Source organism: Pseudarthrobacter sp. NCCP-2145 (assembly GCF_023708005.1).
Taxonomy (GTDB): Bacteria; Actinomycetota; Actinomycetes; order Actinomycetales; family Micrococcaceae; genus Arthrobacter; species Arthrobacter oxydans.
The window spans coordinates 114,874-157,845 of the sequence record NZ_BRCG01000011.1; the positions used below are offsets into that span (position 1 = coordinate 114,874).

Consider the following 42,972-nt stretch of genomic DNA (forward strand, 5'->3'; position numbering starts at 1 on the left):
ACGCTTCAGCGGCAAGCCGGAATTCGTGGTCAACTTCTTCGAGTTCCTTGCCGAGGAAGTCCGCGAAATCCTGGCCGAGCTCGGCTTCCGCAGCCTCGAGGAGGCAATCGGCCACGCCGAGGTCCTCGACGCCCGGGACGCCGTCAACCACTGGAAGGCCGACGGCCTGGACCTGGACCCCATCCTGCACGGGCTGGAGTTCGACGACGACGCCCCGCTGCGGAACATGACCGGCCAGAACCACGAGCTGGACAAGCACTTCGACCAGCGCCTCATCACCATGTCCACCGAGGCACTGACGGACCGCAGCCCGGTCAAGATTGCCGTGGACGTCATCAACACGGACCGTTCTGTGGGCACCATGCTGGGGCACGTCGTCACCAAGACGTTCGGCACCGATGTCCTGGCCACGGACACCATCGATATCACCCTGAGCGGCACCGCCGGCCAGTCCCTGGGCGCGTTCCTGCCCGCGGGCATCACCCTGCGGCTGTTCGGCGACTCCAATGACTATGTGGGCAAGGGCCTCTCCGGCGGCCGCATCATCGTCCGCCCGGACCGCACCAACGTGTTCAAGGCGGAGACCAACGTCATCGCCGGCAACGTGATCGGCTACGGCGCCACGAGCGGCGAGATGTTCCTGCGCGGCCAGGTGGGCGAACGCTTCCTGGTCCGCAACTCAGGCGCCACCGCCGTGGTCGAAGGCATCGGCGACCATGGCTGTGAGTACATGACCGGCGGCCAGACGCTGATCATCGGCCGCACCGGACGCAACTTCGGCGCCGGCATGTCCGGCGGTACCGCCTACGTCCTTGACCTGGACGCTGCCCGCGTCAACAAGGACGCCCTGCAGTCCGGCGAACTCCAGCTCCGCGAGCTGGACGCCGAGGACCGCGACATTGTGCACGGCCTGCTGGTCAAGCACGTTGAAGAAACTGATTCCCAGCTGGCGGCGCGCCTCCTCGAAAACTTCGATGACACCGCCGCCCGCATTACCAAGGTGCTGCCGCGCGACTACGCTGCCGTACTGCAGACCCGTCTCGACGCCATCGAAGAGGGCCTGGACCCCGACGGCGAAGAAGTGTGGTCCCGAATCCTGGAGGTAACCGGTGGCTGATCCACGCGGATTTTTGAAAGTACGCCAGCGTGAAACCCAGCCGCGCCGTCCCGTTCCCGTCCGCATCATGGACTGGAAGGAAGTGTACGAGGCGCAGGAGAAGGGCACCCTGAAGGCCCAGGCCGGCCGCTGCATGGACTGCGGCGTTCCGTTCTGCCACCAGGGCTGCCCGCTGGGCAACCTGATTCCCGAGTGGAACGACCTCACGTGGCGGGACAAGGGCGAGGAAGCCATCGAGCGCCTCCACGCCACGAACAACTTCCCGGAGTTCACCGGCCGTCTCTGCCCGGCACCGTGCGAGGCCTCCTGCGTCCTGGGGATCAACCAGCCTGCGGTCACCATCAAGCAGGTGGAAGTCTCCATCATTGACGAGGCCTGGGACAACGGCTGGGTGGAGCCCCTGCCTCCCGCACGCCTGACTGGCAAGACGGTAGCCGTCGTCGGCTCCGGCCCCGCAGGGCTGGCAGTGGCGCAGCAGCTCACCCGAGTGGGCCACACCGTGGCCGTGTACGAGCGCGACGACAAGATCGGCGGCCTGCTCCGCTACGGCATCCCCGACTTCAAGATGGAAAAGGAGCAGGTGGACCGCCGCGTCGAGCAGATGAAGGCGGAAGGCACCCGCTTCCGGACTGGCGTCGCCGTGGGTACCGACGTGACCTGGGAGCAGCTGCGGCGGCGTTACGACGCCGTGGTGGTCTGCACCGGCGCAACCGTCCCCAGGGACCTGCCCATCCCGGGCCGCGACCTGGACGGCGTCCACTTCGCCATGGACTACCTGGTTCCGGCTAACCGCGCCGTGGCCGGGGAGACCATCGAAAACCAGATCCACGCCCAGGGCAAGCACGTGGTGATCCTCGGCGGCGGCGACACCGGCGCGGACTGCCTCGGCACTGCGCACCGGCATGGTGCAGCCTCGGTCACCACCCTGGCGATCGGCAAGCAGCCGCCGTCGGAGCGCGCCGGCCACCAGCCGTGGCCGACGTTCCCCACGCTGTTCGAGGTTGCCAGCGCCCACGAGGAAGGCGGTGAGCGCACGTACCTCGCCTCCACCGTGGAGTTCGTAGGCGAGGACGGCAAGCTGACGGGCGTCAAGGTGGCCGAGACGGAATTCGTTGACGGCAAGCGCCTGCCCAAGGCCGGAACGGAGCGGATCATTCCCGCGGACCTGGTGTTCCTGTCCCTGGGCTTCACCGGAGCGGAACCCGCCGGCATCACCGAGCAGGTCAAGGCCGAATTCGACGGCCGCGGCAACGTGTCCCGCGACGGCTACTACATGACCAACACCGAGGGCGTCTTCGTGGCCGGTGACGCCGGCCGCGGCCAGTCGCTCATTGTGTGGGCGATCGCCGAGGGGCGCGCCGCCGCCGCAGCCGTGGACAAGTACCTGATGGGCAGCACCATCCTGCCCGCTCCCGTGGCCCCGACGGACCGCGCCATCGCCGTCCTCTAGCGATACACCGGAGGTTCACCTCCGTGACAACTTAACCAATGCAAGAGACCAATAGGGTAGGTATATGAGACGCGCAAAAATTGTGGCTACGTTCGGCCCGGCCATCGCCAGCTACGAAAACACACTCGCGGTACTGGAAGCCGGTGTTGACGTTGCCCGCATGAACATGAGCCACGGCGACTACTCCGTGCACGACAACACCTACGAGAACGTCCGCAAGGCAGCCGCGGACCTGGGCAAGGCCGTGGCCATCATGGCCGACCTCCAGGGTCCCAAGATCCGCCTGGGCCGCTTCGTTGACGGCCCGCACGCCCTCGCCGTTGGTGACACCTTCACCATCACCACCGAGGACGTTCCCGGCACCAAGGACATCTGCTCCACCACGCTGAAAAGCCTCACCGAGGACGTCAACGTGGGCGACGCCCTGCTGATCGACGACGGCAAGGTGGCCCTGCGTGCCACTGCCGTTGACGACGTCAAGGTGGTCGCCGAGGTGACTGTTGGCGGCATGGTGTCCAACAACAAGGGCATCAACCTTCCCGGCGTGGCCGTCAACGTGCCCGCGCTGAGCGAAAAGGATGAGGACGACCTCCGCTGGGCCATGCGCCGCGGTGTTGACCTGGTGGCACTGTCCTTCGTCCGCGACGCCTCGGACATTGTCCGCGTCCACGAGATCATGGACGAGGAAGGCCGCCGCGTGCCGGTCATCGCCAAGATCGAGAAGCCGCAGGCCGTGGAGCAGCTGCCCGAGATCATCGACGCGTTCGATGCCATCATGGTGGCCCGTGGCGACCTCGGTGTTGAGCTTCCCCTGGAGGAAGTGCCGATCGTCCAGAAGCGCGCCATCGAACTGGCCCGCCGCTGGGCCAAGCCGGTCATCGTGGCAACCCAGGTGCTCGAATCCATGATCGACAACCCGCGCCCCACCCGTGCAGAGGCCTCCGACTGCGCCAACGCCGTCCTCGACGGTGCGGACGCTGTGATGCTCTCCGGCGAGACCAGCGTGGGCAAGTATCCCATCGAGACCGTCAAGGTCATGGCCCGGATCATCGAGTCCACCGAGGTCCACGGCCTCGAGCGCGTCCCCCCGCTGGGTACCAAGCCCAAGACCCGTGGCGGCGCCATCACGCGTGCCGCCGTCGAAATTGCCGACCAGCTGGACGCAAAGTACATCTGTGCTTTCACCCAGTCCGGCGACTCCGCACGCCGCCTGTCCCGCCTGCGCCCCATCAAGCCCGTCTTCGCGTTCACCCCGGTGGAGCAGGTCTGGAACCAGCTGGCACTGACGTGGGGCATCCAGCCGGTCCTGGTCCAGATGGTGGACCACACCGACGAGATGACCGCGCAGGTTGACCGCAGCCTCATGGAGATGAACCTGGTGGACGACGGCGACCTGGTGGTTATCGCCGCCGGTTCGCCTCCCGGAAAGGCCGGTTCCACCAACTCGCTGAAGGTGCACAAGGTGGGCGACCTCGCCGACTCCACCCGCGTTGGCGAAGCAACCAGCAACAAGGAAAAGCTCGGCCCCTGGCCGGAAAAGAAGAAGAAGGCCTAAGGCTTTCGGACTGACGAAAAGGACCCCTGCCAACCGGCGGGGGTCCTTTTCGTTTGTGGTCTTATTGGTTGGGCCTGCCGGAATTTTGGCAGACCCAACCGGGCGGAACTAGTTGACCTGGTTGATGATGGTCTCGGCCACTTCGCGCATGCTCAGGCGGCGGTCCATGGAGGTCTTCTGGATCCAGCGGAAAGCTTCCGGCTCCGTAAGGCCCATCTTGGTGGTGAGCAGGCTCTTGGCGCGCTCCACGAGCTTGCGGGTGGCGAACTGCTCCTGGAGGTCGGAGACCTCGCTTTCCAGGGCCTTGATTTCCTCGTGGCGGGAGAGGGCGATCTCCAGTGCGGGGATGAGGTCTGCGGGGGTGAACGGCTTCACCACGTACGCCATGGCGCCGGCGTCGCGGGCACGCTCCACGAGTTCCTTCTGGCTGAACGCGGTCAGCAGCACCACAGGGGCGATGCGGGCCTTGACGATCTTCTCCGCGGCGGAGATGCCGTCCATCACGGGCATCTTGACGTCCATGAGGACGAGGTCCGGCTTCAGTTCCTCGGCGAGCTGGACGGCCTTCTCGCCGTTGTCCGCCTCACCCACAACGTCGTAGCCTTCGCCGCGCAGGATTTCGATGATGTCGAGGCGGATGAGGGTTTCATCCTCGGCCACAATGACGCGGCGCGCCGGCTGGGACGTGGGTTTTGACTCCGTCTGTTCAGTCACGGGATCTCCTTGGAAAGGTACGGCGGGGACATCACTATCTTAGGTGCGCCCGGTCCTGTACATGATCTGCATGGTCGGTTGCGGCGTCGGCGGCGCGATTCTGGAATTCAGCCTATCTGGCTGTAGAGTAATTCCGCGTACGTGAAGCGATCGCGTTGCTCACAATCAGCTGTGGGCGTACCGGGTTGCTTTGTGTATTCCGCGCCCGAGTGGCGGAATTGGCAGACGCGCCGCACTCAAAATGCGGTATCGAAAGGTGTGTGGGTTCGAGTCCCACCTCGGGCACAGTATTTCCGCAGGTCAAGGGCCTGTTTCCTCTTTGAGTGTTGACAAAACCGCCCAAAGTGTTGACAGCGGCGTACCGTTTTTGGTGTGGCAAGCATTCGGAAACGCACCAAAAAGGACGGCTCGTCGTCCTACATGGTCTTGTGGCGGGACCCGAAGAGCCGCGAGCAGCAGGGCCTGACAGTTGCCACGATCGTCGAAGCTGAAACCCTGAAGAGGCTTCTCGACGCCAACGGCCAGTCGTTCGAAATCGCGCAGCATGCCATGCTCTCCAACGAGAAGCGCACACCCACCGTTGCTGAAGTCATTCAGGAGCACATCGACCTGCTGATCCGCCCGTCGAGCGGAACCACGAAGACGTACCAGACGATGCTGGACCTGCATATCCGGAACGTCATCGGCCACGTGCCCGTGGACAAACTCGATTACCGGCTGATCGCGCACTGGGTGAAGTCGATGATGGCGAAGGGCAAGGCCCCGAAGACTATCCACAACGTGCATGGCCTGATCTCGGCGGCCATGAATACGGCGGAGATGCTTGGCTACATCACGCGGAACCCCTGCCGTGGGGTGCAGCTACCGGGCGTTGAGAAGGCCGAGGACGAGGCGATGTTCCTCACCCATGCGGAGTTCAGCCTCATCATGGAGGGGATGGGGGAGCGGTACAAGGCTTTTACCAATTTCCTGGTCATGACGGGCACCCGCTTCGGTGAGGCCACCGCGCTGACTGTAGCCGACGTGGACCTGCTCTCCAAGCCGCCAACTGCCCGAATCAACAAGGCCTGGAAGCGGGACGGGCAGAACCAGTTCTATATCGGCGCGACGAAGACAGGCGCCGGCAAGCGAACCATAGGATTGAACCCTGCGCTTGTGGAATTGCTGATCCCGTTGGTGGCGAGCAGGCCCGGTAAGGAACTTGTGTTCACGACGCCGAAAGGCGAGCGCATCATCCACAAGCTCTACTGGCACCACTACTGGGTACCTGCTGTTCGCGCCGCCCAAGCAATTGGCCTGACCAAGAACCCCCGCATTCACGACCTCCGCCATACCCACGCGTCCTGGCTGATCCAAGACGGAGTGCCCCTGTTCACCATTTCGCGCCGGCTCGGGCACGCCTCTACACGGACCACAGAGCAGGTGTACGGGCACTTGATGCCGGAGGCGCTTCAGGCTGGTGCTGACGCGACTGAGCGGTCGGTAACGGCATTCCTGCGGTGACGGTCATGCTACTCATCACGGCGGAAGTGTTCCCGGGTTGGCTTGACTGACGCGCAGCGTCGGTCATGTCGGTCAGGTTCCATACGCCCATGAAAGTGGAAAGTAGCGCCTTCCTTTTGGAGATCCAGTGGAGATCGAATTCTTTGAACCCGCCGAAGCCGCCGCGCTGATGCGCTGCACAGAGTCATGGCTCCGTGACGGCGCCACAAGTGGACGCTTCCCCCATGCATGCTGGGGAAAGGGAAAGATCATTTTCACATCCGAACACATCCTGGAAATCGCCAAGTTGAGTGAGATCCTCCCCGGCAGCACTGGTTCCTCCCTCTCCGGCCGTGGTCCAGTAACGAAGGAAAGGCTCATCGGAACTCGGTCCAAAGTCAGACTGACTGCGGCGCATTGAGTAAGCGTGGCGCTTCCGTAAGGGCCATGGTTTGAAATGTTTATGCAACCAGTGGCACCCGAATCCGACTTCCGAAAGAGTTCTATGGGCCGTGTGGCAGGCACCACGGACTTGGTTACCTGCGGCAGCTGGTGGTCGAAGCTAGCGTGCAACGACGCCACTTAACCAGAAGGACCATGAAGACTACCCGTTCTCCCGCCAAAGTCCTAACCGCTGTCACCGCGATGATGCTGGCTGGATCACTAGTAGGTTGTGCCGCCGCAACCAACGCTTTCGAAATCACAGACGCTACTCCAGACGTCGCCGCCGATGGGCCAGCCGCTGCCGTTGACGTCGCCAACGCCCTAATGCAATTGGAGAGCATTCCGGCGAAGGCGCGGGCCCCAATGACTGGGTACACCCGCGATGAGTTTGGACCTGCCTGGGCTGACATTGACCGCAACGGCTGCGACACCCGTAATGACATCCTCGCCCGAGACTTGACGAGCGAAACGTTCAAGCAAGGCACCAAAAACTGTGTGGTCATGACAGGAACCCTGGCCGATAGGTACACCGGCGCCACGATTACCTTCACGCGAGGCCAGGACACGAGCTCGGACGTTCAGATCGACCACATCGTCGCTCTCAGCGACGCCTGGCAGAAGGGCGCACAGCAGCTCAGCGACTACCAGCGCAAGGAACTCGCCAACGACCCTCTGAATCTCATGGCCGCCGACGGCCCTACCAATGGTGCCAAGGGTGACAAGGACGCGGCCACGTGGCTGCCGCCGAACAAAGCTTTCCGATGCGAATACGTCGCCCGCCAAACTGCTGTTAAGGCCAAATACAGTCTTTGGGTCACCCGAACCGAGCGCGACGCGATTGCGAGGACGCTGAAGGGATGCAATTGAGTGGAAGAACAAAGTTGCCAGAGCTGTGGTCCACCGACTGTTTGAGCTTTCTCATAGCCGACGGTTTCGTAGAGTCTGAAATGGCTCGTCTGCTCCAAGAATCCACTTGTTGACCTTTTCATTACGAGTGAAGGTATCCCGCAGGCTCCCGCGTACTCCCGTTTGTGCCGCGAGGGCCGTTATCTAGCTGTTTTTTCTATACGAAGCATTCACGGCCGCCCCTGTTCATCACTTTTCAAAGTGTGCCCGAAAGTGTGCCCTCGGGCAGCACATCCCACCCGGAGCAGCCGCCACGCCGAACTTCGCATAGAGACCAGCGTGACCTACAAAAATGAAGACACCGACACGACCATCTGGCTGACGCGCAAGGAAGCTGCTGAGCACATGCGTCTCAGCTCTGCCACGCTTGCAAACTGGGCAAGCCAGGACATCGGCCCTAACTACATCCGCATCGGCCGTGGCCGCGTCCTTTACCGCAGGGACGACGTGAACAACTGGGTGGAGCACCAGACGAAGAAGGTCGCCTGATGGCTCGCTCAAAGCCCCCGGCGTGGCAGTTATTTACCTACCAGCCGAAACTGGGGGAGGACGGAAGATGGACTGCCAGAAGCTACTTCAACGATTACGCCGGCGTTCGACGCCCTATCAAGCGGTCGGGGCGTACCAAAGTTGCTGTTCAAGCAGCAATGCGCCGTGCAGTCGCCGAGGCCCAAGAACGGTACGAGCGGCTGAAGGAGGAGGCCGAGCAAGCCAAACAGGCAGTGTCTCCGACCTTTGCAGAAGTTGCCGAAGATTGGCTGGCCTTGCGTAAACCTGCACCAGTAGAGATTGATGCGGCCAAGCAAACCGGTACTCCACCTACCGACCAAATACGAATCCAAACTTGGACGTCGTACGAGAACAACCTGCGCATTCACGTACTTCCTCTCCTAGGTCCCTTCCTTCTTGACGAGTTGAGGACCCCTCATTTCGAAAAGGCCATCCACGGCATTTACAAGAAGAAACCCGGGAAGGGGTACAGAACCGCTGACATGGCCAAACAGGTTCTCAGCCAAATCATGGACTATGCCGTTCGACAAGGCCACCGACTCGACAACCCGGTCCGCTTTGTTTCGAAAGTCCCTAACAAACAGAAAGTGCCGGTTAGGCTGGCGACTACCACGTTGGCAGCGGTTCAAGAAGCCGTGCAGCCGCGTCATCCTGAGCCAGGGATTGGCGGTCCGCGACCCACGAGCAGGTTGTCAGACGTAATCCTGCTGCTTAGAGGTACCGGACTGCGCATCGGAGAAGCGCTGGGAGCTAGGTGGGATGACGTGCAAGTTGAAGGTGACAGGGTTCTTCTTACCGTGAGTGGAACGCTCGTGGAGCGGAAGGGCGCCTTCTATCGGCATAGCTACCCGAAGTCCTCGAAAAGCCACAGGACACTCCAGTCGACTAATCCGCTTTTGCAGCAGATGCTGCGTCGGCGCTATGCAAACAAGGGCGAGACGCGTACAAACGCTGTCTTCCCTACCCGCAATGGTACTTTCGTTAGGCTAAGTAATTTCAGATCGGATCTTAAGAAAGCGATTGAGGACGCGCGCCTAAGCGAGAAGATCACGCCGCATACATTTCGATCCACCGTGGGCAGTGTCATCGCTGAGGCATTCAGCGATGAGGCAGCACAGAAACAGTTGGGGCATTCATCACCCGCAACAACGCGAAAGCACTACATCCAGCGACCAGACCTCATACCCGATTATTCGTCCGGCATTGACCTGGCTCGCCCTCTGGAAGATTAGGCGTTCCCCGGTTTTGCGCCGGTCGCACCCACTTCTTGGTTGTACTGTCCGCCATTGTGGGACCACAACTCCGCGGGTCACAGGGCAGAAGAATGGGTCATACGGAGTCTTCGCAGCTTGGGTCTGCAGCCATTCACTTGTAACCGTGTCAGGAGTGAGGTATCTCGCCGCTGACAGTATCGACACTCGTGCGGCACCCTGCCGTTTTGCCTGAATTGCCAGTGACAGCACATTATTCCCCGAGACCCATGAGTCTTCCAGTATTAGCAAGTGATCCCCGGTGGGCGCAGTGGAGAAACCAAGCTCATCCGGATTATTTCCCGCCGCTCGTCCTTGACGGGGCAAACCAGTGAAAATGCTGGGGACTTTTTCAGTGACTCGGGTAAATAGCGCAGGAGTTCTCTCAACGAGTGGGGACTTCGGTTACGCCCCGAGGGGACGCGTACGACGGAGGTCAGAGTAGTACCCATATGCCGGCGGACACATCCCGAGTGGAAATTGGTGAAATACGCAACCAGGATGGAAAGGCGCCTGACAGCGGCGACATTTTGGGGCGCCGTCCTAATCATTCAGGGGACCCCGCGGCGGTCTCACCCAAGGTGTATCGAGGCCGGCGGCATCGCGTCAGGAAAACTCCTACTTCAGGGTCGCTGACCAGTTCCCATCGGCCGAGACCTGGTAAAGGCCCGGTGCCCAGACTATGGTTCCGGTGTAGGCGCCAATCTCGTTGATGAGCAGGTCCGGACGGGTACCAAACCTGTGGACGGCGATATTGGATGACCCGTCGTGGGTGAAGACCGCAGGCTTGGAAGCACCCGTGTAGTGGAAAACATCATCCCCCGTGCCGGTCATCGGCACCGAGCCGTCAAAGGACCGCAGGCTCGACAGGGAAACCAGTTTGACCGTCCACGGTCCATCGGCTGTGATTTTCAAGGCTGTCGTCTCGCCCCGGCTTCGGGCATCGAACAAGACCGTGCCGCTGTAGTTGCCGATGGTGTTCACCAGCAGGTCCGTGTTCTCCAGTGCCGCGTCAAGCGTGTGGACGGCAAAGTTGCTGCCTCCGTTGTGCGTGATCACTGCGACCTGGGCTCCGGTGCTGTGCTTCGTGATCGTGACGATGTCGTCTCCAGCGCCGGCGTAATCCTTGGGAGCGTTCTTCGCCGCTTCGGCGGCCTCCTCTGCCGCCTTCTTGGCCGCCGCTTCAGCTGCTGCCTTTTCTTTGGCAGCTTTGTTCCCCTGGTACGAGGCGTACTGGTGCTTGCACTTCTCCAGAACTTTGGTCTCGGCCGCCGTGTAGCCCTCACGGTCAAAGTCCTGCCGGCCGCCCTCGCCTAGCTCCTTCAGGGGATTGGCCAGGTCAAGAATCAGGGGCTTCATCGTGTCGTTCGCGGTCTTTGCCACGTACTCCAGGTCGCCAGCGCCGATCTTGGCCGTGGTCCGGTGGGTTGGCGTGACCTCGGCGGGCAGATTGGCCACAAAGGCCTGGGCCGTCAGCAGCCGGCCTTTCTCGCCCTTGTCGAGGAGCTGGTTGCAGCTCTGATCGGTGGACATAACGCCCACCTTCCCCGCCGACGTCGGCGAAGCCGTTGCTGCAGGTTCAGCCGATCCTCCGGCGCCACCGCCGCAGCCGGTCAGGACGAGAATGGCCGCCGCAGCCGCAGCGGCCGGGAAGAGCTTATTCAATTGGTCCCCCATTTGATCGAAGAAATATCCCGAATCGTACGACACGGCCCGGCGTTTGCTTGCCGGGCCGTGTCACAATCTGGTGGGTAAGGTCAGCTCCTGATTTCGGGATACCCGCCGTCCCGGGGCAGGGCTGCGCCAACAGCGTGGCCAGCCAGTGTATATTATGCCCGGCCCGGTCAATGCACCTCGCTTATTGGTAGTCGCCGAATGCCGGCACGTCATCATGGTGCGGTGCGGGGACTGGCTCTTCCCGCTGGTTATGATCGATCGGTTTCGGCGCGATGCCGGACAAGAATCACATGGGATTTGTTGAACATCAAGACCTATGCAGCCGGTGCTGTAGACCTCGCCCTGTCCGTGTTGCTGAGTGCATGCGCGGGCTCGGAAACTTCATGACCGCAGCCCGGCAGGAGACAAAACCGCCGGCGGACGGCGGCAGCTACGGAACCATCGAGGAAGTACGTGAGGCTGCCGAGAAGGCGGCCTGTAATGTCCGGACTGGGACCTGCACAACAAGGCGACCTAGGCGGCGTCGTCGGCCAGCTGCAACGACTCGATCGGGCTGGCGACGTACTCCAGTGAGTCGCAACTGGACAAGCAGCTGGCGGCCTGGAAGGTCATCGGCGAGATGCAAGCTGGAACGGCTCGTCGGAGTGAACTGAACCATCGACACCTCCGACCCGGAAGCGCTGCAGAAAAAGGTGTGCGGCACGGTCTTCCGGACCGCCGGGGACGAGTAAGCCGCTCAGGGTCTGCCGAGACTCCAGTCTCAAGGTATGCACAATATCCCGAAAGGATGGTCTGTCATGCAGTCCTTGAACAATAGGATCAGGGCATTCGTGATGAGGGGGAATGACATGGGGAAACTCGTGAGGGCGTTCACAGCGGCCGGCGGCCCACTACTCTGCATGCTGGTGCTGTCGGGGTGCGTCCAGGTCAATGCCGCGCCCCTTCCTCGGGATGCAGCACCGTCTCCCCAGACGACGGCAACACCGCGTGTAGACGGCGGAAGCTATGCGTCGGTGGTCGAATTGCGCGATGCGATGGTCAACGCCGGGCTGGATTGTCCGCAGTGGGACAGACACGACGGGATGCTGGATTCGATGTCCGCAGCAGACTGCAGCGAGAACATCGTCTTGGCCACGTACTCGTCCAAGGATGACAGAGAGAAGCAGATGAAGCGCTACCGAGCCATGGGTGAGTCCATGGAGATGACGGTGCTGGTCGGGGTGAACTGGACCATCAACTCCCCTTTGGCCGATAGGGTCCAAGACAAGCTCGGGGGCTACCTCTACGAGTCAACAGGGAAGCGCTAGTCAGGGTAGATCGTCGACCGATTCGAGAACCAGGCCGGTGGCACCGCCCGGGGCGATCTCGGCCAGGCCGTTGTCCCGGATCAGGGTGCCTTTCACCGCTGAGGCAGCGGCCGCGGCAAACCGGTGGGCGTCGACTTCGATAATACTTGAGGGGCTGCCGGAGAGTGCTCAGGTGCGCTCCGTCTCCCGGTCGAGCTTGAGCCAGTAGGCCATCAGGGCATGAGCTGCCTGGGCTGAGGCCTTCCCGGTCGTCGTGCCAAGGGAGGCATTGAGGACCAATACCGGCGAGTGGCGCAGCGGGGACTCTTCGGCAGCTGGGGCTGGGTCAGTCCCCGAGACCTGCAGCCGGCTGATGGCCTTATCCAGGTTGTCGTAGGAGGTTGGCCGGTACTCGACGGCTCGGGCTTTCCCGCGCGCGGCTTCCCCAGTGGGCTCCGGCAGTTTGGCCCACTGCTTTGGATTGGCACGGCGGACCGTCTTGGTGAATGGGCCGGACAGCCACTGCCGCCACACCTCGGGGCGGGAACCGTCCGCGGTGCCCAGGCAGTCTTCGGCAATGGCGTCAACGGAGGCGGCCGGCGGCTGCCTTGACGGCATCCAGGTGCGTGGGCGGGGCGTCCTTGTCGATCATCAGTACGATGGACTGGACGAGGGTGTCAGGCGACGGCACGGGCATCCTTCGGGTCGGTGCGGAGAGTGGCGATGGCTTCTTCCTGTCGCTGGGCGTCGCGGAAAAGAGTCTGGGCGCTGGTGAGTCGTTCGGTGCGGAAGGCGGTGCCTTGGCCCGACCCGGATGCTATCGATGGCGAACGCAACGTACCCCGGCATGTCGTCAGGGGTGAAGCCACCGTCCTCGAGCGCGGCAACGATCAGGTCGTACACCCGACGGAACTCAATGCGAAGGTGCGTGCCCGTGCGGGCCCGCCGAAAAATGTCCACGGTAATCGTCGAGGACGTCAGCTCCAGAATGTCCGCGAGGGACTGCTCTTGGGCGAGGGTGAAAGCCCGGGTGCTTCTACTCTTTGTCGGGCGCTGCGCGTATCGACACGGCTGGAACGAAGAAGTCGGCCAGATCGGTGGGCAGTTCGGCCTCTTCAGCGCGGGCGCCGACGGTGTGGGCCAGGTGTACTGGGGCGTTGGCGGCCATCGTTTTGGGGTCCATGATGACGTAGCCGTGAAGGCCGGTGGCCTCGCGCCGGGTGAGCAAGGTCGCTGCACCGTTTTGGGCTACGGCCGAAGCGAAAGTACCCGCCCGCTGCGTGAAGGTGGTCGGGTTGGTATCGATGCCGCCTGCGCGGGCGAGCCTGAAAATCCGAAGGTCCATGCCCTGGGTCATGCGTAGAATCGGCCCCTGCCGCTGAGAAACCCCATACCCCGGATTTTCGGCTTTTCAGATTTCGCACTTAAGAATGCAAAAGCCCCAAAACACGGGAAGCCAGGATCCAGGGTTTTGCCCGGCTTCGGGCCTCTCCCACGTGTAGGTTGTGGAGGATAGGAGCCCTCATCTTCTCGGATCCCGCCTGTACTTCCTAGTGTGCGGCATCCCTCGCAGAGGAGCAGCCCTGCGGGCCGCTGGCCTTCGTCCCATTCGGTGGCCGGGCTCCGCCCTTGGCCTGACCCATCATGGCCCTCCGGCCGACCCCCAATCCGGCGGGACATCCGTCCCTGCCCGTCAGCCTGCGGCCGCCAGGAAAGGGGCTTCGCCCCAGGATGAGCCAGTCATCTCCCAGCCTCGGCTGTCAGCGAGCCGGTTGTGAAGCGCTGCGCGCGGCGACGTCGTGGAGACGTCAGCGCCTTTCGTCAAGGAGGCTCGTGGTGTTAGGGGCTGCGCCCCGGGAAGTCAGGGGTAACGACGAGCGGAAGCGTCAAGTCATCGATGAGGGGAGCGCGCTGCGCGAGCAGCGAGGAGGAGCCAAAGGCATCTCGGCGTGGCACGAGACGGTACACGATCCGTGCGGCCAACGAATAGTCCCCCGGACGGACGAAGTCCGGCTCCAGGGCGAAGCCCTCGTCCTTGCAGGCAGGCCATCTCATGAGAAGCCCCGCTGCGAAGCAGCAGGTCAACGGACCGACAACGAACAGCCCAACGGGAAGGGAAAGGGCCGGCGGCAGCCGGACCGGGACCACTCACAGGGGAACGAGCAGACAACGCACCGTGACACGAGACGCCATCCCCTCGGGCCAACTCCCCGGCGCGCAGCGCCTAACCAGCCAACCAGAAACCCCAGGGGAAACGAGCAGCCAACGACCAGCCCAACGTCACGGGCGGCGCAGCCGCCTAGCCCCGCAGGGAAAGGCCAGACCACCACAGAAGGCAGCCCAGCCGGGTGCCCCAAGGAGCGCAGCGACGCCGGCACCAGGCGGGCGGGCCCCGCACCGGACCAGGGCGCGCAGCGCCCAGGTCCTCGCTCAGCCCGGCGCCCCGCGCCAACGAGCAGCCAGGCCGCGCAGCGGCCAAGAGGTCAACAAAAAGACGACGAACAGGGTGACGAACGAGAAGGACAACGGGACGGGAAACTTGAAGGGTCCGGGCGAAGGCGCGCAGCGCCTGAGCCCCTCTTAATATGCCAAGCCCCGACCCTGCGCACCGGCAGGACCGGCACCGACCAGGCTCACTCACCGCCGACAGCACTGGGGCTATCGCCCGCCCGAACGCTGCGCGTCGGGGGAGCCGGCCGGCGGAGCAGGCGGGGTCGGGGGTGGCGGCTACCGCCGGTCGGCCGCCGGGTGGGGGCCGCGGAGTAGACTCACCGAAACGATCAGGGTTGGGGGACTCATGGGAATGTCAGCAGCAGCTTCACCGGCGGCGGCCGGGTACAACCGGATGGCGGTCGTGTCACTGGCCTGCGCCCTCGTCGCGGTGGCCGGATTCTTCTTCGCGGGCCTCACCGTCCTGGCGGTCTTCGCCGTCGGTGCCGGTCATGTCGCGCTCAACCAGATCAACCTCAGCGGCGGCCAGGGCCGGCAACTCGCGCGCGCGTCCCTCGCCATCGGGTACGCCATCGCGATCTTCGGTCTGCTCTTCTCGGTGATGGTCGTGTTCAGTGCCGTGCCCATGATGTAGCTTGCTCGTATGAAGCCGATCATCCTGCTCGACATCGACGGCGTGCTCAACCCGGCGCTCCGATCTCGGCCGGGTTCTGTCCGCCCTGACCCACTGCTCTCCTGCGAGAAAAAAGCCCTGGTGCGGCGCCTGGCAAGGAGCGGTCGGATCGCGTGGGTGTCGACGTGGCCGGCGGACTTCACTGCCGACCTTGAAGCGCAGCTGGACCTCGAGGTGGAACCGCTGCGGGTGACGCTGCTGATGCGCGAAGCGGATGACCGTGAGCCGACACCGAAGCTGCGGTCCGTGGCACGGTGGCTGACTCGAATGGAAGCCGCAGGTGAAGCCGACTGGGACTCGGTCGTGTGGATCGATGACGTGCTCGGGCCCGACGCCAGGATGTGGGCCCACAGTCATCACCAGCCCGTGCTGCTGGAGATGCCGGCGCCGGACCAGGGACTGACGGAGACACATCTGATCGCGGTCGAAGTGTTCGCTGAGGACGGCGCGGGAGGGGTCGAAGCTCCGACCCCCTGACGACTGGGCGGTGTCGCTACCTGGGCGCTTCGAGGAAATCCTCCAGGGTGATGCGGCGGGCCGCGATGTCGGCCGCTGCCTCGACGCCGACGAAGCGGAGATGCCAGGGCTCGTACGAGTAGCCGGTGATCTGTTCGGACCCTGCCGGGTAGCGGACGATGAAGCCGAACCGGTGAGCGTTGGCTGCAGCCCAAGTTGCTGCCGGCTGGTCCGCGAAGCAGGTCGTGAAGCTGCACGCTCCGCTGCCGTCACCAATGTCCATCGCCCATCCGGTCTGGTGTTCGGAGTGGCCGGGCGGTGCGCTGACAGCCTCCGCTGCCGGGAGTCCGAGGTCGGCAACGAAGCGGTCATGGATCAGGGCCTGGGTGGCGAACGAACGGTACCCACTGACCAAAGTGATGATGACGCCGTCGGCCTCGGCTGCGGTGAACATGGCTTCGGCCGCGGCTACCGTCGTAGGGTAGATCATCCGGAGCGTAGCCGGCTGTTACAAGGGGACGGTCCTTCGTGTCTATCATCCCGGGGCTCCGCCCACGCCCATAAGACTGCCGCGATGACGGCGGCCACGAAGGGCCCGCCACTGGATCATGTGCGCGCTATCCAGCGTTGCACCCGGCTCTGAGCAGGCACGATGGTTAGTATCGTCGGATGGCTACACGCACTGTGATTGTACTGATTGACGACCTCGACGGATCCGAGGCGACCGAAACCGTCCGCTTTGGCCTAGACGGGGCGGACTACGAGATTGACCTGACCGAGCAGAACGCCGACGAGCTGCGCGGCATCCTGGGACGCTGCGTGGACGCCGGGCGCCGCACGGGCGGAAGCCGGGCGACTGCACCGGCTGCGGCAAGAAGTACCACGGCCGCAGGGGTCGACACCAATGCAATCCGGCGCTGGGCGGAAGAGAATGGCGTGCCGGTCAACTCCCGAGGACGCATCAAGGACGACGTCGTGCAGCGCTACCTGGCCACGCTGAGCTAACCGCGGGTCTTCTCGACCCAGACTACGATGACCTCGTCGTCGCGTACCTCGCTGCACGCAGTCGGGGCTGTGATTTACGTGCTCATGACGTCCACTCCCGGAGCCAGCGAGTCACAGATGAGCTCGACACGGCGCCGCTGCTGGCCAGCATCTATGGACATCAGAGCTACAGGCACGCCGCACTCCTACCTCAAGCGCCGCCGGAAGATTGGCGGGCGTCCACTCAGCCGCTGGGTCTGCGTCATTCGCACCAGGCTCCGGATGCCGCAGAGTTGACCCCATTTCACATTCGTAGCGGAACCAACATAAATGCGTAATTACCATTGGGACTATCTCGCGCCCCTCCGCACGAATGGTGCTAAGTCACCGCAAATCCCCGCACCCTCCTGGCCGATGATCTTTGGCGCCGCGCAGATTGCCTGAGAGTCAGAGCGTTCCCTTGCCGCTATCTGAGTCAGATTCCGAGCCTGGAGGAACGTTCCGTCTGTCTTCACCGTGGGCTCATCCGCCCACATCAATGGTGCTCCGGCTAAAGGTCCCCATTTCTACCCTCCGACACCGAGGTCACGGTCGGGGGCCCGGAGACCGGCGCCGGGAACGGTGAGACAACATCTGCCGGACTAAGCAAGACGAAATTGGCATCCTAGCGTTACCTCGAAAGCCGTCGAGAGCACGCCCTTGTGCCGGAAGGGGCCCGCCGTAGAACCCTGCCCTAAGACAGTGCCGCGACTTTCGTTGAGGATTCCCGGCTGCCGTCGGCATGCTCGGCGAGAACACGCGCCACAGTCGACTTTGAGGTTCCCAGCTGCTGGGCGATGGCGCGCTGGGAGAGCTTCTGCTCGGCCAGTTCCAGAATGCGCTCAGGCTTCACATCGGCCTTGGTCCGGGGTGGTCCAGAAGGGTGGTCCACAAGTGGTCCACGGACCGGTCCAGTCGCTGGTCCGCGATGCCCCGCGGCTGGTCCAGGAAGTGCCCTAAACTGGTCCACGTTCTCTGGTCCACCGCGTTCCTGGACCAGCCGGGCCAGTGCGCGCTTGCGCCGCTGGGACACCGACCCGACCGGGGGAGCGACGGCCAGCTGCACCGTCGTCTCTGTGGCGAAGAACAGACTGACCGGCATGATGGCGGCAAGGAAGGCTCCGAAGATGACGGTCCCGCTGATGGGCACCGGAACACCCCCGGGTGCCAGGACGTGGGCGGCGTTCGCCGCGACCGATACGGCGGTGAAGAAACCCACGGCGCACCAGGACAAAAGGGGCGATTCGCCGCGGGCACGCTGAACGGAGGCTGCGACGGCGTACACCAGGATGGTGGAGTCCACCACGATGGGCACCAGCCACCGCAGCTGGGGGGCAATGCCCGCCCATTCGGCGGCCTGGATTAGGCCCTGGAACGACAGGGTGAAGCTGGCTACTGCCAGGACTCCCACCAGGGCCATTGACGCCATCGTCATCGTCCGGCTGTCGGGTTCAATTCTCGAGCTTCTCATCAGTTACGTTCTCCCTCACACACCGTCAGCAGCGCATCCCCTGAACCACGCGGGACGCTCAGTCTAGGACCGTTCTGGTCCACACATCCAGTAGGCTGTGGGCCGGCCTGGACCACCCGCGGACCAGCTGTGGACCACTTTGGACCAGAGCCTGGACCACTGTGTGGACCACCTTGGACCAGGGGTGGTCCACCCTAGCCGGGGCCGCTGACAGTTATGCCGGACTCCGTACACATGAGGCTCATGAAGAACCGCGTCTCCCTCCTGACCATCGCCCTGCTGCTGACCGGGGCAACCCTCACTGGTTGCACCTCGACAGGGACCCTGGCCCAGGGCTTCAAGGAGGTGCAGACCCAGGCTGAAAAGGCCGTTGAAGGTGTCTCACCAAGTCCTAGGACTTCTGAGACGGTTCAGGTCCCGCCGGCAGCCGCTTCAGGAGCTGCTGCAGCACAGGCGGAACTGGCCACTATCGAGATCAAAGGCCGTGCCCCGAAGACCGGGTACAGCCGCGAACAGTTTGGCCAGACCTGGGCCGACGTCGACCGTAACGGCTGCGACACCAACGATGAACTCAAAGAAGCCCTGACCGATGTCGTCTTCAAGGCCGGAAGCGACTGCGTGGTCGTGGCGGGGACGCTGAACGACCCGTACACCGGCAAGACCATCGAGTTCGTCCGCGGTGAGAAGACCTCCAGCGCCGTCCAGATCGATCACCTGGTTCCCCTGAGCGAGGCATGGCAGAAGGGCGCCCAGCAGTGGGACGAGAAGACCCGCGCTGCTTTCGCCAACGACCCCATCAACCTCCGCGCCGTGGACGGGCCCAGCAGCTCGGCCAAGGGCGACTCAGACCTCGCGACCTGGATGCCTGCGTGCAACTATCTATCCGAGATCGTGCACGTGAAGACCCCAGCCGTCAGTGTTCGCCACCGGTGACAGGGACGGCCATATCGGCAAGCCGCTCTGGGTAATGGATAGCGACGGCCGATATTCCGCTGGCTTTTGCCGGCAGGCATGACTACGGCGCCGGACTGGTCGATGAAACGGAGCTTCAAATCGCCCAGCTACATCACCGAGTGGGATCAGCTCCTCGTGGTGAAGCTGTCTGAGCTACTTGGTGTAACCGTGGTAGAGAAGGGCTTCTTCAGCCAAGGCTATGCGTTCCGGACAGAAGCAGGAGACGGAGAGCCGGACAGTGGCGATGTCGCCAGGGGCCGTTGATGCGATGGTACGCACTGACTTTAAAAATTCGGTGTAGTCGAAGGGCTTACGCGTGGTGAGCAGGGCATCGCAGAGTTTCTCCTCCATGAAGCCTGAAGATCTGGTCACACTGTCCGGGACCACACCAGCGGCCGCTAGGTCGGCGCCGTAGTCGCCGCTGGTCTTCATGACAGACGGAGTGGGGGCAGCCTTGGGCGTGGCCTTGACGGCATCGGCCGTCGTGGTGACAGTCGCCGTCACGGTTGCGGTTATAGTCGGCGATCCGGCCGGTGAGCCCCCGCATCCGATGCGCAGGGAGGCGGACAGGACAGCCGTGACGGCGAGCCTTTTCAAATGGGTCCCATGGAATTAGTAGCGAGATGACATCCCACGATATGGTTGCCCGCGCAGGGCCGGTGGCTATGAAGCGGCGTCACCCACATTTGCCGGGACATCTGTCGCGAACCAGCGCTTATGTACGCCCGCAGCGTCCTCGGCAGCTTTCAATGCCTCAGCTAACGTGGCTACGGCAGTTTGATACTCCACGATTCGTCCCGGCCGCCCATGCCGGTCCGCTGGGCCGTCGCCTGGATCATCGCAGATGTTGTCGGAAATCCGGTAGTCGACACAGCCCGCAGCCGAACTGCAGCGTCGGATCGACCTTATGGCGCGACCCGCGGCCCTTGATGCGAACATGGAGAGTATCCGTGGCGCTGAAGGCTCGGGCGTCCGTAACCGACAGGTTGCTCAAGCTTCCCGCCGTCAGGCTGGCAACCCTAACTCCTCACCTGCTGGTGAAGACGACTGAGACACAGTCCTGTCACGGTACCCAAGAATTCCACGGGGAGCCGACCGGTTCTCTAGCTTTTACCGACCACCGGTGGGTACAGGTTAGCTCCCCAGATACCGCGGCTTCTAGGCGATTTCAGCGCCGACGAACGGGTGTTACCTACCAAACCGACCGGGTAACAACCCTTCCATGAGGACGACGATGTGTTGTCTTGTTGATGAGGAGCAGAACACAAACACGGTGGCCCCCTGTATATGTGTGTGTTTTAAGGTAGGTAAGTAGGTATAGATAGATAGATAGAGCCTGCTTCCCTGAAATGGCGCTGTTTTTTCACGCAATTTTGTACCCACTGCCCGGTCGGTCTCGGTAGGTAGCGCTGGGCACGGCTTGAGCATGATGAAACACCAGGCTGTGCGGCTAGGACGACAGGCTAAAAAGTGCTGCCGCCTTAGAGACGAATTCCTCCGCCTTCAGCTCTTTCGACGACTGCACGCCCCGTCGTATGGCACCGCTGCCTTCATGACCGCCGTGGCGACTAATGCTGCATAGAACTAAACATGACGCATGCCACCGACCACAACGACTCGAACCTTCGACCCGAAGAGCCCGCCGCGAATGAAGGCCCTGAATACGCTCTAACTACTTTCGAACCGGCAGGTAGGACCTTGAGAGCCCTGCCCGACACCCCCAACTGGACGGCAGAGGACTACTCCGCGTTCATCACCGGCTCCGGCGCCAAGAAGCTGGCTGACTCAGGTGTTGCCCCGCTGATCGCGGCCGCCCGCGGCTACCTGCGCATCGACTCCACCAACTTCACCACCGAGATGAAGAAGATGGACATGAGCCTTGCCACCAAGCAGGGGAAGCGGCTCAAACGCTGCATCGTCGGCGAAGCCAGCGACGGCATGCAGATGCCCTGGTACTCCGTGGCCGACCTGCAGTCCGCCCACCGCCGCAACGAGAAGGTCGAACCCTTCACCTACCAGATCCGCCCTGCCAAGCCCGAAGACAACGAGCATGGCAAGCCGATCAAGTACGAGTTCAAGTCCAACACCGGCACGCCACTGGATCTGCACCCCGGCACCCCGATCGACTGGATCGACACAACCCCGGTCGTCATGTTCGCCGAAGGCATGCTCAAGGGCGACTCCGCCATTTCCGCCTACCTGCGCTCAACAGGTGTCTCATGGACAGACCTGGAATTCGACGGGTCTTTCGATCCGGTCGAGAAGGTCCGCTCCCTGATGAACGCCATCCCTGAGGAGGGCCGCGTCCTCATCGTCTCCATCGCGGGGATCAACAACGCCCACCAGCACGCGGTGGACTGGCGCGAGATCGACCTCAAGGGCCGTGAAGGCTGGATTGCCTTCGACGCGGACCTGGAAATCAACCCGTTCGTCCATGCCGCGGCCAAGAAGCTCTACGAGCAGCTGGACGAGAAGTCCAAGATGAAGCTCATCAAGTTCCTGAACCCGACCGTGACCTCCGGGGATAACGGCTCCATGGCCAAGGCCGGCGTGGATGACTACCTGGCCGAGTCCGGCGACTGGAACATGCTGCTCAAGCAGCTGACCGTCAACATGCCGCCCGCTCCGGCGCGCAACGCCGACGAGAAGCCTGGCGCCTTCCGGGTCTCCCCGGGCGGGCATTCGGTCGAGGAGTGCGTCCCGATCAACGACGGCCCCGGCGACCAGGTCTCCCGCTACGTCTGGCAGGAAAGGGTCGACCTGGGCGGACGCATCCTGTCCATGGAAGTCCGCCGCCAGCCCACAGATGAGGAAATGCTCACCGGTGTGTTCAACCCGAACGTGAGTGTCGACGTCGAGGACAGGATGGTTGAGGTTGAGGTCAGCTGGAGCCGACATGGCGTGGACGGAACGGCGGTCATCACCGGCCCGCAGACGATCCTGAACTTCCCGCCGGCCGACTGGATCCGGCAGGGCGCCACGATTCCCAGAGATCTGCTGCTGCACCCGTCCTGGCCGCCGCGCGCGGCCAAGGGTGAGGCGTGGCTGGCGGGCATCAAGAGGCACAAGCGCGATGAGCGTGTGTCCAGGACTCGCTGGATGCAGATGGGGTGGGTCCCGGTGGAGAACGATTACCCGGCCTACGTCATCAACGACCAGGTCGTCGGCGACGCCGGGTTCGGCTCTACCGCTGTATCCGGCATCGACAAGGAGGCCCTGCCGGTGGCGGGCAGCTACGGCGTTGGCACCGACCGCCTCGACGGCAGCTGGGACGATGATGAGTACAAGGCGATCGTGGAGAAGGACTTCCGCGCCGTCATGGACGCCTACATCACCTCGGGGGCCTGGACGGACGAGTCCGCCGCTGTTCTTGTCCTGGCCGGCGGGCTCCGCCCCACGGTCCCGTTGCGGCCCAAGTCCACCCTGTTCTTCTGGGGCCCGAAAGGCACTGGTAAGTCCTACTCCGCGCAGGCGCGCATGTACTTCTGGGCCCGGCGCAAATCGGCTTGGCAGGACATGCTGCCCGGTTCGGCCAAGGACACCCAGGCGTACACCGAGAACGCCATCGCGCACACTCCCATCTGGGTGATCGATGACCTGGCACCGTCGACACTGAAGCGCCAGGCCGAGGCCGAGGACGCAAAGATTACCGACATTACCCGTGCGATCTTCAACAACGCCACCAAGGGCCGCATGAACGCGGACATGACCTCCCGCAAGGTCAACAAGCCGATCGCCCAGCTCATCATCACAGCCGAGAACGAGCTGATCACCCCGTCGGTGAAGGAGCGCCTGATCCCGGTCTTCATTGGCAAGGGAAAGCTGCACTCGGACCGTGAGAAGACGGACAGGATCATCACCATGGCCCACGAGGACGGGACTCAGGCACGGTTCACCAGCCACGTCCTGCGCTACATCCGCCACGTGGCCATGAACTACCGCGGAGGCTGGGCCGGCTACATGACCCACCTGCAGCAGGTTCGGGCGAACATGAAGCACTCGGTGACCGCGGTCATGCGCGAGCTGGGTGCCTCAACCGGCTCACTGGAACGCACCTCCACCCTGGCCTCGGACGTACTGCTGACCCTGGCGGTGCTGGAGGAGATGGCCATCGACCTGGGCATGGAGCCGGAGTTCATCGACCAGTTCGCCATCGGCGGCCTGTGCGACAGCGTCATTCGCCTCGTGGCCGACGCCCACGCAGAGAACCAGCAGTCTGCTCCGGGAGCCTCCCTGATCCGCGCCCTGCACTCCCTGCTGGCCACCGGACTCGCCCACGTCATCTCCGGCGACGACCCGACCCGTCCGCCCATCGTAGGCAACGAAGAGGGGGAGGGGCTGATGAACGACCGGCTGGGATGGAAGACCGGAGGCAGCGACGGCACCCTGCGTCCGGTCGGTCCGACCATCGGAACCGTGGTCACCGTGAAGGGCCAGAAAGTCATCCTGTTCGATCCGATGTCGGCGTTCTCGAAGGCCCAGGCAGCCTTCCCATCTCTGATCCAGCACGGCCAGGGAACGGGCTCGGGATGGGCCTCTGTGTGGGACGAGGGGCTCGCCTCACAGCATATTCGCCGTAGGAACGAGAAAGGACGCCTCCTGAATACCGGCAGGTACGGAAGGGGCGCAGCTCGACTTTCGGGTGTGCCTGTCGACGTTGCGACGGTTCTCAACAGCGGGCCAGAGAGACTCTAAGCCTTCCAAGCTCTTATTTCCTACTCCCTCAACTTCTGCCTGACCTGGGGGAGTGGGAAGAAAGGAAAGCGTCCCCTGTGGGTGGTAACGGGGGGCGAAAGTTCTGGGAAGGCGGGTAGATGATCCGCGTTGGTGGTTCAGCAGAGCAGAACGAGCCACGGCAGGGTGCGTCTTCTCCGGCTCCCTTAACCGCACCTTTAATAGGTGGGCTCCAAAACGCCGGTCCAGGTCCCGATCATCCACCGGAGCCCTCCTTGCGGAAACGGTTTTAAGAGACGGCACAACGACGCGGCTGCTTTGTAGTTGTTCAAGAAGGCCTCCGCCTACGCCGAGCTCTCCTGCGACCGTTGGTACGTCCTGTCCGCGAAGCTGACCGAAGAGCTTGTCGGTCTGGAGGACGTGAAGCTGATTGCCCTGGCCGGAGAGCAGTACAGGGTGCCCCTCTACCGAGGAGTCTGGGCGTACGAGATCCCTATGAAGGGTATGGGCATCGGCCAGCAGCTGGGCTGGCTCACAGAGCGGCTTGCTGCGTCTAACCAGCCCGGCTAGAAGCCGTCCTCCGGCCACCCCGGTGGCCACGACCTTCACGCCACCCCGGCAGGAGCTCGTCCAGGAGCTTTTCTTTGGCTGGGTCCATCCTGCCGGCGCGCCGGCTCATCCGCTGACCGTGCAGCCACATGCCCAGGGTGCGTTCCTGCAGGTCATTGGTCTTGGCGTGCCGGGGCCAGTCGCCGCCTGCGGCCCGCAAGGTCTGCAGGTCCTTGAGTCGCAGCTGCCAGCGTGCCTCGTCGTCGGCTTTGCGGGTGGAGGGGCTGTCCCAGCCGGTAATGGCGGCCAGCCCGTCACGGTAGGTGGGGGAGAGGGTCCCCGCGGCGGACTCCTGGCGGCGGTGCAGCAGCCACGCCCCGAGGGCCCGCTCCTTGGCGGCCTTCCCGCCGGTCGTGGGCAGCCGTCCCTCTGTCTGGTGGAAGGCGAGGACGTCGGCGAGGTTCCGGAGCCCGGCCTGCGTGATTCTGGGTGCGGGGGCGGCCAGCGCGGCCTGGTGTTCGTCCCGAAGCCCGGGGTCTGATCTGACGGCCAGCTGCAGGTGGTAGCGGACGGTGGTCTCGGCTGCGCGGGTGATGGTCGCGATCTTCGAGGCCGGGAGGCCCTTCCGGTACATGAGGACGAATTCTGCGTCCGGGGCCGTCCGCCGTGACCGTGTCATGGGCGCCGGGAGTCACCCGCGGGAGGGGCTGCTCGCCGCATCTCGGCAATCCTTAGCCGAAGGAACGTGATGACCAGGATCAGGACGTAAATGGCCAGGCCGGTCAGGACTGCCATGACGAGGACGTAGAGCACGGCCAGGACGCCGAATTGCGGAGCGTAGTTCACGAGTATTCCCCCATTGGTGGTGTTCGTATCGAGCCTAGCGCGGGCTTTCAGTACTCCTGCGGCAGCGCGACCGGGGGAGTGGTGGAGGGCGGGACGTTGAACGTGGTGAGCACCCGGCTCATGACGTTGTTGAACACCGGTGCGGTCGAGATCCCGTAGATGTCGCCCTGGGGCCGGTGGACGTTGACCATCACGACGTACTGCGGGTCATCCATGGGCGCCATGCCCACGAAGGAGGCGGTGTACCCGTCGAAGCCGCCGCCGTTGTCGGCCACGGCCTCCGCGGTCCCGGTCTTCCCGCCGACCCGGTAACCGGAGACCTTGATGTCTTTGGCCCCGCCGGCGGTGACGACGCTTTCGAGGATGTCCCTGGTCTTCTGGGCCGTCGATTCGCTGACGGCCCGGCTGCCGGCCTCGGCGGCCACGGGGTGCTCGGTCCCGTCCGGGTCCAGGTAGGACTCGATCAGCTGGGGCTTGAGCAGCACGCCGTCGTTGGCAATCGCCTGGAACGCCATGGTCGTCTGCAGCGGGGTCTGGGAGACGCCCTGGCCGAAGAGGACCGCGAACTCCTGCCGGCCGTCCCAGTACTCGGGCGAGGCGAGCAGCCCGGAGGATTCACCGGGCAGCGGGATGCCGGTCTTCTCCCCGATGCCGAACTTCCGCAGGTAGTCGTAGCGCTGCTGCTTGGTCAGCCTTTCGCCCACCATGACGGTGCCGGTGTTCATGGAGGCCCCGATGATGCCGGCGAAGGTCCGGTGCTCGGTCCCGTGTTCGAAGGAGTCCTTGAAGAATTGGCCGTTCACGGTGTACCCGGGAGGGACGACCAGTCGGGATTCGGGGGCGATGAGCCCTTCCTCAATGGCGGCGGCCGCCGTGATCGCCTTGTCCGTGGAGCCGGGTTCGAGGGCCGCCTGGATGGACCGCACCCCGCGGCTGGCCACCGCAGTTCCTCCGGGGTCGTTCGGGTCCACGGAGTCGGTCTCGGCCATGGCCCGGACCTTACCGGTCTTGGCTTCGACGACGATGATGTTCGCCCAGTCGGCGTTGAGCCTGGCCACCTGGTTTTCGATGGCCTGCTGGGCCGTGTACTGCAGGTCGGTGTCGATCGTGAGCTTCACGGACCGGCCGTTCGTGGCCGGGGTGACCGTCAGCGGGGCGGTGGGGATGATGATGCCATCCGCGCCCATCTGGTACGTCCTCTCACCGTCCACCCCGTCGAGGGCGTCGTTCATGGTCAGTTCCAGCCCGGCAGCCCCGCCTTCGTCGTTGGTGTAGCCAACGATGCTGCCGGCCACGGCCCCTTGCGGGTAGGAGCGCTTCTTGACCGGGCGGGACTCCACCCCGGGGATGGCAAGCTTCATGATGGCCCGTTCCAGGCCGGGGTCCACGGACCGGGCCAGGTAGGCGAACTTCCCCTCACCGGTGAGGGACTCCCGGATGTCCTCCTCGGGCTGGTCCAGCAGGTCAGCGAGCTCGGCCAGGCCCTCGTCCCGGGTGACCTTGGCGGCGGACCCGTCCTCGTTGACCCGCCGGAAGGTGTCGAAGGCGGTGTTGACGTTCGGTGCGCCCACGATGTCGTAGCGGACAATGCTCTGGGCCAGGACGGTGCCGTTCCGGTCCAGGATCTGCCCCCGTTCGGAGGCGAGGACGGAGACCTGGGTCCGCTTGTCGTCCGCTTTGGACGCGTAGCTTTCCGGGTCGAAGCCCTGGACCACCACAACACGGCAGGCGACCACGACCAGCAGGGCCACCATGAAGCAGAAACCGAAACGGACCCGCCTCGTGGCCGCCCGCTTGGACGTGTCTGATTTTTGCACCCGACAACGCTAGCCTCAGGTCCCGGCCGGGGAGGGCAGCGACCCGAGGGACAAACGGAATGTGAGGCGGCACACGTACGTCGAGGTCTGCCGCCTGCTCCTTCCGCCGCCTCAGCATGGGATACGTTCAAGGAGAGAACGGCCGGCGAGCTGCGGGCACAACATCGGGGAGAGCAATGACGACAGCATGGGTGGTCCGACTGGGCCGTGGCGGCAGGAACGCCGAAGAGATGGTTCAGGCGGGGTACCTGGGTGTCGACTTCATCGGGGACTACGACATCAGGCCTCATCTTGGTGGCGGAGCCGAGGTGTTCCGTGGCGCCATGAACAGTGTCTTCCTGGAGCTGAACCCGGAGAAGTCCCGGATCGCCGCGGGCCTGGCGATGGGAAACCTGTGGGCCGCCTGCGAAGGCATCAACGAAGGGGACCTGGTGCTGGCCCCGAAGCCGGACCGCACTTACCAGTACGGGGTTGTGACCGGCGGCTACGAATACCACCCGGGCACCGATCTGCCGCACCGGCGGCCCGTCGACTGGAAGGGCTCACTCAGCCGGGACGACATGAGCCCGACTCTGGCGTCCTCCGCCGGGTCGCTGATGACGGTCTTCCAGTTGACCGCGCACACCGCCGAGCTTGCGACGCTCACCCAGCTGGCAGACCCGGCCCAGCCGATCGCCCAGGCAATATCCGCCCAGGTCGAGGACCAGCTCGCGTTCCAGATGGAGAAGCAGCTCGAGGACTTCCTGGTCCATAACTGGGCCAGCACGTCACTGGGCCGTGAGTACGACATCTACACGGAGGACGGCCAGCCGGTCGGCCAGCAGTACCCCTCCGATACCGGGCCCATGGATATTCTGGCGATCAGCAAGGACCGCACCCGGCTGCTGGTGGTTGAACTGAAGCGGGGTCGGGCCAGCGACGCCGTCGTCGGGCAGATCCAGCGCTACATGGGCTTCGTGCAGGAGGCCCTGCTCGAACCGGGGCAAAGCGTTGAGGGTGTCATCATCGCCCAAGAGGATGACCTGCGAATCCGCCGGGCGCTGTCGATGGCACGGAACATCCGGTTCATGAAGTACCGGGTCGAATTCCATCTGGAGCCGGTCGCCGGGTAGTGGGGGCCGGCGGCGGCTGGGGGCGAATGCACGCGGTCTCAGACGGCATTCTCGCCGCCGGCTCCTAACGCCAAAGTACTGGCCCTTGCTGGGTGGCGCCCGGGTAACAGCTACCCGATTCCGGTGAGCAGCAACACTTGGCGGTTGCAGGGGCCCGGCGCAGCCCCTGGCCTAAACTTTCCGGGTGGAGATTACAGGCACCATTGAGGACGCGGACGGGGCCCAGGACCGCGTCACCGTCCAGGGAAGCAGCTACGAGGAAGCGAAAGCGGCGCTGGACGCCGCGGTTCCGGAAGGCCACAAGCTCATCGTGATCCGCACGCTTTAGGCGGCCCAGGACTCCGAGAAGCCATCTGCCCGGCCACCCAGTGCAAGGACGGTCTGCGCCTGCCCCAGGAGGGTGGCTGCCTCATCCGTCAGCAGGGAGACGATGGCGGTCAGCTTGAGGGCTTCGGTCCGTGCGAGCTCGAAGCAGCCCCCACGGACCAGCGCTTCCAGAGAGCTGCAGCTGGAAGCTGCTGCCAGTGCGCCGTTCATGGCGGAGGAGATTTTCAGACTCAGGATCGCGTCCATCGAGACGTCCGGGTCCTCCTCGTGCAGGCCGATAAGGATCCGCCCGAGCCGCCCCTGAAGCATGCCGAGGTAGTCGCCCAGGAATCGCAGGGCTGCCGCAGGGCTGTCCAGCTGCCCGGCGAGGTCAAGGATCGCGGCGGGGACGATCAGCGGGTGCTGCTCAGGCATCGCTGCCTGTGGTCATCCCCGTGGATTCCGGCTCGTCCGTGTCGGGTTTCTTGCTCCAGATGCTGGCGAGCATGCCGACCACGAGGACGGCCGGCGCCCCGTACATGAGGGTGTTCAGGATGATCGGCTCCCGCAGGGTGCGGATGAGGGCCCCGACATGGGGAATGGTGGCCGCGTGCCGGTCCACCGTCTCTGAACTGATCGTCGCGAGCCACGGGTCGACGCCGTTGTTCGCGTCCCCCTTTGTCTGCACCGTGATGCTGCCGTCAGGGTTACCAGTCACTTCTGTTACCCGGTGGGTTTCGACCCGCTGGTCCTCAACGGGGATGTGGTAGGTGATGATGTCCCCGGCCCTGATCTCGTTGGCGGGGACAGGGGTGGTCACAACGATGTCACCCGGGTTGATCAGCGGGGACATGGAGCCGGTGAGCATGGTCATGGTCTGGTACCCGAAGACGCGGGGCCCGACGGCGAGGGCAAGAAACCCTGCGAGGGCCACGACGAACAGTGCCGTCGTCACCACCGACACCGCCCGCCGTGCCAGGGTGGCCGCCCGCCCGGAACCGGAAACGCTGACAGCCTGGCCGCGGCGCCGCTCCTCGCCCATGACATTGGGGGTGCGGACGAGTTTCATTGCGGTGCTCATGACAGGCTTTCAGGTCTTGGGGGTTCGGGTTCCGGGACGGGAGGGGTCTTACTTGACCGTCTCGGTGCGCTGGGTGCCCGTGAAGTCGAAGCCGATGGTGCTGCTCGCGCCCTGGGCGGTGTTCGAGGCGGACTTCGCCAGCGTGGTCGAGACCTTGAGGTAGTCGGTCTTCGCAGCGGTCAGGGCGGTCAGGTTGGCCAGCGCGCGGTTGGCACCAATGATCGGGGAGGAGGCCAGGACGGTGGACTTGGTGCCCGTGCAGCTGTACGGGGCCGCGGTGCCGGTCCAGGCGACGCTGCAGTTTTCGATGGTCAGCTGCAGCCCGTTGAGTGCATCAGTGGTCAGAACGGAGGCCGTGGTGCCGGCATCGGTGGTGAGGGTCACGGCGTTCAGGTCGGAGTCACCGGTGTTGGCCAGGGTGACGAGCTTCTCGACGGTGTCGCCCGGCAGGACGCCTGCGACCGGGACGCTGAGGGTGTTGTTCGCGCCGGGGGCGCCGACGGCGATCTGAACGGTGCCGGCGGTGACGGCTGCGTTCGCGGCGGTGCTGGAGCTGAAGGCACCGTAGGTGCCCATGCCTGCGACGGCGGCTGCGGTGCCGACCAGGGCGACGGAGGCGAGGATCTTGCCGGAGGTGGTTTTCATGCTGATGCCCATATGAGGTCCTTTAGTGTGACGGGCCCACCCCCAGTGGGCCGGCCGCAGAAAGGTCAGGCGCACTGCTTGGCCTGACCTCGGATTACCTTTCCGGCCCAGACTCAAGGAGGGGCCACACATAGGATCAAGGTTCCATCAAGAATGAATATCGTCGCAGGTCAGACGCTTACCGGTGGCGTGAATCACTCTTCCAGAGGTGCGTTTTGAGGGCATCCAGAGGCAGCCTTGAGGCTTTCTTGAGCTTGGTCCGGAAGGGTAAGGGATGGCCGCTGCCCAGGAACGCCCGACATCATCCGGCGCCCCGCGGCCAGTCACCCGGAAAGGGACCATAGTGGGGGATCACAGGACGTTGCGCCGCGGGCTCGTGCCTGCCGCTGCCCTCCTGGCGTGCCTCATGGCAGGTGCCCCCGCCGCTCACGCGGTCTTCACAGCCCGTGCCAGCAGTGCGATGACGGCAAGCGCCCATGTCTTGGCAGCCCCGGCAGGAAACCAGGTCACCACCAGCTGCAGCCCGATCGGCAACAGCGGCAAGCACCGGCTGGCGATCACGGTGACCAGCCACGGCACCGTCCCCCGAGCGACCAACTACGTCCTGCGCGTCAAAGACCCCTCCGGAGCCACCCGCGCAAGCATTGACCTCACCCCCGGCGGATACTTCCAGGACGGCGCGGCCGGCGGCGGCTGGTGGACCTACTCCATCGAAGCCCAATACCGGGTCCCCGGATCTACCAACGTATGGACCAGCAACGCACCCCAGGTCAGCGTCTACTGCTGAGCATCCCCCTGGTACGTCCGCGGACCTACTGGGGCCTGCCTCAGCCGGATCAGCCGGACCACGTGAAAGGCAGCCAGGCCGGTCCCGGCAACGAGCATCGCTGTATCACCCCAATGGGCCGTGCCGCTGAATGCCCTGTACGCCGACGGCGCCATAACCAGCACCACTACTACCAGGCTCATCCAGGAGCCGAGTCTGATGGACGTGCGACGGTCCTCTGTCATCGGCCATTGTTCGTGTCGCTTCATCGCCCTGCCCCCTCAGACTGTGATGGCGTCGAGCCTACATGAGCGGTGCAGCCGGCTGTCAGCCGCATCCTACGCATGCCTACAGGCAAGGACCATTCCGGGCGGCAGATAGGCTGGCAGCATGACGTTGGGGGACGCGGCCGCGGAGCCGCTTGTGCACATTCAGAACTTCCGGATGGATTTCGGGGACACCACGGTCATCAAGGACCTGTCCCTTGATGTCCGGGCCGGGGAAACCTTCGGGTTCCTGGGCAGCAATGGATCCGGGAAGACAACCACCTTGAGGGCGCTGCTGGGCATCTACCAGCCCACCGCCGGGACCCTGCACATTGGCGGGAAGGTTTTCGAGCCCCGGGACGGTGCCCGGCTCGGCTATCTGCCGGAGGAGCGGGGCCTGTATAAGAAGGAAGCCGTCCTGGACGTGATGGTCTACTTCGGTCGGCTCAAGGGCCTGTCCAAGGCCGGGGCGAAGGCATGGTCCCAGGATTACCTGGAGCGGGTCGGCCTGGCGGACAAGGCCGCGGTGCGGCTGGACAAGCTCTCCGGCGGCCAGCAGCAGAAAGTCCAGCTCGGGGTCACCATCATGAATGATCCGGAACTGCTCATCCTGGATGAGCCCACCAAGGGTTTTGACCCGGTGAACCGGCGGCTGCTGATGGACATCATCGAGGAGCATAAGCTGGCCGGCGCGACCGTCATCATGGTCACCCACCAGATGGAGGAAGTGGAGCGGCTCTGCGACAGGGTCATCCTGCTCAAGGACGGCACCGCCCGCGCCTACGGGACCGTCTCCGAGGTCCAGGAACAGTTCGGCGGCACCCTCTACCGGGTCATCTACGAGGGCATCCTGCCCACCTCCGCCCTGTACAACGTGGTCACCGACATTGGCAGCCGGGCCGAACTGGCCCCGCGGGCCGGGGCCACCGAGGTGGGCGTCCTCCGCGAGCTGGTCGAGGCCGGCGTCGCGGTCCGGTCGTTCACGACCGCCCGGGTCTCCCTTGAGGAGATCTTCATCCAGGTGTACGGCGAACAGCAGATGGCAGAGGTCTAGCAATGGCATTTTCACAGCACAACCTGGGCACCGTCGTCGGGTTCGAGTTCACGCGCACCATCAAGAAGAAGGGCTTCGCGATCGCCACGCTGTCGATCCCGATCCTCCTGGTGCTGCTCTTCGTCCTGATCTACGCCTCCAACTCCAGCACCGAGGCGACCGCCGACGCGCAGAAGAACTCGCAGCTGTCCTTCACGTACACAGACGCCTCCGGGATCATCCCGCCGCAGATGGCCCAGGCCGCCGGCGGTAAAACGGCCTCCGACCCGGACACCGCCCTGGCCGCGGTGAAGGACGGCAGCTCCGAAGCGTACTTCGCCTACCCGGCCGACCCGTCCACAGAGCCGGTGAAGGTGTACGGGGCCGACAAAGGCATGTTCGAGAACGGCAAGTATGAGGCCGTGGCCGAGCAGCTGCTCAACGCCGCGGCCCAGTCCCAGGTCGGGAACCCGCAGCTGACCGCGGCCCTGTCCGGGGGAGTGGCCTTCGAATCCGAAACCTTCAAGGACGGGAAACCCTCCGGCGGCATCGGCTCGGTCATCCCGCCGCTGCTGTTCCTCGTCGCCTTCTACATCGCCATGATCCTGCTCTCCAACCAGATGCTGAACTCCACCCTGGAGGAGAAGGAGAACAGGGTCACCGAGATGATCCTGACGACCCTGAACCCGACCACGCTGATCACCGGCAAGATCATCTCCCTGTTCGCCGTCGGGCTCGTGCAGATGCTCGTGTTCCTGGCCCCGATCGCCGCCGGCTACCTGTTCTTCCGCGACTCCCTGGCCCTGCCCGAGATGGACCTGTCATCCCTGGTGTTCGAACCGGGCGCCATGATCACCGGGGCGCTCCTGCTCCTGGGCGGGTTCACCCTGTTCACCGGGGTCCTCGTCGCCATCGGCGCGATCATGCCCACCGCCAAAGAGGCCGGCACCATCTTCGGTCCGCTCATGGCCGCGATGTTCATCCCCTTCTACACCTTCAGCCTCATCATCTCCGACCCGGAATCCCTCATCGTGCAGGTGTTCACATACTTCCCGCTGACCGCCCCCGTCACCGCGATGCTCCGCAACGGCTTCGGCACCCTCTCCGGCACGGAGGCCACCATTGTGATCGCCGAGCTGTTCATCGTCGGGGCCCTCATCCTGCGCCTGGCCGTCCACCTCTTCCGGTACGGGTCCATCGAATACGGCAAGAAGCTCTCCATCGTCGCGACCTTCCGCCGCAAAGAACTCGCCGCCAAATGAGCCGGGCATGAGCGGACGGCAGCGGGTCGTCCTCGACGCGTACTCGTTCATCAAGGGCTGGTTGATCGCCACCACGCTCTGGGTGTGCGTCATGCTCATTGTTGCCCTCTTCGTCTTTGGTGTGCCGACGGTCCTGAACGGCGAAGATGCCGGGTACCTATGGGGCGCCGGGCTGTCCCTGGCCTTCTACGGCTACGGTATCGCTCTGGTGTTTGCGGCGCTCTTGGTGTGGATGGTGGCTTACCTGTTGCGGCCGGTACGGCAGCAGTGGATCCACGTCGGAGCGTTCTTTGTGGTGCCGACCCTGGCGTTCGGGCGGTGACCAGCCTAATCGGCTTCGGCTGGCACCCCGGGCGGCTGGTACTACGGACGCCTCACCCGTGATTTCCGGGGCCAAAGTGGCCGGGGGCCGGATTCAATTGCCATGGTGCTTCTTGCAGGCTTTGGACATACTTCTGACCTGACATGTGTGCGGCACCTGACCGTCCGGTCTTCAACGGAATCCTGCGAGAAACCATTCAGACGGCGGCGGAGCTGGTGATAATCTGACCTCAACGCGAAGATGCGTCCCTGACGTTCCATGGGGGAACCATGAGCCACGACCCTAATCTGCCGCAGCAGCAGCCGGGACAAAACCAGCCTCCCAACCCGGGCCAGACGTTCCCGCCAGAGTTCCACGACCCTCAGCAGGGACAGTTTCCCGGGCAGTTCCAGCATCAGCATGCCGGCCACCCTTACCCGCAGGGGCCTTACCTGCAGCAACCACAGGCGCCGCAGCCGCAGCAGGAACGCCGCCAGCGGGATCCCAATCAGCCCAAGGGGCGCTTCGGCGCCTGGTTCTGGATCGTGGGCGGACTTCTGGCCATCGTGGTCCTGGCCAACGCCGTCGGCGGACACGGTGAATCCATCCTCATCTTCCTCGGACTTGCCGCTGGCGTGACCGGTCTCTACACGCTGATTTTCAACAAGCCGTCCTGGGCCAGCCTGCCGAATCGGAACGCCGCGATCGCCGTCGCCATCGCAGGCGGCGTATCGCTGCTCATCGGCAGTGTCGCCGCCGGCGCAGACGCCCGCAGGGATAACAGCGCCGCCCCACCCGAGACGGCGACCAGCGCAACCCTCGAAGCAGACGCGCAGGCAAGACTGAAGGAGCGGGAGGACGCACTGGCCAAGGCCGAGGCTGAATCCACTGCCAGGCTGGAAGCGCGGGAAGCAGAAGTCAAGAAGGCCGAAGAGGCTGTCAAAGCCCGGGAAGCCGCAGTCGGCGGCGCAGAGGCGGCAGCTGCAGCGAACACCATCAAGGAAGGCACCTGGACGGTCGGCAAGGACATTGCCCCCGGCACCTACCGGACGACTGCGGAGGTAGGAAGCCGCTGCTACTGGTCCATCACGGTGACCGGTTCCAATGGCGCCGACATTATCGAAAACGACATCGTCTCCGGCGGCTTCCCGCAGGTGGTCCTCAGCGAAGGACAGACGTTTGAGTCATCGCGGTGCGGGACCTGGACGAAACAGTAGCAATCGCTGGCAATGACGGGATGCTTGGTGCTGAAGTCCCGTCACTGCCGTACACATAAAATGCGAATTCCACCACCGATAGAAAGACCGTCGTGAAGCAGAGTATTTTCGCCCGCGTTGCCCAGCTCGCCAAGGCCAACATCAACGCCCTCCTGGACTCCGCGGAAGACCCGCAGAAGATGCTGGACCAGATGGTCCGGGACTACTCGGCGAACATCCGCGAAGCCGAAGCCGCCGTCGCGCAGACCATCGGCAATGTCCGCATGGCCGAAGAGGACTACAGGCGGGCCGTGAACGACGCCTACACCTGGGGCAACAAGGCCATCGCCGCGTCCCGCAAAGCTGATGAGTTCCGGGCCGCCGGGAACGGTGTGGATGCCGACAAGTTTGATGCCCTGGCCAGGCTCGCTCTTCAGCGGCAGATGACCGCCGAGTCGACGGCCAAGGGGCAGGAGCCGGGCCTGGCCGCGCAGAACGAGATCGTCGACAAGCTCAAGGGCGGGCTCGACCAGATGAAGGGCAAGCTCCACGAGCTGACCGCCAAGCGCAATGAACTGGTGGCCCGGTCCCGGACGGCGGCCGCCCAGTCCCAGGTCCATGATGCGCTCAAGTCCCTGGACGCTGGCGACCCGACGTCGGCCATTGGCCGGTATGAGGAGCGCATTCGCCGCCAGGAAGCCACGGTCCGCGGCCAGCAGGAACTCGCCGCCTCATCCCTGGATGCCCAGTTCGCCTCCCTGGAAGACTTCGGTGAGCAGACCGAAGTGGAAGCCCGCCTCGCCGCACTCAAGTCCATCGACCGGAAGGCTATCGAGTACTAGGACCGGCCATTCTGGCCGTCTCGCATCCCTAGCCTTTCGATACATTGGGGTTAAGAGACACCGGGGGACTGCGGCTGTTCATGCCCCGAATCCTCCCAGCACTGACAGTTGGAAGGCGGCACCGGACTCTGACAGGACGCGGGGAGCGGCCTCCGAGCCAGCCGTCCCCATTCGAGGGAACTGAGACGGTCAGTCGCACCCGCACAAGTGGGGGTAGTGGGGGTGGAGTCTGATTCCACGTTCCGTCAGGACGTGGACGACATTGACCAGGTAAGGGGGCAATTCTGGGCCGTGTTCAGTGAGCACGGCACGGATCAGTTCGACGACCCATCCAAGCCCTCGGCGTCCTCACGGTGCAATGAAGGATGCCCAGAGGCACTCACTTCCCCGCATCAGTCACATTTCCGAAAACCTCAATACTCGAAGGCCTTACACCCGTTCTTTCTTAGCCAGTCGAATGCGGGACCGAACGTAGCCTCGTCCCTACTCCGCACTGAGGAATGGATTTCGCTTAAGTTATCCGGAATCAACTTCTGCTCGTAAAACTTATCGACAATTTCCTTCACCAGTCGAAGCGTCCGTCCCCAACGGGCTGCTGTGGAGCTCTGGTCATGCACTTCGAGAACAAGGGCCGATTGAAACTCTCTAAGGCCCGTGATCATTCGACTTCTCTCAGCTGTCAGGATCTCTTTGGATTCAATATAGTCCGGCTGTTCGTCCGCCGCCCGTTTAAGAAGGCTGTCGCTTTCGCTGAGCCAGACAAAGGCCGTATCGCTCTCTTCACCATCGAAATCGAACGGGTGCGTCCAGCCTTTGGGGACAAGCCCATGGTGACTCCAGCAACGCTTTTTCGGTGGCCTGGATATGAAGTTGGAATGGGCTGTTTGTCGATGAACTAGTGCGTGGACAGGCTGACCCATTCCCGTCGTCGCAGCGGCTAGGCTGCGAGTTGTTGACAACCCGTATCCGATAACTTTGGCGACAATACTTGCAACATCGTTCACCCCAGACAGCGACGTTAGTGAAGCGAAGCCAACACTCGCGAGCCCTAGATGCGGTTTAGTCACGATGGGAGATGAGGGTGACCCGATGTGACTGATTGACCAGTGCGATGCGGAGTGTTCCTGTCTTGGCAGGAATCTCTCGAGCCGCCCAGACTGGACTGCCTCCGCCGACCGGATTGCGAACTTCATCTTCGGATCTGCCCAGAGCTCCTGCCAACGCAGCTCCCCTCGAAGTGTGGGGTTAGTACGAATGATTGTCACTCTATCGGCAACATGCATGAGGTGATCTCTAGGTCCCTCCAACGCGGGCCAGATGCTTACCGCCCACTTGCCGGATGACATGGCCGCCTTTGCGATTTCTAGTGCTCCGTTATGCCTGCCCAGTTCAGCGGCGGAGGCTTGCGCATCCATGATCTTCAGCTTGAGCTTCTGCAGCCGAAATTCAGCGTCAAAGACTTCTGTGGACACCGCATCCGGCAAGATCCCCATTTGCCGTGGCAAGAACAAAGGGTCATATTCTTCATCATCGTCGCCGCCCAGGCGAAGCGCCCTGGCTATGGCCGGGAGCTGCGCCAACGTCGGATGCCGGAGGCTGCCGTCACGGGAGGAGTGGCGCCAAGACCGGACCTTTGCAGGATCTTCTCCAATCGTTTTTGCCAACCACGTAGCGGTCAGCCCAAGCTCGGCCAGTCGGCTGTCGAGGATGCCCTTGAAAATAGCCCATGCATCATCTCTTACGGGCATGTGCTCTCCTGCAGTAAGTCACTCAAACTCTGCCGATAACGTGCGGTAACTCCATTCAGATACGCGAGTCTCGAACGAACAATGAGATGCAAGGTGGTCATCGGGCAGCGGGCCAGAGGACACCGAGTTCAAAGGACGTGACTCAGATGAGCCTCATCGTACAGAACACCTCAGGTGGCCGGAAGGTCTGGTCGCTTGCTCGGAAATTCGTAGTCGCCGCACTTCTTGCGGTGGCAGTCGTTAGTAGCAGCGCAATTGTGAATCCAGCTCCTGCCGAAGCCTCAGTAGCCTACTGTGGTGCAGGGCGGTGCACACTTTATCTCAGCAAGTCTGAAACGCGCGCCATGGCATCGGGAAACGTACCGGCTCCTCCGGCCAGCACTCCTTGGCAGATCAGGTCCGCCTACTACACGCTGGCGTATTCGCACCGGTGGTTCGCCCAGCAGTACGCCAACTGGGGTTACTGTTCGGGATTCCGGCTCAGCATCTACCCGTGGGAATCTCAGGGGTACTTTGGATACCCCTGCAACTGGAATTAAATCAGTACAAAGATTCGCCCGGGGTGCAAACAGCACCTCGGGCGAATCTATGCGTTACTGCTACCGATCTCGGGGCTTGCCGAGGAGATGGAGCGGCGGCGTGATTAGTCTCCCCGAGCGTCAGTACCAGTACACCGGCCCAGGTCAGGCCGAAGCGGATCGGACCTTCGTGATGATCGATTCGATGTGTCGGTGGTCTGGACGGTTGAGCGGAGGCCCTCGGTGCGTGCGATAGGTGGCGCGTGCGTCGTGGTCTTGATCGGTTTTTACTGGTTATCCACTCACCGGGTAGGTCCACGACCCTTCCCTTACCAGAGCAGGGAGGATCGCCAGTCCCTCGATTGGGGACACTCAGGCAGGCGAGCGGAGGCTCTGGGATTGCTGGAGATACATGTCCTACGCAAAACCAGCCTTTGTGAGGTGCTTGCCCGCCCAAAGCTTCAGGGTCTGGGTTGTGCCCGAAGGTGTTGGCGTGGGAGTGGCGCGACTGTAGCGGCTACGCAGGATCATGCAGGGGCCCAACGGCAGAAGTACCGTCCAGCAGTCGCGACGTTCCGCACCAGGCGGGAGTTGTCTCGCAGACCTTGAGTAACGAGACGTCTCAAAGGGTGACTACTCTCCTCACCTGCACAGTCACAAATTTTCGGTTGAATTCTGCACGCGATGGGATGTGCAATTCTCGTAACTATGTCTCGCAACCTTTTGCGGGCATTGGGCGGTCATCGATAGTTACGAGACCGGTGACCCGGCACGTGTAGGATCTCTTCTTTGCGCCAAATTGCACGACGCGCTTCGTGCCCTGGACGCCGGAGACCCGACCTCCGCCGGGAAGCCACCGTCCGCGGCCAGCAGGAACTCGCAGCATCTTCCCTGGACGCCCAGTTCGCCTCCCTGGAAGACCTCGGTGAGCAGACCGAAGTAGAAGCCCGCCTCGCCGCCCTCAAGTCCATCGACCGGAAGGCTATCGAGTACTAGGACGGCGCGTACTCAGCTGTGGTGACGGGGCGCTACGGCTGGGCGTCGATCGTGCGGTTCCGGGCCGCAATGAAGGCGTTCTTCCGGCGTAGGTATTCCAGATACTCGTCTTTGGTTTTCGGGACCGCAGGGGTCGTGAAGTCATCGAAGAAGTGGAAGAACTTGACCGTAGCGCCGTCTTCTTCCAGAAGGTCCGTCAGCAAGAAGAACTCGACATACCCATCGAAGTCGCTGAACAGTTCGAAGAACGTCCCATACCTGTTGAGGACATCTCCGAGTGGGTTCGGCTCGATCCCGAGGTAGTGGCGGCGGATGCATTCCAGAGTCAGATCGAAGCGGTCAGAGATCTTAGAGTTGCAGCCCCGTTCTTGGTTGATGGTCCGCTTTCCGTCAATCTGTATGCCCGGAAACACGAGGGCGCTTCCGGCCGTGTAGCCGCCGTAGGGAGGGATTTCTGCCTCGGGAATGGTGCGTATGACGCGGGCGGCCTTGTCCAGGAGCCTGGTGGTAATGGCATCGCTGGAGAGACGGAAGATGCCAAGCGGAGACTCGAAGGCAAGCTTGGACCCGCTTTCCGGTGCCAGGCAAAAGGTGCCGCCGCCCTTGGGCAGTTCCTTGCTCCACAAGAGCTGGTGGTGCCGGCGCAGGGTTGGACTGTACTTGTCCGGATCCTTCCCGTCAGAATCGTCGTGATAGTTGAAGGACGTGTCGACGCCGGCGGTCATGCTGTTCTCCGGTCGCGAGAGGCTGCGAGTTCGGCAAGGTCGAGGATGAGCCGCTGCACCTCGTGTTCCCGGCCCTTGCCCGTGGACATCGTGTGCACTGTGCGCTGTGCAACCACGGGCTTGAGCGGGACTGGAAAAGGAGTCTTCGCCACTTGTGGATTCTCCGCAGATGGGATACTGCTCGTGTTCATACGTCCCCCAGACGTAGTCGTTGAGGCCTTGAAAACACTCTAGGAAGCCAGGAGGGAGCGGGGAAGGGGTTCGGTCAATCCTCGGGATCTCTTGTGTCGATCTTGAGTTGATTACTCGTGGGGTCCACGGCTGGACGCGGGCCACCACGGCGATACGGACCGAGATCCGCCGCCAGAACCGACATAGGATGATCCGGTGACCGATGAACCCGAGAAGCCCCGCCGCTTCCTGACCATCGAGCAGGCCGCCGATGAGCTGAACGTGAAGACCAGCCTCATCCGGGGGCTCATCAAGACAGGCGAGCTTCGCGGAATCCAGGTCGGTGGCCGGGGCGTGTGGCGCATCGGGGCCAACGACATCGAGGACTACATCGCCGAGGCCTACCGGCGCACCGCCGAGAGGATCGCCGCCGGCGAGCTGGTGGACGAGGGCGGCGCGGAGTAGCTGCGCGCGCGAGAGCTATACCGGGATGACTGGCTGATCCGTGTTGAAGGACAAAGATCTTTGCACGGGGTAATCGATAAGTTGACGCGCTTCCGTTTCGGCCGACATCCTCAACGAATGAACTCTGACGAGAAGCACATCGCTCTGCTCATCGATGCTGATAACGCGCCGGCATCTAAGGTTGACGTCATCCTCGCTGAGGTCGCCAAACATGGTGTCGCTAATGTTCGGCGTGCTTACGGTGACTGGAAGAGCCCTCAACTTCAGCAGTGGGAAGCCGTTCTTCACCCCTACGCGATTCGTCCCATGCAGCAGTTCGCCTATAGCGCCGGTAAGAACGCATCCGATATGGCGATGGTGATTGATGCTATGGATCTGCTTCACTCCGGCTCGGTTGACGGATTCGCCCTGGTGTCCAGCGACGCGGACTTCACTCCACTGGTCATGCGGATCCTGGCGGATGGCTTGAAGGTGTATGGGTTCGGGGAGAGGAAAACGCCGGAACCGTTCGTCAACGCTTGTTCGCTGTTCACCTACGTCGAGGGACTCGGGCAGCCGCCGGTAAGCCCGGAGGCCGCATCGGGAGGTGAGGTCGACTCGAAGAAGCTTCGGAGCGACACCCGCCTTGTGCTGTTGATACGGAACGCCGTCGAAGCAGCCAGTGGGGATGATGGATGGGCGCACCTGTCCTCAGTGGGAGCCCACATCAGCAATCAGGCGTCTTTGGACCCCCGCAACTACGGATACCGAAAGCTAAGCGACCTCATAGAGGGAGTCGGTTTGTTTGACCTCAAACGAGAGCAGCTACGGGTGATGGTGCGAGACAGACGCACCGCACTTCGCACAGCGACGTAACGTTACTGCCCAAGTTTGCCCGCTCCTCGGCTGCCGCCGGCCCTACCGCTCAGCCTGCCCAACAGATAGTGTTGGGCTATGGAAAAGCAGCGGAAGGCCATAGAGCAGACCGTGATCCTGAAGGGTGACGGGCGCGAGACCCCCGTGAAGCTGCGGAACGGCGTCATCCTTCTCCCCAAGGGGTTCAAAGTGGCGCCGCGCCGCGTAGTCCGCCGCGGCAAGGCTCCCGCCAAAACAGTGACGGTCAACCTGGCCGGCCTGAAAGATGCCCCGGACTACGGCCCGCGGGCCATCACTCAGCGCCTGGTGAACGCACTCGGCAACAACGCCGTGGCGGCCCTGCTCGGCGTCAACAAGGACAGGCCCGGCCGGTGGGTCTCCGGGCAGGATGCACCGAACGAAGAAAACCGTGCCCAGCTCGCGGACCTGGACGCCCTCGTGGGCCATCTGCACAGTGCATTCACTCCCGCCCAGGCCAGGCTGTGGCTCGAAGGCCAGGACCCGCATCTGAACTGGTCCCCGAAAGTTGGACTCTCGAATTTGTGAGATCTTCACTCTAGCGGGCAGTGATCGGCTTTTCACGGAAAGGCTCCGTCCCAAGCGGGACGGAGCCTTTCTCAGTGTGGGAACCTAGCCACCGTCAAGGGACGCTTTCGCCGAGCATGACGACTGACGCTGTCGTGTACGTGTTCCTACTGACGGACTGATAAGAAAACAGCGGCTCCGACAAGGAGGCAGGCCAGTCCAAGGGCACTTAGGCCAAGAAACGCTGTCCGTTGCGCGCCCAGCGGTTCACCTTTCCGCCGCGGATTGTTGAAGGCATATATGGCCGTCGGCATCCCAAGCAAGACGCCAGTAATTATGAGTATCAGAGCCGTCTGCATGGGCTCATGATACTGGCCATGGAATGCAGAACGATTCGCCTTCGGAAAGCCAAGCCCCCGCGATCTCCGGGAGACCAAGGCAATTACTCACGGGGTAGTTTTCTCAACGACCTAGGCCACCAGGGCCTTAGCGCGGTATTGAACGGGGCTCAGACCCCTGAGCTTTGTGGAGATTCTTTCGGTGTTGTACCAGTGGATGTATTCGTGCAGCGCGGCTGTGAGTGCTTCGGTGTTGAGGAATCGGACGCGGTTGAAGAGCTCTTCTTTGAGGTGGCCGAAGAAATTCTCTATGACGGCGTTGTCGTAGCAGTTGGCTTTGCGGGACATCGATTGGATAGCGCCGGCGTTCTGCAGGAGTAGGCGCCATGAGGTGTGCTGGTATTGGAATCCCTGGTCAGAGTGCACGAGTGGTTTCTGCCCTTCCTCCAGGGTGGCTAAGGCGCCGCGCAATGAGGAGTTGGCCAGCTCCAGGTTGGGCGAGGTTCCAATGGCGTA

Annotated in this window: 45 protein-coding genes, 1 tRNA gene and 2 pseudogenes (1 of these 48 only partly in view); 29 read left to right on the forward strand and 19 right to left on the reverse strand. The window is 63.3% G+C overall.

Annotation, left to right across the window (positions count from 1 at the left end; translation table 11 throughout):
* From gltB to pyk, 3 genes are all read left to right on the forward strand, one after another.
* A protein-coding gene (gene gltB, locus NFU08_RS11480; RefSeq protein WP_174179228.1) for a glutamate synthase large subunit crosses the window boundary here: on the forward strand, positions 1-1,117 show its end. The gene continues 3,497 nt to the left of window position 1, outside the view; only the last 1,117 of its 4,614 coding nucleotides appear in the window; its start codon lies beyond the left edge, outside the window; its stop codon occupies positions 1,115-1,117.
* A complete protein-coding gene (locus NFU08_RS11485; RefSeq protein ID WP_174179226.1) occupies positions 1,110-2,567 on the forward strand; it encodes a glutamate synthase subunit beta in 1,458 nt (485 codons plus the stop codon). The genes gltB and NFU08_RS11485 overlap by 8 nt, the downstream gene beginning before the upstream one ends.
* A gap of 64 nt (positions 2,568-2,631) precedes the next feature.
* Complete coding sequence (gene pyk, locus NFU08_RS11490) at positions 2,632-4,122, forward strand: pyruvate kinase (RefSeq protein WP_174179224.1); 1,491 nt, start codon at positions 2,632-2,634, stop codon at positions 4,120-4,122.
* A 108-nt stretch (positions 4,123-4,230) separates the two neighbouring features.
* Here pyk and NFU08_RS11495 read toward each other — a convergent pair whose 3' ends face one another.
* On the reverse strand, positions 4,231-4,836 hold the full coding sequence (locus NFU08_RS11495; protein WP_009358190.1) for an ANTAR domain-containing response regulator: 606 nt from the start codon (positions 4,834-4,836) through the stop codon (positions 4,231-4,233).
* A 203-nt stretch (positions 4,837-5,039) separates the two neighbouring features.
* Here NFU08_RS11495 and NFU08_RS11500 point away from each other — a divergent pair.
* From NFU08_RS11500 to NFU08_RS11525, 6 genes are all read left to right on the forward strand, one after another.
* A tRNA-Leu gene (locus tag NFU08_RS11500) sits at positions 5,040-5,121 on the forward strand.
* Positions 5,122-5,208: 87 nt separating this feature from the next.
* Positions 5,209-6,339 carry a site-specific integrase gene (locus NFU08_RS11505; RefSeq protein WP_251423338.1) on the forward strand — a complete coding sequence of 377 codons (1,131 nt, stop codon included), beginning with the start codon at positions 5,209-5,211 and terminating at the stop codon, positions 6,337-6,339.
* 127 nt (positions 6,340-6,466) lie between these two features.
* Positions 6,467-6,739, forward strand: a complete 273-nt coding sequence (locus NFU08_RS11510; RefSeq protein WP_251423341.1) for a hypothetical protein — start codon at positions 6,467-6,469, stop codon at positions 6,737-6,739.
* Between the two features lie 176 nt (positions 6,740-6,915).
* On the forward strand, positions 6,916-7,629 hold the full coding sequence (locus NFU08_RS11515; RefSeq protein WP_251423344.1) for an HNH endonuclease family protein: 714 nt from the start codon (positions 6,916-6,918) through the stop codon (positions 7,627-7,629).
* Between the two features lie 318 nt (positions 7,630-7,947).
* Complete coding sequence (locus NFU08_RS11520) at positions 7,948-8,157, forward strand: AlpA family transcriptional regulator (protein WP_251423347.1); 210 nt, start codon at positions 7,948-7,950, stop codon at positions 8,155-8,157.
* On the forward strand, positions 8,157-9,410 hold the full coding sequence (locus tag NFU08_RS11525; RefSeq protein ID WP_251423349.1) for a site-specific integrase: 1,254 nt from the start codon (positions 8,157-8,159) through the stop codon (positions 9,408-9,410). Before NFU08_RS11520 ends, NFU08_RS11525 begins: the two co-directional genes overlap by 1 nt.
* 636 nt (positions 9,411-10,046) lie before the next feature.
* Here NFU08_RS11525 and NFU08_RS11530 read toward each other — a convergent pair.
* Positions 10,047-10,961, reverse strand: a complete 915-nt coding sequence (locus tag NFU08_RS11530; RefSeq protein WP_251423352.1) for a hypothetical protein — start codon at positions 10,959-10,961, stop codon at positions 10,047-10,049.
* 941 nt (positions 10,962-11,902) lie between these two features.
* Between NFU08_RS11530 and NFU08_RS11535 the strand changes: the two genes are divergently transcribed.
* Positions 11,903-12,412, forward strand: a complete 510-nt coding sequence (locus tag NFU08_RS11535; RefSeq protein WP_251423355.1) for a hypothetical protein — start codon at positions 11,903-11,905, stop codon at positions 12,410-12,412.
* A gap of 168 nt (positions 12,413-12,580) precedes the next feature.
* Here the strand turns inward: NFU08_RS11535 and NFU08_RS11540 are convergent, their stop codons facing one another.
* From NFU08_RS11540 to NFU08_RS11550, 3 genes are all read right to left on the reverse strand, one after another.
* Positions 12,581-13,009, reverse strand: coding sequence for a peptidyl-tRNA hydrolase (locus NFU08_RS11540; RefSeq protein WP_251423358.1), 429 nt, complete (start codon positions 13,007-13,009; stop codon positions 12,581-12,583).
* A 418-nt stretch (positions 13,010-13,427) separates the two neighbouring features.
* Positions 13,428-13,748 carry a hypothetical protein gene (locus NFU08_RS11545; protein WP_251423361.1) on the reverse strand — a complete coding sequence of 107 codons (321 nt, stop codon included), beginning with the start codon at positions 13,746-13,748 and terminating at the stop codon, positions 13,428-13,430.
* Between the two features lie 482 nt (positions 13,749-14,230).
* Complete coding sequence (locus NFU08_RS11550; protein ID WP_251423364.1) at positions 14,231-14,446, reverse strand: hypothetical protein; 216 nt, start codon at positions 14,444-14,446, stop codon at positions 14,231-14,233.
* Between the two features lie 748 nt (positions 14,447-15,194).
* Here NFU08_RS11550 and NFU08_RS11555 point away from each other — a divergent pair.
* Together NFU08_RS11555 and NFU08_RS11560 are read left to right on the forward strand one after the other, a co-directional pair.
* Positions 15,195-15,476, forward strand: a complete 282-nt coding sequence (locus tag NFU08_RS11555) for a hypothetical protein (protein WP_251423367.1) — start codon at positions 15,195-15,197, stop codon at positions 15,474-15,476.
* A gap of 9 nt (positions 15,477-15,485) precedes the next feature.
* Complete coding sequence (locus NFU08_RS11560) at positions 15,486-15,992, forward strand: HAD domain-containing protein (RefSeq protein WP_251423371.1); 507 nt, start codon at positions 15,486-15,488, stop codon at positions 15,990-15,992.
* 16 nt (positions 15,993-16,008) lie between these two features.
* Here the strand turns inward: NFU08_RS11560 and NFU08_RS11565 are convergent, their stop codons facing one another.
* Positions 16,009-16,461 carry a D-alanyl-D-alanine carboxypeptidase family protein gene (locus NFU08_RS11565; RefSeq protein ID WP_309296838.1) on the reverse strand — a complete coding sequence of 151 codons (453 nt, stop codon included), beginning with the start codon at positions 16,459-16,461 and terminating at the stop codon, positions 16,009-16,011.
* 179 nt (positions 16,462-16,640) lie between these two features.
* Between NFU08_RS11565 and NFU08_RS11570 the strand changes: the two genes are divergently transcribed.
* Positions 16,641-16,976, forward strand: a complete 336-nt coding sequence (locus NFU08_RS11570) for an Lsr2 family protein (RefSeq protein WP_251423373.1) — start codon at positions 16,641-16,643, stop codon at positions 16,974-16,976.
* A gap of 712 nt (positions 16,977-17,688) precedes the next feature.
* On the opposite strand, the gene NFU08_RS11575 is transcribed toward NFU08_RS11570, so the two are convergent.
* A complete protein-coding gene (locus NFU08_RS11575; RefSeq protein ID WP_251423376.1) occupies positions 17,689-18,429 on the reverse strand; it encodes a DUF2637 domain-containing protein in 741 nt (246 codons plus the stop codon).
* Between the two features lie 279 nt (positions 18,430-18,708).
* Here NFU08_RS11575 and NFU08_RS11580 point away from each other — a divergent pair, with 279 nt between their 5' ends.
* Both NFU08_RS11580 and NFU08_RS21015 read left to right on the forward strand, forming a co-directional pair.
* Positions 18,709-19,398: an HNH endonuclease family protein gene (locus tag NFU08_RS11580; RefSeq protein WP_251423379.1), complete on the forward strand. Its 690-nt coding sequence runs from the start codon at positions 18,709-18,711 to the stop codon at positions 19,396-19,398.
* Positions 19,399-19,476: 78 nt separating this feature from the next.
* Positions 19,477-19,548: pseudogene (locus NFU08_RS21015) on the forward strand (DUF4113 domain-containing protein); the annotation flags it as partial.
* A gap of 24 nt (positions 19,549-19,572) precedes the next feature.
* Here the strand turns inward: NFU08_RS21015 and NFU08_RS11585 are convergent.
* A complete protein-coding gene (locus NFU08_RS11585) occupies positions 19,573-19,923 on the reverse strand; it encodes a hypothetical protein (RefSeq protein ID WP_251423383.1) in 351 nt (116 codons plus the stop codon).
* A 1,194-nt stretch (positions 19,924-21,117) separates the two neighbouring features.
* On the opposite strand from NFU08_RS11585, the gene NFU08_RS11590 reads away from it, so the two are divergent.
* Positions 21,118-24,114, forward strand: a complete 2,997-nt coding sequence (locus NFU08_RS11590) for a hypothetical protein (protein WP_251423388.1) — start codon at positions 21,118-21,120, stop codon at positions 24,112-24,114.
* A 303-nt stretch (positions 24,115-24,417) separates the two neighbouring features.
* Positions 24,418-24,663, forward strand: coding sequence for a DUF6884 domain-containing protein (locus NFU08_RS11595; protein ID WP_251423391.1), 246 nt, complete (start codon positions 24,418-24,420; stop codon positions 24,661-24,663).
* Here NFU08_RS11595 and NFU08_RS11600 read toward each other — a convergent pair.
* The 3 genes from NFU08_RS11600 to NFU08_RS11610 are packed head-to-tail and all read right to left on the reverse strand — an operon-like array spanning position 24,647 to position 27,305.
* A complete protein-coding gene (locus NFU08_RS11600) occupies positions 24,647-25,321 on the reverse strand; it encodes a helicase associated domain-containing protein (protein ID WP_251423394.1) in 675 nt (224 codons plus the stop codon). The genes NFU08_RS11595 and NFU08_RS11600 overlap by 17 nt on opposite strands.
* Positions 25,318-25,488, reverse strand: coding sequence for a hypothetical protein (locus tag NFU08_RS11605; protein WP_251423397.1), 171 nt, complete (start codon positions 25,486-25,488; stop codon positions 25,318-25,320). The genes NFU08_RS11600 and NFU08_RS11605 overlap by 4 nt, the downstream gene beginning before the upstream one ends.
* Before the next feature lie 47 nt (positions 25,489-25,535).
* Positions 25,536-27,305: a penicillin-binding protein 2 gene (locus NFU08_RS11610; protein WP_397425688.1), complete on the reverse strand. Its 1,770-nt coding sequence runs from the start codon at positions 27,303-27,305 to the stop codon at positions 25,536-25,538.
* A 176-nt stretch (positions 27,306-27,481) separates the two neighbouring features.
* On the opposite strand from NFU08_RS11610, the gene NFU08_RS11615 reads away from it, so the two are divergent.
* Together NFU08_RS11615 and NFU08_RS11620 are read left to right on the forward strand one after the other, a co-directional pair.
* Positions 27,482-28,417 (forward strand): endonuclease NucS domain-containing protein, encoded by a 936-nt coding sequence (locus NFU08_RS11615; RefSeq protein WP_251423400.1) that lies wholly within the window; start codon positions 27,482-27,484, stop codon positions 28,415-28,417.
* A gap of 184 nt (positions 28,418-28,601) precedes the next feature.
* Complete coding sequence (locus tag NFU08_RS11620) at positions 28,602-28,745, forward strand: hypothetical protein (protein ID WP_251423403.1); 144 nt, start codon at positions 28,602-28,604, stop codon at positions 28,743-28,745.
* Here NFU08_RS11620 and NFU08_RS11625 read toward each other — a convergent pair.
* Genes NFU08_RS11625 through NFU08_RS11635 form a run of 3 tightly spaced genes read right to left on the reverse strand, consistent with a single transcriptional unit; the run spans position 28,742 to position 30,461 of the window.
* Positions 28,742-29,158: an Hpt domain-containing protein gene (locus NFU08_RS11625; protein WP_251423406.1), complete on the reverse strand. Its 417-nt coding sequence runs from the start codon at positions 29,156-29,158 to the stop codon at positions 28,742-28,744. The genes NFU08_RS11620 and NFU08_RS11625 overlap by 4 nt on opposite strands.
* Positions 29,151-29,804 (reverse strand): signal peptidase I, encoded by a 654-nt coding sequence (locus tag NFU08_RS11630; protein ID WP_251423408.1) that lies wholly within the window; start codon positions 29,802-29,804, stop codon positions 29,151-29,153. The genes NFU08_RS11625 and NFU08_RS11630 overlap by 8 nt, the downstream gene beginning before the upstream one ends.
* Before the next feature lie 48 nt (positions 29,805-29,852).
* Positions 29,853-30,461 carry a CalY family protein gene (locus NFU08_RS11635; protein ID WP_251423413.1) on the reverse strand — a complete coding sequence of 203 codons (609 nt, stop codon included), beginning with the start codon at positions 30,459-30,461 and terminating at the stop codon, positions 29,853-29,855.
* Between the two features lie 331 nt (positions 30,462-30,792).
* Here NFU08_RS11635 and NFU08_RS11640 point away from each other — a divergent pair, with 331 nt between their 5' ends.
* The gene (locus tag NFU08_RS11640) at positions 30,793-31,236 is read left to right on the forward strand and encodes a hypothetical protein (RefSeq protein ID WP_251423416.1); all 444 of its coding nucleotides are present in this window, start codon (positions 30,793-30,795) and stop codon (positions 31,234-31,236) included.
* On the opposite strand, the gene NFU08_RS11645 is transcribed toward NFU08_RS11640, so the two are convergent.
* Positions 31,227-31,460 (reverse strand): hypothetical protein, encoded by a 234-nt coding sequence (locus NFU08_RS11645; protein WP_251423419.1) that lies wholly within the window; start codon positions 31,458-31,460, stop codon positions 31,227-31,229. The two genes, NFU08_RS11640 and NFU08_RS11645, sit on opposite strands and share 10 nt — an antisense overlap.
* A 145-nt stretch (positions 31,461-31,605) precedes the next feature.
* Here NFU08_RS11645 and NFU08_RS11650 point away from each other — a divergent pair, with 145 nt between their 5' ends.
* The 5 genes from NFU08_RS11650 (at position 31,606) to NFU08_RS11670 (ending at position 36,115) form a co-directional block, all read left to right on the forward strand.
* Positions 31,606-32,535, forward strand: a complete 930-nt coding sequence (locus NFU08_RS11650; protein ID WP_251423422.1) for an ABC transporter ATP-binding protein — start codon at positions 31,606-31,608, stop codon at positions 32,533-32,535.
* A 2-nt stretch (positions 32,536-32,537) separates the two neighbouring features.
* A complete protein-coding gene (locus NFU08_RS11655; RefSeq protein WP_251423425.1) occupies positions 32,538-33,776 on the forward strand; it encodes an ABC transporter permease in 1,239 nt (412 codons plus the stop codon).
* A gap of 7 nt (positions 33,777-33,783) precedes the next feature.
* On the forward strand, positions 33,784-34,098 hold the full coding sequence (locus NFU08_RS11660; protein ID WP_251423427.1) for a hypothetical protein: 315 nt from the start codon (positions 33,784-33,786) through the stop codon (positions 34,096-34,098).
* A gap of 269 nt (positions 34,099-34,367) precedes the next feature.
* Complete coding sequence (locus tag NFU08_RS11665) at positions 34,368-35,294, forward strand: hypothetical protein (RefSeq protein WP_251423432.1); 927 nt, start codon at positions 34,368-34,370, stop codon at positions 35,292-35,294.
* A gap of 92 nt (positions 35,295-35,386) precedes the next feature.
* Complete coding sequence (locus NFU08_RS11670; protein ID WP_251423435.1) at positions 35,387-36,115, forward strand: PspA/IM30 family protein; 729 nt, start codon at positions 35,387-35,389, stop codon at positions 36,113-36,115.
* A gap of 413 nt (positions 36,116-36,528) precedes the next feature.
* On the opposite strand, the gene NFU08_RS11675 is transcribed toward NFU08_RS11670, so the two are convergent.
* Positions 36,529-37,863 carry a hypothetical protein gene (locus NFU08_RS11675; RefSeq protein WP_251423437.1) on the reverse strand — a complete coding sequence of 445 codons (1,335 nt, stop codon included), beginning with the start codon at positions 37,861-37,863 and terminating at the stop codon, positions 36,529-36,531.
* Positions 37,864-39,174: 1,311 nt separating this feature from the next.
* Here NFU08_RS11675 and NFU08_RS11680 point away from each other — a divergent pair.
* Positions 39,175-39,377, forward strand: a pseudogene (locus tag NFU08_RS11680) (PspA/IM30 family protein); the annotation flags it as partial.
* A gap of 32 nt (positions 39,378-39,409) precedes the next feature.
* On the opposite strand, the gene NFU08_RS11685 reads toward NFU08_RS11680, so the two are convergent.
* Positions 39,410-40,102 carry a DUF6994 family protein gene (locus NFU08_RS11685; protein WP_251423440.1) on the reverse strand — a complete coding sequence of 231 codons (693 nt, stop codon included), beginning with the start codon at positions 40,100-40,102 and terminating at the stop codon, positions 39,410-39,412.
* Positions 40,099-40,254, reverse strand: a complete 156-nt coding sequence (locus tag NFU08_RS11690; protein WP_251423443.1) for a hypothetical protein — start codon at positions 40,252-40,254, stop codon at positions 40,099-40,101. Before NFU08_RS11690 ends, NFU08_RS11685 begins: the two co-directional genes overlap by 4 nt.
* Before the next feature lie 235 nt (positions 40,255-40,489).
* Between NFU08_RS11690 and NFU08_RS11695 the strand changes: the two genes are divergently transcribed.
* From NFU08_RS11695 to NFU08_RS11705, 3 genes are all read left to right on the forward strand, one after another.
* Positions 40,490-40,738 carry a helix-turn-helix domain-containing protein gene (locus NFU08_RS11695; RefSeq protein ID WP_251423446.1) on the forward strand — a complete coding sequence of 83 codons (249 nt, stop codon included), beginning with the start codon at positions 40,490-40,492 and terminating at the stop codon, positions 40,736-40,738.
* 117 nt (positions 40,739-40,855) lie between these two features.
* On the forward strand, positions 40,856-41,593 hold the full coding sequence (locus NFU08_RS11700; protein ID WP_251423449.1) for an NYN domain-containing protein: 738 nt from the start codon (positions 40,856-40,858) through the stop codon (positions 41,591-41,593).
* Positions 41,594-41,671: 78 nt separating this feature from the next.
* Positions 41,672-42,139: a hypothetical protein gene (locus NFU08_RS11705; protein WP_251423452.1), complete on the forward strand. Its 468-nt coding sequence runs from the start codon at positions 41,672-41,674 to the stop codon at positions 42,137-42,139.
* Positions 42,140-42,588: 449 nt separating this feature from the next.
* Here the strand turns inward: NFU08_RS11705 and NFU08_RS11710 are convergent.
* On the reverse strand, positions 42,589-42,972 hold a 384-nt coding region (locus tag NFU08_RS11710; RefSeq protein ID WP_251423455.1), incomplete at its 5' end, for an IS3 family transposase.

What these genes read in the sequence shown, in the direction of transcription:
- pyk (WP_174179224.1), top strand. Translation starts at nt 2,632, where the DNA reads ATGAGACGCGCAAAAATTGTGGCTACGTTCGGCCCGGCCATCGCCAGC.
- NFU08_RS11515 (WP_251423344.1), top strand. Translation starts at nt 6,916, where the DNA reads ATGAAGACTACCCGTTCTCCCGCCAAAGTCCTAACCGCTGTCACCGCG.
- NFU08_RS11525 (WP_251423349.1), top strand. Translation starts at nt 8,157, where the DNA reads ATGGCTCGCTCAAAGCCCCCGGCGTGGCAGTTATTTACCTACCAGCCG.
- NFU08_RS11530 (WP_251423352.1), bottom strand. Translation starts at nt 10,961, where the DNA reads ATGTCCACCGATCAGAGCTGCAACCAGCTCCTCGACAAGGGCGAGAAA.
- NFU08_RS11535 (WP_251423355.1), top strand. Translation starts at nt 11,903, where the DNA reads ATGCAGTCCTTGAACAATAGGATCAGGGCATTCGTGATGAGGGGGAAT.
- NFU08_RS11540 (WP_251423358.1), bottom strand. Translation starts at nt 13,009, where the DNA reads ATGCCGTCAAGGCAGCCGCCGGCCGCCTCCGTTGACGCCATTGCCGAA.
- NFU08_RS11545 (WP_251423361.1), bottom strand. Translation starts at nt 13,748, where the DNA reads ATGACCCAGGGCATGGACCTTCGGATTTTCAGGCTCGCCCGCGCAGGC.
- NFU08_RS11550 (WP_251423364.1), bottom strand. Translation starts at nt 14,446, where the DNA reads ATGAGATGGCCTGCCTGCAAGGACGAGGGCTTCGCCCTGGAGCCGGAC.
- NFU08_RS11555 (WP_251423367.1), top strand. Translation starts at nt 15,195, where the DNA reads ATGTCAGCAGCAGCTTCACCGGCGGCGGCCGGGTACAACCGGATGGCG.
- NFU08_RS11560 (WP_251423371.1), top strand. Translation starts at nt 15,486, where the DNA reads ATGAAGCCGATCATCCTGCTCGACATCGACGGCGTGCTCAACCCGGCG.
- NFU08_RS11565 (WP_309296838.1), bottom strand. Translation starts at nt 16,461, where the DNA reads ATGATCTACCCTACGACGGTAGCCGCGGCCGAAGCCATGTTCACCGCA.
- NFU08_RS11570 (WP_251423373.1), top strand. Translation starts at nt 16,641, where the DNA reads ATGGCTACACGCACTGTGATTGTACTGATTGACGACCTCGACGGATCC.
- NFU08_RS11575 (WP_251423376.1), bottom strand. Translation starts at nt 18,429, where the DNA reads ATGACGATGGCGTCAATGGCCCTGGTGGGAGTCCTGGCAGTAGCCAGC.
- NFU08_RS11580 (WP_251423379.1), top strand. Translation starts at nt 18,709, where the DNA reads ATGAAGAACCGCGTCTCCCTCCTGACCATCGCCCTGCTGCTGACCGGG.
- NFU08_RS11600 (WP_251423394.1), bottom strand. Translation starts at nt 25,321, where the DNA reads ATGACACGGTCACGGCGGACGGCCCCGGACGCAGAATTCGTCCTCATG.
- NFU08_RS11615 (WP_251423400.1), top strand. Translation starts at nt 27,482, where the DNA reads ATGACGACAGCATGGGTGGTCCGACTGGGCCGTGGCGGCAGGAACGCC.
- NFU08_RS11625 (WP_251423406.1), bottom strand. Translation starts at nt 29,158, where the DNA reads ATGCCTGAGCAGCACCCGCTGATCGTCCCCGCCGCGATCCTTGACCTC.
- NFU08_RS11630 (WP_251423408.1), bottom strand. Translation starts at nt 29,804, where the DNA reads ATGAGCACCGCAATGAAACTCGTCCGCACCCCCAATGTCATGGGCGAG.
- NFU08_RS11635 (WP_251423413.1), bottom strand. Translation starts at nt 30,461, where the DNA reads ATGGGCATCAGCATGAAAACCACCTCCGGCAAGATCCTCGCCTCCGTC.
- NFU08_RS11645 (WP_251423419.1), bottom strand. Translation starts at nt 31,460, where the DNA reads ATGACAGAGGACCGTCGCACGTCCATCAGACTCGGCTCCTGGATGAGC.
- NFU08_RS11650 (WP_251423422.1), top strand. Translation starts at nt 31,606, where the DNA reads ATGACGTTGGGGGACGCGGCCGCGGAGCCGCTTGTGCACATTCAGAAC.
- NFU08_RS11655 (WP_251423425.1), top strand. Translation starts at nt 32,538, where the DNA reads ATGGCATTTTCACAGCACAACCTGGGCACCGTCGTCGGGTTCGAGTTC.
- NFU08_RS11660 (WP_251423427.1), top strand. Translation starts at nt 33,784, where the DNA reads ATGAGCGGACGGCAGCGGGTCGTCCTCGACGCGTACTCGTTCATCAAG.
- NFU08_RS11665 (WP_251423432.1), top strand. Translation starts at nt 34,368, where the DNA reads ATGAGCCACGACCCTAATCTGCCGCAGCAGCAGCCGGGACAAAACCAG.
- NFU08_RS11675 (WP_251423437.1), bottom strand. Translation starts at nt 37,863, where the DNA reads ATGCCCGTAAGAGATGATGCATGGGCTATTTTCAAGGGCATCCTCGAC.
- NFU08_RS11685 (WP_251423440.1), bottom strand. Translation starts at nt 40,102, where the DNA reads ATGACCGCCGGCGTCGACACGTCCTTCAACTATCACGACGATTCTGAC.
- NFU08_RS11700 (WP_251423449.1), top strand. Translation starts at nt 40,856, where the DNA reads ATGAACTCTGACGAGAAGCACATCGCTCTGCTCATCGATGCTGATAAC.
- NFU08_RS11705 (WP_251423452.1), top strand. Translation starts at nt 41,672, where the DNA reads ATGGAAAAGCAGCGGAAGGCCATAGAGCAGACCGTGATCCTGAAGGGT.